At 47.7% G+C, this 57,671-nt stretch carries 57 protein-coding genes (2 of these 57 running past the window's edge); 28 read left to right on the top strand and 29 right to left on the bottom strand.

What is annotated here, in order from left to right; translation table 11 throughout:
• Nucleotides 1-416, top strand: the 3' portion of a protein-coding gene (locus HYN48_RS11495; protein ID WP_108371857.1) for a BadF/BadG/BcrA/BcrD ATPase family protein. Its footprint begins 436 nt before the window's first position; only the last 416 of its 852 coding nucleotides appear in the window; the start codon falls outside the window, past its left edge; it ends in the stop codon at nt 414-416.
• Between the two features lie 45 nt (nt 417-461).
• Here the strand turns inward: HYN48_RS11495 and HYN48_RS11490 are convergent, their stop codons facing one another.
• Nucleotides 462-842, bottom strand: a complete 381-nt coding sequence (locus HYN48_RS11490; RefSeq protein WP_108371855.1) for a RidA family protein — start codon at nt 840-842, stop codon at nt 462-464.
• 129 nt (nt 843-971) lie between these two features.
• Entirely contained in the window at nt 972-3,392 is a 2,421-nt protein-coding gene (locus HYN48_RS11485) for a putative LPS assembly protein LptD (RefSeq protein WP_245945951.1), read from the bottom strand.
• Nucleotides 3,393-3,768: 376 nt separating this feature from the next.
• On the opposite strand from HYN48_RS11485, the gene HYN48_RS11480 reads away from it, so the two are divergent.
• The 9 genes from HYN48_RS11480 (at nt 3,769) to HYN48_RS11440 (ending at nt 13,904) form a co-directional block, all read left to right on the top strand.
• Entirely contained in the window at nt 3,769-4,944 is a 1,176-nt protein-coding gene (locus HYN48_RS11480; RefSeq protein ID WP_108371851.1) for an N-acetylmuramoyl-L-alanine amidase family protein, read from the top strand.
• A gap of 39 nt (nt 4,945-4,983) precedes the next feature.
• Nucleotides 4,984-5,946, top strand: a complete 963-nt coding sequence (locus tag HYN48_RS11475) for an MlaD family protein (RefSeq protein ID WP_108371849.1) — start codon at nt 4,984-4,986, stop codon at nt 5,944-5,946.
• A gap of 5 nt (nt 5,947-5,951) precedes the next feature.
• Nucleotides 5,952-7,286, top strand: coding sequence for a 4Fe-4S dicluster domain-containing protein (locus tag HYN48_RS11470; RefSeq protein WP_108371847.1), 1,335 nt, complete (start codon nt 5,952-5,954; stop codon nt 7,284-7,286).
• Between the two features lie 90 nt (nt 7,287-7,376).
• On the top strand, nt 7,377-7,820 hold the full coding sequence (locus tag HYN48_RS11465) for an LNS2 domain-containing protein (RefSeq protein WP_108371845.1): 444 nt from the start codon (nt 7,377-7,379) through the stop codon (nt 7,818-7,820).
• Between the two features lie 53 nt (nt 7,821-7,873).
• A complete protein-coding gene (locus tag HYN48_RS11460; RefSeq protein ID WP_108371843.1) occupies nt 7,874-8,665 on the top strand; it encodes a (Fe-S)-binding protein in 792 nt (263 codons plus the stop codon).
• Between the two features lie 35 nt (nt 8,666-8,700).
• Nucleotides 8,701-9,183 carry an ABC transporter ATPase gene (locus tag HYN48_RS11455; protein WP_108371841.1) on the top strand — a complete coding sequence of 161 codons (483 nt, stop codon included), beginning with the start codon at nt 8,701-8,703 and terminating at the stop codon, nt 9,181-9,183.
• Between the two features lie 10 nt (nt 9,184-9,193).
• On the top strand, nt 9,194-12,211 hold the full coding sequence (locus tag HYN48_RS11450) for a serine hydrolase domain-containing protein (RefSeq protein ID WP_108371839.1): 3,018 nt from the start codon (nt 9,194-9,196) through the stop codon (nt 12,209-12,211).
• Nucleotides 12,212-12,345: 134 nt separating this feature from the next.
• Nucleotides 12,346-13,482, top strand: coding sequence for an N-acetyl-alpha-D-glucosaminyl L-malate synthase BshA (gene bshA, locus HYN48_RS11445; protein WP_108371837.1), 1,137 nt, complete (start codon nt 12,346-12,348; stop codon nt 13,480-13,482).
• A complete protein-coding gene (locus HYN48_RS11440; RefSeq protein WP_108371835.1) occupies nt 13,479-13,904 on the top strand; it encodes a protease complex subunit PrcB family protein in 426 nt (141 codons plus the stop codon). Before bshA ends, HYN48_RS11440 begins: the two co-directional genes overlap by 4 nt.
• A 38-nt stretch (nt 13,905-13,942) precedes the next feature.
• Here the strand turns inward: HYN48_RS11440 and HYN48_RS11435 are convergent, their stop codons facing one another.
• The 3 genes from HYN48_RS11435 to HYN48_RS11425 form a co-directional block, all read right to left on the bottom strand.
• Entirely contained in the window at nt 13,943-14,437 is a 495-nt protein-coding gene (locus HYN48_RS11435; RefSeq protein ID WP_108371833.1) for a hypothetical protein, read from the bottom strand.
• A gap of 174 nt (nt 14,438-14,611) precedes the next feature.
• Entirely contained in the window at nt 14,612-15,415 is an 804-nt protein-coding gene (locus tag HYN48_RS11430; protein WP_108371831.1) for a hypothetical protein, read from the bottom strand.
• Between the two features lie 40 nt (nt 15,416-15,455).
• Nucleotides 15,456-16,283, bottom strand: a complete 828-nt coding sequence (locus tag HYN48_RS11425; protein ID WP_108373594.1) for a UDP-2,3-diacylglucosamine diphosphatase — start codon at nt 16,281-16,283, stop codon at nt 15,456-15,458.
• 179 nt (nt 16,284-16,462) lie between these two features.
• Here HYN48_RS11425 and aroC point away from each other — a divergent pair, with 179 nt between their 5' ends.
• A complete protein-coding gene (gene aroC / locus HYN48_RS11420; protein ID WP_108371829.1) occupies nt 16,463-17,521 on the top strand; it encodes a chorismate synthase in 1,059 nt (352 codons plus the stop codon).
• Nucleotides 17,522-17,626: 105 nt separating this feature from the next.
• Entirely contained in the window at nt 17,627-19,207 is a 1,581-nt protein-coding gene (locus HYN48_RS11415) for a dicarboxylate/amino acid:cation symporter (RefSeq protein WP_219909584.1), read from the top strand.
• A gap of 90 nt (nt 19,208-19,297) precedes the next feature.
• Here the strand turns inward: HYN48_RS11415 and HYN48_RS11410 are convergent, their stop codons facing one another.
• Nucleotides 19,298-19,708, bottom strand: a complete 411-nt coding sequence (locus tag HYN48_RS11410) for a thiol-disulfide oxidoreductase DCC family protein (RefSeq protein ID WP_108371827.1) — start codon at nt 19,706-19,708, stop codon at nt 19,298-19,300.
• 51 nt (nt 19,709-19,759) lie between these two features.
• Entirely contained in the window at nt 19,760-21,928 is a 2,169-nt protein-coding gene (locus HYN48_RS11405; RefSeq protein WP_108371825.1) for an endonuclease MutS2, read from the bottom strand.
• A gap of 112 nt (nt 21,929-22,040) precedes the next feature.
• Here HYN48_RS11405 and ung point away from each other — a divergent pair, with 112 nt between their 5' ends.
• Complete coding sequence (ung, locus tag HYN48_RS11400; RefSeq protein ID WP_108371823.1) at nt 22,041-22,700, top strand: uracil-DNA glycosylase; 660 nt, start codon at nt 22,041-22,043, stop codon at nt 22,698-22,700.
• 46 nt (nt 22,701-22,746) lie between these two features.
• Here ung and HYN48_RS11395 read toward each other — a convergent pair whose 3' ends face one another.
• The 5 genes from HYN48_RS11395 to HYN48_RS11375 form a co-directional block, all read right to left on the bottom strand.
• Nucleotides 22,747-23,673, bottom strand: a complete 927-nt coding sequence (locus HYN48_RS11395) for a transglutaminase-like domain-containing protein (RefSeq protein ID WP_108371816.1) — start codon at nt 23,671-23,673, stop codon at nt 22,747-22,749.
• A gap of 8 nt (nt 23,674-23,681) precedes the next feature.
• Nucleotides 23,682-24,533 (bottom strand): substrate-binding domain-containing protein, encoded by an 852-nt coding sequence (locus HYN48_RS11390; RefSeq protein ID WP_108371814.1) that lies wholly within the window; start codon nt 24,531-24,533, stop codon nt 23,682-23,684.
• 126 nt (nt 24,534-24,659) lie between these two features.
• On the bottom strand, nt 24,660-25,532 hold the full coding sequence (locus tag HYN48_RS11385; protein ID WP_108371812.1) for a nucleoside phosphorylase: 873 nt from the start codon (nt 25,530-25,532) through the stop codon (nt 24,660-24,662).
• 69 nt (nt 25,533-25,601) lie between these two features.
• The gene (locus tag HYN48_RS11380) at nt 25,602-25,931 is read right to left on the bottom strand and encodes a translation initiation factor (RefSeq protein WP_108371810.1); all 330 of its coding nucleotides are present in this window, start codon (nt 25,929-25,931) and stop codon (nt 25,602-25,604) included.
• A gap of 81 nt (nt 25,932-26,012) precedes the next feature.
• A complete protein-coding gene (locus tag HYN48_RS11375) occupies nt 26,013-26,966 on the bottom strand; it encodes an isopenicillin N synthase family dioxygenase (RefSeq protein WP_108371808.1) in 954 nt (317 codons plus the stop codon).
• Nucleotides 26,967-27,143: 177 nt separating this feature from the next.
• Between HYN48_RS11375 and HYN48_RS11370 the strand changes: the two genes are divergently transcribed.
• Nucleotides 27,144-29,120 carry an alpha-ketoacid dehydrogenase subunit alpha/beta gene (locus tag HYN48_RS11370; protein ID WP_108371806.1) on the top strand — a complete coding sequence of 659 codons (1,977 nt, stop codon included), beginning with the start codon at nt 27,144-27,146 and terminating at the stop codon, nt 29,118-29,120.
• 9 nt (nt 29,121-29,129) lie between these two features.
• On the opposite strand, the gene HYN48_RS11365 is transcribed toward HYN48_RS11370, so the two are convergent.
• Entirely contained in the window at nt 29,130-29,594 is a 465-nt protein-coding gene (locus HYN48_RS11365) for a hypothetical protein (RefSeq protein WP_108371804.1), read from the bottom strand.
• Nucleotides 29,595-29,675: 81 nt separating this feature from the next.
• Between HYN48_RS11365 and HYN48_RS11360 the strand changes: the two genes are divergently transcribed.
• The gene (locus HYN48_RS11360; protein ID WP_108371802.1) at nt 29,676-30,650 is read left to right on the top strand and encodes an endo alpha-1,4 polygalactosaminidase; all 975 of its coding nucleotides are present in this window, start codon (nt 29,676-29,678) and stop codon (nt 30,648-30,650) included.
• Here HYN48_RS11360 and HYN48_RS11355 read toward each other — a convergent pair.
• The 13 genes from HYN48_RS11355 to HYN48_RS11300 form a co-directional block, all read right to left on the bottom strand.
• Nucleotides 30,647-30,892 (bottom strand): hypothetical protein, encoded by a 246-nt coding sequence (locus HYN48_RS11355; RefSeq protein ID WP_108371800.1) that lies wholly within the window; start codon nt 30,890-30,892, stop codon nt 30,647-30,649. The genes HYN48_RS11360 and HYN48_RS11355 overlap by 4 nt on opposite strands.
• An 18-nt stretch (nt 30,893-30,910) precedes the next feature.
• Nucleotides 30,911-31,120: a hypothetical protein gene (locus HYN48_RS11350; protein WP_108371798.1), complete on the bottom strand. Its 210-nt coding sequence runs from the start codon at nt 31,118-31,120 to the stop codon at nt 30,911-30,913.
• Nucleotides 31,121-31,277: 157 nt separating this feature from the next.
• Complete coding sequence (locus HYN48_RS11345; RefSeq protein ID WP_108371796.1) at nt 31,278-31,517, bottom strand: hypothetical protein; 240 nt, start codon at nt 31,515-31,517, stop codon at nt 31,278-31,280.
• Nucleotides 31,518-31,665: 148 nt separating this feature from the next.
• Nucleotides 31,666-31,818 carry a hypothetical protein gene (locus HYN48_RS15305; protein WP_181248467.1) on the bottom strand — a complete coding sequence of 51 codons (153 nt, stop codon included), beginning with the start codon at nt 31,816-31,818 and terminating at the stop codon, nt 31,666-31,668.
• Between the two features lie 125 nt (nt 31,819-31,943).
• Entirely contained in the window at nt 31,944-32,693 is a 750-nt protein-coding gene (locus HYN48_RS11340; protein WP_108371794.1) for a maleate cis-trans isomerase family protein, read from the bottom strand.
• Nucleotides 32,694-32,819: 126 nt separating this feature from the next.
• A complete protein-coding gene (locus HYN48_RS11335; protein ID WP_108371792.1) occupies nt 32,820-33,734 on the bottom strand; it encodes a fumarylacetoacetate hydrolase family protein in 915 nt (304 codons plus the stop codon).
• 134 nt (nt 33,735-33,868) lie between these two features.
• Nucleotides 33,869-34,978, bottom strand: coding sequence for a cupin domain-containing protein (locus HYN48_RS11330; RefSeq protein WP_108371790.1), 1,110 nt, complete (start codon nt 34,976-34,978; stop codon nt 33,869-33,871).
• Between the two features lie 24 nt (nt 34,979-35,002).
• Nucleotides 35,003-36,031: a carbon-nitrogen hydrolase family protein gene (locus HYN48_RS11325; RefSeq protein ID WP_245945950.1), complete on the bottom strand. Its 1,029-nt coding sequence runs from the start codon at nt 36,029-36,031 to the stop codon at nt 35,003-35,005.
• Nucleotides 35,994-36,419, bottom strand: coding sequence for an acyl-CoA thioesterase (locus tag HYN48_RS11320; RefSeq protein WP_108371788.1), 426 nt, complete (start codon nt 36,417-36,419; stop codon nt 35,994-35,996). The genes HYN48_RS11325 and HYN48_RS11320 overlap by 38 nt, the downstream gene beginning before the upstream one ends.
• Nucleotides 36,419-38,023, bottom strand: a complete 1,605-nt coding sequence (locus HYN48_RS11315; protein ID WP_108371785.1) for an AMP-binding protein — start codon at nt 38,021-38,023, stop codon at nt 36,419-36,421. Before HYN48_RS11315 ends, HYN48_RS11320 begins: the two co-directional genes overlap by 1 nt.
• Nucleotides 38,024-38,048: 25 nt before the next feature.
• Nucleotides 38,049-40,343, bottom strand: a complete 2,295-nt coding sequence (locus HYN48_RS11310; protein ID WP_108371783.1) for an oxidoreductase — start codon at nt 40,341-40,343, stop codon at nt 38,049-38,051.
• Nucleotide 40,344: 1 nt separating this feature from the next.
• The gene (locus HYN48_RS11305) at nt 40,345-40,950 is read right to left on the bottom strand and encodes a flavin reductase family protein (protein ID WP_108371780.1); all 606 of its coding nucleotides are present in this window, start codon (nt 40,948-40,950) and stop codon (nt 40,345-40,347) included.
• A gap of 120 nt (nt 40,951-41,070) precedes the next feature.
• Nucleotides 41,071-41,667, bottom strand: coding sequence for a hypothetical protein (locus tag HYN48_RS11300; protein WP_108371778.1), 597 nt, complete (start codon nt 41,665-41,667; stop codon nt 41,071-41,073).
• Between the two features lie 312 nt (nt 41,668-41,979).
• Between HYN48_RS11300 and acs the strand changes: the two genes are divergently transcribed.
• Nucleotides 41,980-43,887, top strand: a complete 1,908-nt coding sequence (gene acs / locus HYN48_RS11295; RefSeq protein WP_108371776.1) for an acetate--CoA ligase — start codon at nt 41,980-41,982, stop codon at nt 43,885-43,887.
• 22 nt (nt 43,888-43,909) lie between these two features.
• Complete coding sequence (locus tag HYN48_RS11290) at nt 43,910-45,184, top strand: hypothetical protein (RefSeq protein WP_146171768.1); 1,275 nt, start codon at nt 43,910-43,912, stop codon at nt 45,182-45,184.
• Between the two features lie 55 nt (nt 45,185-45,239).
• Here HYN48_RS11290 and HYN48_RS11285 read toward each other — a convergent pair whose 3' ends face one another.
• Complete coding sequence (locus HYN48_RS11285) at nt 45,240-46,151, bottom strand: SIMPL domain-containing protein (RefSeq protein ID WP_108371772.1); 912 nt, start codon at nt 46,149-46,151, stop codon at nt 45,240-45,242.
• A 155-nt stretch (nt 46,152-46,306) separates the two neighbouring features.
• Between HYN48_RS11285 and HYN48_RS11280 the strand changes: the two genes are divergently transcribed.
• The 10 genes from HYN48_RS11280 to HYN48_RS11235 are packed head-to-tail and all read left to right on the top strand — an operon-like array spanning nt 46,307 to nt 53,327.
• Nucleotides 46,307-47,224, top strand: a complete 918-nt coding sequence (locus HYN48_RS11280; protein ID WP_108371770.1) for a hypothetical protein — start codon at nt 46,307-46,309, stop codon at nt 47,222-47,224.
• A 1-nt stretch (nt 47,225) separates the two neighbouring features.
• A complete protein-coding gene (locus HYN48_RS11275; RefSeq protein WP_108371768.1) occupies nt 47,226-47,771 on the top strand; it encodes a hypothetical protein in 546 nt (181 codons plus the stop codon).
• A 33-nt stretch (nt 47,772-47,804) separates the two neighbouring features.
• Nucleotides 47,805-48,956, top strand: coding sequence for an NAD(P)/FAD-dependent oxidoreductase (locus HYN48_RS11270; RefSeq protein ID WP_108371766.1), 1,152 nt, complete (start codon nt 47,805-47,807; stop codon nt 48,954-48,956).
• Nucleotides 48,928-49,635, top strand: a complete 708-nt coding sequence (locus tag HYN48_RS11265) for a methyltransferase domain-containing protein (protein ID WP_108371764.1) — start codon at nt 48,928-48,930, stop codon at nt 49,633-49,635. The genes HYN48_RS11270 and HYN48_RS11265 overlap by 29 nt, the downstream gene beginning before the upstream one ends.
• Nucleotides 49,632-50,684, top strand: a complete 1,053-nt coding sequence (locus HYN48_RS11260; RefSeq protein ID WP_108373588.1) for a type III polyketide synthase — start codon at nt 49,632-49,634, stop codon at nt 50,682-50,684. Before HYN48_RS11265 ends, HYN48_RS11260 begins: the two co-directional genes overlap by 4 nt.
• Nucleotides 50,685-50,686: 2 nt before the next feature.
• Nucleotides 50,687-51,127: a 3-hydroxyacyl-ACP dehydratase FabZ family protein gene (locus tag HYN48_RS11255; RefSeq protein ID WP_108373586.1), complete on the top strand. Its 441-nt coding sequence runs from the start codon at nt 50,687-50,689 to the stop codon at nt 51,125-51,127.
• A complete protein-coding gene (locus HYN48_RS11250) occupies nt 51,124-52,398 on the top strand; it encodes a beta-ketoacyl-[acyl-carrier-protein] synthase family protein (RefSeq protein WP_108371762.1) in 1,275 nt (424 codons plus the stop codon). Before HYN48_RS11255 ends, HYN48_RS11250 begins: the two co-directional genes overlap by 4 nt.
• 6 nt (nt 52,399-52,404) lie before the next feature.
• On the top strand, nt 52,405-52,656 hold the full coding sequence (locus HYN48_RS11245; RefSeq protein WP_108371760.1) for a phosphopantetheine-binding protein: 252 nt from the start codon (nt 52,405-52,407) through the stop codon (nt 52,654-52,656).
• The gene (locus HYN48_RS11240) at nt 52,653-53,177 is read left to right on the top strand and encodes a 4'-phosphopantetheinyl transferase family protein (RefSeq protein ID WP_108371758.1); all 525 of its coding nucleotides are present in this window, start codon (nt 52,653-52,655) and stop codon (nt 53,175-53,177) included. The genes HYN48_RS11245 and HYN48_RS11240 overlap by 4 nt, the downstream gene beginning before the upstream one ends.
• A 51-nt stretch (nt 53,178-53,228) precedes the next feature.
• Nucleotides 53,229-53,327: an LPXTG cell wall anchor domain-containing protein gene (locus tag HYN48_RS11235; protein ID WP_108371755.1), complete on the top strand. Its 99-nt coding sequence runs from the start codon at nt 53,229-53,231 to the stop codon at nt 53,325-53,327.
• Between the two features lie 3 nt (nt 53,328-53,330).
• Here HYN48_RS11235 and HYN48_RS11230 read toward each other — a convergent pair whose 3' ends face one another.
• Nucleotides 53,331-53,930 (bottom strand): 3'-5' exonuclease, encoded by a 600-nt coding sequence (locus HYN48_RS11230; protein WP_108371753.1) that lies wholly within the window; start codon nt 53,928-53,930, stop codon nt 53,331-53,333.
• 1 nt (nt 53,931) lies between these two features.
• Nucleotides 53,932-55,848 (bottom strand): DUF294 nucleotidyltransferase-like domain-containing protein, encoded by a 1,917-nt coding sequence (locus tag HYN48_RS11225; protein WP_108371751.1) that lies wholly within the window; start codon nt 55,846-55,848, stop codon nt 53,932-53,934.
• Between the two features lie 317 nt (nt 55,849-56,165).
• Here HYN48_RS11225 and HYN48_RS11220 point away from each other — a divergent pair, with 317 nt between their 5' ends.
• Nucleotides 56,166-57,671, top strand: partial view of an NADP-dependent glyceraldehyde-3-phosphate dehydrogenase gene (locus HYN48_RS11220; RefSeq protein ID WP_108371749.1) — the 5' portion only. 126 nt of this gene lie beyond the right edge of the window; only the first 1,506 of its 1,632 coding nucleotides appear in the window; it begins with the start codon at nt 56,166-56,168; the stop codon falls past the right edge of the window.

Genomic DNA, 57,671 nt, shown 5'->3' with positions numbered 1-57,671 from the left:
CGGGAAATCGTTTCGGCAGGCACTTGCTGCGCGGGTATTATTTCAATAAGATGCCGAAAGCGCTCGCGGCCGAGTTCGCCTCAGAATATGATGTGGCCCCCGACACGGTGAAGCATCATTTGTACAAAGAACCAAACCCAAATGCCTACCTGGCGACATTTGCCAAATTCCTGATCCGCCACAAGGATTCGGAGTTTTGCCGCAAATTTATCTTCGAGGAAATGGAAAAGTTTGTCGAGAATTATATCCTGCAGTATGATGAGGCACGGAAGTATCCGGTGCATTTTATCGGGTCAATCGCCTTTTACCTGAAAGAAGAACTCGAGGAAGTCCTCCAAAAACACGGACTTAAAATTGGTAATGTCCTGCGTCGCCCGATTGACGGCCTGATTCAATACCATGCTTTGAACAAATAATAAAACAGCGTCAGCAGTCATCCTGAATGATCCTGACGCTGCTGTTTACCGGGATGCAATCATCGAGATCTCTACGTTAACGCCTTTCGGCAACCCGGCGACCTGTACGGTTTCGCGTGCCGGCGCAGTGTCTTCATTAAAATAACTTCCGTATACTGTATTGATTTTTGCAAAATCCGCCATATCCATGATGAAAATGGTGGTTTTTACAACATGATCGAACGTCATGTTGTTCGCGGCAAGCACCGCCCTGAGGTTCTCCATGACTTGTTTTGTTTCCGTTTCTATATCGTCCAGAACGAGTTCCATAGTGCCCGGATCCAGCGCAATCTGGCCCGATGTAAACAGCAAGTCGCCAATCGCAATCGCCTGATTGTAGGGGCCGATCGGTGCAGGGGCCTGGTCTGTGATAATGATGTTTTTCATATTTAATTTTATATGGTTGGTTGAGTGAATTCGTTTGCCGCCGGTGCGGTTTTCCGATAGTAAGACCGACGAGAGCGGACCGTTTAGGACGGTATTGCTAAAATGCTGTTGCGGGAAGTACTTTCAGACTTATCTGATGATACGATCCGGAGCTTTCCTTTTCTCCCATTTAAGGTCACTGAGTAATCCTGATTTCACCCCGATGAAGAATCCCCAGGACGTATTGATTCCGATCGGTACCCAGCTGAAATCCATCCGCCAGCTTAATAAATCCCTTTCAAAGCGCAGTTGGGTAAAGGTAATTCCTTTTTGGACGAAGTCGTAACCGGTTGAAACGCCGACCTTCCATTTGGGCGCCAGATCAATATTCCCTGAAACCATCAGCGAATTACCCACAATGTCATTCTGCCTCGAGGTGTTATTGTAAGTCAGTGAATAAGCAAAATTCAGGTCCCACGGCAATTCGGTATGGTAAAACGTCGCGGGCGTGTCTTTATCCTGTGTCTCATCCTCATCGAACTGGCTTTGGCGCCTGTCACTAAGGTCGGTACTTCGCCCGAAAAGATCGTCGTCGCGGCCTCCGTTTCGTTGTCCCTGGTCGTTTGAATTTCCGGTAGTTTGTTCGCCGCCTTTGCTGTCAATACGGTATCCTATGGACATAAAGGCGTTGGTCAGCCTGAAAATGCTGCCGCCGTTGTCAATATTGAATTTATTGATCACCTTTCCCGCATTGTCAACTGCGTACGGATTCAGCGTCGCGCCGAAGTTGATATTCATCTTTTCCTTGAACAGGTTCGTTCCGCCACTGACACGCAATGGAGACCATTTGAGTGAGTCCGCAGAAATGTCGTAGGATGTCTGGAAATTCAGGCTGTTCAGCAGCACGATTTTCTTAAGTTCGGTTTTGGTGGTGTCGCGGTCAACGACTTTGGCTTCGAGCGTGTTGTTGAGTGAGAAGTTCAGGAGGTTGGAATAGTTCAGTCCGGGTGCACCGTAAATTCCCTTCTCAAAACGCGTGTATTGTTTCCGGATGGTTCCCGCAGGATCGGTGTCATAATAATCGTAATACCGCTCGAAACTTGGCGTGTACGAATAACTGACCGTAGGTTTCACGACATGCCTGATGGCACGGATCTTCGACTTTTCGCTGAATTGGAACGTGCCGTAAACCGTAGTTCCGATACCGGTCGAGAAGTTGTAAGTCCGGAACGCGTCAAAACCATTTTCATCGCGCGTTTCGACGCGATTGAGTTCCCTGTCGAAATACCTGTTTACGGTTTTAAGGTACCACACTTCGTTGTAATTGACTGAAATCGGCACACTGAAATACTTCGCGACCTTGAAATTCGTGCTGATCGGGATGCTGTGCTTCATCCCGTTCATTGCGTTTTTGAACATTTCGGGCTTGAAAAACAGGGAGTCTACGGTATTGAAACGGTTCTCTGCAATCACGCTATATTGCAGGTTGATGTTCTTGATCAGGCCCTTTTTCACGCCATCTTTAGGCGCAAATGGGAAAATCCGGTCCACACTTCCCGTAAAAGTTGGTAGCGTCATACTGATTTGTTTGGAACCCGTATTCTGCGTGTGGGTGGCGGCGAGCGCAATGTTGACGAGCGGCAGCGTATTGAAAGTCTTCGAATAGGATACCGTCGAACTCAGCGTGTTGTTGAGTCGGGCCCCGATGTTACTTTGGTTCAGCGAATTGGTAAAATAAGTACTCGAACCTAAATTGACTGAGGCAGCAAATTTTGAATTCGGATTGGACTTCGCATCCTGCCTGTGACTCCACTGGATGTTGTACTCGCGCCGGTTGGCGTAGTTGGGCAGCCCGCGCTCGCCGGTGATGATCCGTTCAAAACGAAGGTTTACGTTCCCGCTGTACCGGTAGCGTTTGGCATAAGACGACTCAAACCGCAGCGCGTAACTCGCGTTGGTGTAATAATCGCCAAGGAACGTCAGGTCGTAGTTGTCACTGAGTGCAAAATAATACCCGCCATTCTGCAGCGAATATCCCTGCTGGCTTGTATCAGTGAATGTCGGGATAATGACGCCCGACTGCGCTTTTTCGGACATTGGGAAAAATGCAAAAGGCAGCGCAATAGGGGTGGGGACATCCGCAATCCAGAGATTCGACAGTCCCACGACAATTTTCTTTTTCGGCACAAACTTCGCGCGTTGTGTGAGGATGAAATATTCCGGATTCTCGATATCTTCCGCGGTGGTGAATTTGGTTTTGTACAGGAAATAAACCGAATCGTTCTCCTTTTTGGCAATCTGCGATTTGATGTTGAAATCCATCTGCTTGGACCGAGAATTCCAGATCAGCGCTTTTTTGGTGTCGGTATTGATGCGGATCGAATCCGGTTCTATGACGTTGCTGCCCTGTTTGAAAACCGGGCGTTGTACTAAGGCGCCGGTTGAATCCTTGATGCGGCCCGCATAAATTTCATTTTTTTCGTAGTTGAACTGTATAATCCCGGATTTGAGTTCGATGTCCTCGTAGTACAATTCGGCCTCATTATATAAGGTACCGATCTTAGTCTTCATGTTCATCCGTTCATAGTCCTTCGCTTTGCGCTTTACGATGTTCTGAAGAAATGGCTTTTTTACCGAATCCTGACCTTGGACCGGCAATTTTACAGTTTCCGGCGCGTTACGGTTTAGAGAATCAGGAGTTTGCTGTAAAACCGCGTCAGTTTTGGACTTCGGCTGTTCCTGGGCATACGTTTTGGCAGTCGCCAATGTTAAGAAAGTTGCTGATAAAACGATATGAAATAAGTTTGTCCGCAAATGTTTAAATACTATTTTTGTAAAAATCAGGCTTCCTTTTTCCGGTGTCAAACTTACAGTAATTTTTTGCAAAAATAGTCAGTTTTAAAAATTATAAGCTAACGTTTCACTAAAATTAACTTTTAACCAAAATATGAATTTTTCCCATAAAATCAAACCTTTTTTACTGATATTGATGTGTATTTCGGCCTTGGCCGCATCGGCGCAAAAAGGCCAGAAATTTAAGGTCACGCTCGATGCCGGACACGGAGGAAAGGATTTCGGGGCGGTCTATAACGGACATGTGGAAAAAAACATTGCGTTGGCCGTGGTGCTCAAAGTAGGTAAGATCCTTGAAGGCATGTCTTCGATTGAGGTGAACTATACGAGGAAGACAGACGTTTTCATTGAGCTCGTGGAACGCGCCAATATCGCCAACCGGGCAGATGCTAACGTTTTTGTGTCCATCCACTGCAACGCCAATGCCAACAAGGAGGCCTATGGAACCGAAACGCACGTGATGGGTATGTCTAAAAACGCCTCGGCGCTTGCCGTAGCTAAACGCGAGAACGAAGTTATCGTGATGGAGAAAGACTATAAGGAAACGTACAAGGGCTTCGACCCGAATTCCCCCGAATCCATTTTCGGGACGACGTTGCTGGTAGAGGAAAATCAGGACAACAGTATTGCATTGGCGAGTAAGGTCCAACACCGGTTTACCGACGACCTTAAAAAAAGAAACCGCGGCGTGAAGCAGGCACCGTATATGGTACTTCACAAAGCATACATGCCCAGGGTGCTGATCGAGATGGGTTTTATCTCCAACCCGAAAGAAGGTGCTGAACTGGATTCTGAGGAAGGACAGATGGAGATCGCTCAGGCCATTGCCAATGCGATTGTGAGCTATAAGAAAGATTATTTCGGAAGCGGCGAAAATGAAAATGAAATCAAGCCGTCGCAACGCATAAGTGACGCCGAGAAGGTGCCGCCGCAAGAGGAAAAGCAGCCTTCGGTCACTCCGACGCCCACACCTGCCGCCAGGGAAGATGTGAAGCCTGCTGCAAACGGCGAAGTGGTGTTTAAGGTGCAAATTTCCGCCAGCGGCAAGAAACTTGACCTTACCCCTTCGAACTTTAAGGGACTGAAGAACATTTCAGTTACTTCGGATAATGGGACGCTGTACAAATATATGTACGGGGAAACAGGCAGTTATGACACCGCTAAGGAAAATCTCGCCGAAGCCAAGGCGAAAGGATTTGATTCGGCGTACATAGTTGCATTCCGCGACGGTAAAAAAATTAGCATTCAGGACGCCTTAAATAAACGGTGATTCCAATAATTTGTCCTATTTTTGTTAAAAAAATAAGCTTTGAGAATTTCAAGAGAGATCAAAACCGCCGTATTAGTTATTGCTTCAATATTATTGTTCATCTGGGGCTATTATTTTCTGAAAGGACGCGATTTATTTACCGATTACAAACTGGTGTACGTGCAGTACGAAAACATCGAAGGCCTGACGCTTTCGGCGCCTGTGACCATAAACGGCTTTGTAGTAGGCAAGGTAAACGCCTTCGATATTGATAAGAAAACGGGTAAACTTACCGTAGAGTTGCAGCTTAAATCGGACTTCCCGATTGCGAAGTCGAGCGTTGCCGAGTTGTATTCGCCCAGTCCGTTTCTCGGCGGGAAGCAAATCGCCATCATCCCCAACCTTCAGGATAACGCGCTCATAGACGAAGGCGACTATTTGCGTGCCGGTACTAAGGCCGGGCTTACGGATCAGCTTGCAGACCAGATCAAACCGATTAAGGAAAAAGTGGAAAAACTGCTTGACAGTACCGACAAGCTGATGCAAAACCTGAATCAGGTGCTGGATGAGAAAACCAAAGCAAACCTGAAAAGCAGCATTGCCAATTTGAATGAAACATTAGCGGAATTCAAGGGGGCTTCGGCAAAGGTAAACGATATGCTTGCCGAGAACAAACAGAAGCTGGGCAGTACCATTACCAATTTCGAGAAAACGTCGGCGAACTTTTCAAAAATTTCCGATACGATTGCGAAAGCCGACATCGGCAAAACCATCAGGAAGATGGAGGCCGCGATGGCATCGGTTGATAAGATCATGACCGACCTTAATTCGGGTAAGGGCTCGATGGGCAAATTGCTGAAGGATGAAACGCTGTACAATAATTTCACCAAAACTTCCAAAGAACTCGAACTGCTGCTACAGGACCTGAGGCTCAATCCTACGCGTTACATCAATGTGTCGCTTTTCGGAAAAAAGAACAAACCTTATAAAGCACCTACAGAAGATCCTGCTGTTAAACCTTAACGCCTATGCAATATCTTGACAATATATTATTTGCCATTATACTGGGCCTCGGAATCGGTTATTTCACACTGAATGTCAGAAAACTGATCCGGAACATCAAACTGGGACGTGATATCGATCGCTCAGACCGTCCGCAACTGCGCTGGAAAAACATGGCCATGATCGCACTCGGCCAATCCAAGATGGTGCGCCGCCCCATTGCGGGAGTCCTTCACATCATTGTGTATGCCGGATTCGTCATCATTAACATCGAGGTGCTGGAGATTGTAATCGATGGATTGTTCGGTACCCATAGGGTCTTTTCGTTTCTGGGCGCATTTTACAATGTCCTGATCGGGTCGTTTGAAGTGCTGGCTTTACTTGTACTGGTAGCGGTCATTGTGTTTTTGGCCAGGAGAAACATTTTGAAGTTGAAACGCTTCATTCACTCGGACCTGAAAGGCTGGCCCAAAAGTGATGCCAATTACATACTGTATTTTGAGGTCGTGCTGATGAGCCTGTTTCTGATCATGAATGCGGCAGACTATCACCTGCAACACATCAATGGCGGTTTTATGGATTTTCACGAGGCCGGGGCTTTTCCGGTGAGCCAATACCTGGCAACGATGTTTGACGGTGTGTCGAACCATTTCGTTTACCTGATTGAAAGGGGTGCCTGGTGGCTGCACATCACCGGAATACTGATTTTCCTGAATTACCTTTATTTTTCAAAGCACCTGCATATTTTGCTGGCGTTCCCGAATACGTATTACGCCGATCTGAATCCGAAAGGAAAATTCGACAACCTCGAATCGGTTACCAATGAGGTCAAACTGATGCTTGATCCCAATGCAGACCCTTTTGCAGCGCCGGCAGCTGATGCCAGTACCGTTCCGGCGAAATTTGGCGCCAGTGATGTCCAAGACCTGAATTGGGTGCAACTGTTGAATGCCTATACCTGCACCGAATGCGGAAGATGTACCTCGTCCTGCCCGGCCAACATCACCGGAAAAAAATTGTCTCCTCGGAAAATTATGATGGATACGCGAGACAGGCTTGAGGAAGTCGGAAGAAACATCGATGCAAACAAAGGTACTTTTGCAGATGACGGTAAAATGTTGCTGAACGACTACATCACGCCCGAGGAATTGTGGGCCTGTACTTCATGCAATGCCTGCGTTGAGGAATGTCCGGTCAATATCAGTCCGCTTTCCATTATTATGGACATGAGGAGATACCTTGTCATGGAGCAGAGCGCCGCGCCGATGTCGCTGAACGCGATGATGACCAATGTCGAGAACAATGGCGCTCCCTGGCAGTACAGTCAGCAGGACAGGCTCAACTGGAAAAACGAAAATTAAATTTACAGCCAAAATAAAAATTCTCTTATAGGTGAGGTTAAGGGTGTTTTTAATCAAATTTTTTAAAATTACATTAGAAACAAGACGAAAATGAAAGCAGAAGAAATTGAACAGAATCTCCAGGAGACTACAGAGAATGGGCAGAAAATAAGTCCGATATTACCCGAGGGCATCAAAAACTACCTGATTGATATCGACGGTACGGTATGTGATGACATCCCGAATGAAGAGCCTGAAAGAATGCTGACAGCAGCGGTATACCCTGATGCATTGATTACACTGAATAAGTGGTATGATGAAGGACACATCATTTTCTTCTTTACCTCGAGGACGGAAGCACACCGTGAATATACCGAAATCTGGCTCAGGAAACACGGCTTTAAATACCACGGCATCGTGTTTGGGAAACCACGTGGCGGCAATTACCACTGGATTGACAACCACCTCGTAAAGGCAACGCGTTACCGTGGCAAATTCACTGACCTGATTGAGAAGGAAGTGACCATCCAGGTGTTCGATGATGGAAAACATTGATAAAACTGTGCAGCTTAGGTTCGCTGAACCGTTGCAATTTTAAAAAATAAATTATGTCAGAAAGTTTAAGCGTACCGACAATGGCAGAGATGCTGGCCCGCGGAGAGCAGCCCGAAGTGCTGTTCTGGGTAGGCTGTGCCGGCAGTTTTGATGACAGGGCCAAGAAAATCACCAAAGCCTTTGTAAAGCTTCTCAACAAATCCGGCGTGTCGTTTGCCGTGCTTGGTACTGAAGAAAGTTGCACCGGAGATCCGGCAAAAAGGGCAGGGAATGAGTTCCTGTTCCAGATGCAGGCGATGATGAACATAGAGGTGCTCAACGCCTACGAAGCCAAAAAAATCGTGACGGCGTGTCCGCACTGTTTCAATACACTGAAAAATGAGTATCCTGAGTTGGGCGGACATTACGAAGTGATTCACCACACAGAATTCCTGAAATCGCTGCTCGATGCCGGAAGGCTGACCATTGAAGGCGGCCAGTTTAAAGGCAAGCGCATTACCTTTCACGATCCGTGTTACCTGGGGCGCGCCAACAACATTTATGAGGCGCCGCGCGATCTGATCTCCAGGCTTGATGCCGAATTGGTGGAAATGAAACGCTCCCGTTCCAACGGCTTATGCTGCGGTGCAGGTGGTGCGCAAATGTTTAAGGATGCCGAGCCCGGAAACAAGGAAGTCAACGTGGAGCGCACGGAGGACGCATTGGAGACCGCGCCGCAGATTATCGCTGCAGGCTGTCCGTTCTGCAATACGATGCTTACCGACGGCGTGAAAAATAAAGAGAAGGAAAGCGAAGTCCGGGTCATGGATGTCGCTGAACTGATTGCCAATGCGCAGGATTTGTAGGCTGTGCAAATTTCAAATTTATAACCAAAATTCCAATGTACGTTCCTTTTGAAAATTTACCTGATGAATCAAGGATCTGGATTTACCAGTCCAATAGAAAATTCACCGACGAAGAAGTGGCAGCAATGCAGGCTTCACTCAAAGACTTCATAGAAAACTGGAGCGCGCACGGTCACGGCCTAGAAGCCTCATATGAAATCAGGTATAATCGGTTTATCGTCATCGCGGTAAATCAGGAGCAGCAGGGCGCAACAGGATGCTCCATCGATGCGTCGGTTCAATTTATACAGTCGCTTGAGCAACAATATGCTGTGGATTTGCTGGATAAGATGAATGTAACCTTCAGGCTCGGACAGCATTTTGCGCACAAATCATTGGTAGATTTTAAGAAAATGGCGAAAGACAAGGCCGTTTCCGGAAATACGATCGTCTTTAACAACCTCGTTAATAATATTGCAGAATATAAGGATTCGTGGGAAGTTCCCGCTGACGAAAGCTGGCACAGCCGCTTTTTCTAAAACAATACCCATGCACCACTCTTTTTTACGGCTTATTACCCTTTCCCTATTGGCAGTCGGCGTGTGCAACTGCGCTTCCAGGAAAAGCCTGCAGGCCAAGCCCGTCGCCCATAAAGGCGATACGATCCACGAGTTCAGGCAGGATGAAATCGGGAAGTCGAACGCCGGCCGAAACGAGAAATTTCCATTTCTCAGGGATTCCGATGCGCAGAACAAATGGGTAGACAGCATTTACGGCAAAATGACATTTGAGGAAAAGTTGGGGCAGCTGTTCATGATTTCAGCCTATTCCAACAAGGATTCCGTCCATTACAATATGATTGACCGCATGATCCGAAATTACAAGATCGGCGGATTGATTTTCTTTCAGGGTGGTCCGGGCAGACAGGCCAGGCTCACCAACCGCTTCCAATCAAAATCCAAAATCCCGTTGTTTATCGCCATCGATGCGGAATGGGGTGTAAGCATGCGCCTCGATTCCACCTATCGCTTCCCGTGGAATATGACCCTTGGCGCCATCAGGGACAAGGAACTGATCCGGAAAGTCGGAACCCAGATGGGAAAAGAGAGTAAGCGGCTGGGCATCAATTTTAATTTTGCGCCGGTATTGGACATCAACACCAATCCGAAAAACCCGATCATTGGCTTCCGTTCTTTTGGAGAGGATAAAACGAACGTTACGGCTTCCGCTATTGCGCTGATGAAAGGTGTTCAGGGAGAAAATGTGTTCTCCACCGGAAAACATTTCCCTGGGCATGGCGACACGGAAACCGATTCGCATTACGCGCTCCCGCTGGTGAATTTTACGAAAGAACGGCTGGAGCAGGTAGAACTTTATCCTTACAGGCAAATGTTTGATGAAGGATTGGTTTCGGTGATGGTTGCGCACCTCAATGTTCCAAGCCTTGAGCCCCGTGCAAGTTATCCATCCTCCATTTCCTATAATGTGGTGACCGATTTGCTGCAGAAGGAAATGGGCTTTGACGGTTTGGTTTTCACCGATGCATTGAATATGAAAGCCGCATCGAACTATCGCAAGCCTGGGGAAATAGACCTGGAGGCATTTCTGGCAGGAAACGACATGCTCCTTTGTGCTGAAGACGTGCCCACCGCGATGGAAAAATTGTGCGTTGCCTACCAGGATTCGCTTTTTTCGGAAGAGAGGCTGGCCTACTCGGTGAAGAAAATCCTGAAATTCAAATACAAAGCGGGATTGAACCACTACAAGCCGATCAATACGGCTAACCTTTCCGCTGATATTAATCCGTCCGAAAATACGGCGCTGCAATACCAGTTGTATGAAAATGCCATCACCGTACTCAAGAATGCGGCCGACGTACTTCCGATAAAAAGCGTAGAAAAGACGCGCATCGCTTATGTAAAGCTTGGCGATGACAACAATACGGCGTTTGTTACGACGTTGAAAAAATACGCTGACGTAACCGAACTCGCTGACCCGAACATCGATTCACTGAACGTAAAGCTCAAAGATTTTGACCTGGTCGTTGTCGGTTTCCACAAATCGGACAAGGCCTGGAAAAATCATGCGTTCACGGATACTGAAATCCAGTGGGTAAGCCAGCTCGCCAAACAAAATAAAGTAATCCTTGACGTTTTCACCAAACCGTATTCGCTTTCTGCAATTCCTGATTTCGCCGAAATCGAAGGATTGATCGTTTCGTATCAAAATTCCGATGTGGCCCAGGAAGTTTCGGCTGAGCTGATTTTCGGTGCCATTGATGCCAAGGGAAAACTGCCGGTAACCATCAACAACGAATTTCGGGTAAATCATGGGCTGGCAACACAAAAACTGGACCGACTTGGTTTCACGGCGCCCGAAAACGTGGACATGAATCCGCAGGTCCTTGCAAAAATTGACGCCATAGCGCAAAAAGCCATTGATGCGAAAATGACTCCGGGTGCCCAAGTGCTCGTCGCGCGTAAGGGGAAAGTGATTTACCAGAAATCTTTCGGCTACCATACGTACGACAATACAAGGAAAGTACGCAATTCAGACGTGTATGACGTGGCATCGCTCACGAAAATCCTGGCCACATTGCCTAATGTCATGCAGGCTTACGACAAAGGAAAAGTGACGCTTGATTCCAAACTTGGCAGCATGCTACCTGTATTTGCCAATACAGACAAGAAAGACATCACCTTCAAGGAACTGCTTTCACATTACGCAAGGTTTGAGGCGTGGATCCCTTTCTATAAATCTACTTTGGACTCCAATAAAATACCGTTGCCAAAATACTACAGTAAAGTACCCGACGCCATGTTTTCGAGGCAGGTCGCAGACAGTCTTTATATCCTGAAGGACTATAATGACACCATCATGAAAGCAATCGCAAACAGCAGGCTCATACCGAAGAAGGAATACAAGTATAGCGATTTTACGTTCCTGATCCTGAAAGAGTATCTGGAGAAAATCAACCATAAGACACTGGACGCTCAGGCTTACGAAAACTTTTATCGTTTTTTAGGTGCAAACAACACGTTGTTCAATCCATTGCAAAAATTCCTCAAAGCGGACATTCCGCCAACAGAAATTGACAATTATTTCCGCCATCAGGTTTTGCAGGGTTACGTCCACGATATGGCTGCAGCAATGGAGGGTGGCGTTGCAGGCCATGCGGGATTGTTTTCCAATGCCATGGACGTCGCAAAAATAATGCAGATGTATCTTCAGAAAGGGCATTACGGCGGGCACACCTTCTTCGGCGAGAAAACCTTCGATGATTTCAACACCTGCTATTTTTGTGCAGACGGCAACCGCAGGGCTTTGGGATTTGATAAGCAGCAGTTGCCGGGAACGCAGGGGCCGACATGCGGATGTGTATCATCGTTGAGCTTTGGGCACACCGGATTTACCGGAACTTACGCCTGGGCCGACCCTGAGACCGACATTGTTTATGTGTTCCTTTCAAATCGCACGTACCCTGACGCTTCGGCACCTAACGCGCTATCTAAGAACAACATACGCGAAGACATACAGAAAGTCATACAGCAGGCCATTATAAAATAATCAGGGACACGTCGCTGTAATCATATCGGCACCACATTTTCCACTCATACAACGGCTGTGATACCCGTTTTTTAACGCAAAAGTTCCAAACCCAAGCCGCTTTTTTCTTACATTCGTTACACTAAAACCAAAAAATGAAAATTGCAATTGTCTGTTATCCGACATTCGGCGGGAGTGGTGTCGTTGCTACGGAATTGGGGCTTGAACTCGCAAGGCGCGGACATGAAATTCACTTCATTACGTACCGGCAGCCCGTGAGGCTGGCGCTTTTAAATTCCAACATCCACTACCACGAAGTCAATGTCCCTGAATACCCATTGTTTCACTACCAGCCTTACGAGCTCGCGCTTTCGAGCAAGCTGGTCGATATGGTGAAACTGTATAAAATTGAATTGCTGCACGTACACTATGCCATTCCGCACGCGTACGCCGGCTACATGGCAAAACAGATGCTTAAAAGCGAAGGCATCAGGATTCCTATGGTCACGACTTTACATGGAACAGACATTACCCTTGTGGGCAGCCATCCGTTTTACAAGCCTGCGGTGACTTTCAGCATCAACAAGTCGGATATCGTAACCTCTGTCTCACAGAGCCTTAAGGAAGACACTTACAACCTTTTTGACGTCAGGAAGGAAATCCATGTCATCCCTAACTTCATTGAGCTCGACAAAAATCTCGACGACTCCAGTATTCCCTGCCACAGGTCGGTCATGGCAAAGCCAGGCGAGCGAATTGTCACACACATCAGTAATTTCCGGAAAGTGAAAAGGATTCCGGATGTGGTGGATATTTTTTATAAAATCCAACAACAGATCCCGGCCAAATTGATGATGGTGGGCGATGGTCCGGAAAAAATAAAAGCGGAGCAGCACTGCGCCAGGCTTGGCATCAGCGACAAAGTGATTTTTTTCGGAAACAGCAACGAAATCGACCGCATCCTGAGCTACACGGATTTATTCCTGCTTCCTTCAGAAACTGAAAGTTTCGGACTTGCCGCCCTGGAAGCGATGGCCTGGAGCGTGCCGGTGATTTCCAGCAATTCGGGCGGGTTGCCTGAAGTCAATTTCGATGGTATTTCCGGTTTCCTGAGCGATGTGGGAGACACCGATGCCATGGCAGCCAACGCGGTTAAAATATTATCTGATGATGCAGCGTTATCATCATTCAAGAAAAATGCGCTTGACGTGGCAAAACAGTTCGACATCCAGAACATCCTGCCGTTGTACGAAGCGCTTTACCAACAGGCCTTATCAAAGATTGCCTTATGAAAAAGATTGTATTAGTATTGATCGCAGCCTCGGCTTTTTCCTGTAAAACGGTGAAAACTGCTGCTGAAACCCCCTTATACGAAGTGTTGGCCGAAAGAAGTACCGGCGGGGCACAAATCAGGTTTTATGAAATTATATCGGAACCGAACGAATTCAAGATGATCAAAAATGATCCGGCACTGAAAAAGAAGATCAAGCCGACAGACATTGATACTTCCAATTTTGTCATCCTGAGTGCGGGTGAAAAAAGTACCGGTGGTTACAGCATCGGCGTAGAAAAAGTCACCGAAACGAGCACCAATATTGTGATTACTGTCAAGGAGACCGCACCGAAACCCGGCGCGATGGTCACCGAGTCGCTGACGACGCCGTTTACGATCGTCAAGATCAATTCCAAAAAAGAAATCCTGTTTGAGGAATAAAAAAATCCCGCTCGTTGAAGCGGGATTTCTATTATATGCTAGAACCTGAACCTGATGCCGAGTGCGATATCCGGTCCGAAATCGTCGTCCCTGAATTCATCGCCGAAATACAATTCCGGACGGATGTCAAGAGAGATCTGCAACGGGATATCAAAGTTATACTCGATTCCCAGATCTCCCGCAGCGACCAGGAAAGTGCCGTTATCATCGTCAAATCCCGGAGGTGGGTTGTCAATGCTGTAGCTTCCGAGTCCGCCACCCACGCCGGCAAACCAGTAGAAGCCGCCATCGATATTCCAGAACCATTGGTAAACACCCACAAGTTTGTAGGCATCATAGTTCTTGTTGTCACGCCATCCCAGGTCCAATTCCAAACGGTTGTTTCCTGAGAAACGACGCTGGTAGGAAATCTCCCCACCGAATCCGTCATTGTCGCCCAAACGCAAACCGAGTGCGTTTTTTGAAACATCCTGTGCTTCAGCGCTGAATGCCAATCCGAGCAGCATTACAGCAGACAAAATCAGTCTCTTCATAATAATTGTTTTTTAAGGTTAGTTTTAAATTGCAGGCACTTTAAAGGCACCGATGTAATTCAAGTCAAAAGTAGCCCTTACCCCATATACATTTGTTATGAAATTTCTGCTTAAATTTTATAAATAAAGAAGGCTGCCAAAATTGACAGCCTTCGTTGTAAAGTGGTATGTGTCTTAATTTGTCGTTAATTGGGCTATGAAATAGGTGTCCAGCACTTCCTTGATGTTCTGGCTGCCTGACTGCGGGATCGGCAGTTCGATTTGCAACAGCGATAAATCGGCGAGCTGATAATTCACGTCGGTATTGGCATAGACCATGCCGATGCCCTCAGCATAGTATTGTGTTGATGTCACGACGTCCTGAGTAGGCATGATGTTGAAAGGAAATCCGCCGAATGAGGCAGAGATGGTCAGATTCAATATCGTTTTGACTTTCTTGACGTCGGTATATACTGTGGTGTCGGGCGCAGTAAAAGTTGCCATATCCCCGTCAGCTACCGATTTTAACGTGTAGTTTATCGTCACGGGAAATCCCTGTACATCCTGCTGCAACGTTCCGGAAACCATGCCGAGCTGTTGGTTTGCAGCCGCATTTTTATCAAAAATCACGAGATCACTGACAGCAACCTCTACCGGCAGGGCGTCTCCGAAATTTAAACCTGCATTACCGGTCAGGTAGAGCTTCCCGTTGGCTTCGCGGACGGCATTGTTCCTTAAGGAGTTCGAAAAGAAACCGGTCGGCAGCGCAAGTGTCCGTAATTTTTTATACGTGTTGGCGCTGATGACGGTATCATTACCCACATAAAGTGAGTCCCTTCCGCTAATGTTATTTGTTCCGCTTACATCGTAAACCCAGTAATTATTGGCCGTTATGGGCATATAATCGGTTTCTGTGACCGGGCCGGAGGAATCGTCACTATTCGAGCAGGAGGCCAGCAATCCGAATGCCGCGGCCAGTAATAACATCTTGTTTTTCATGAATTTGAGTTTTGTTTGCCGCTAAAGTAAACAAAACAGACTAATTTTTCAAAAAAATCGAATATTGCGCCAGTTCGCGCCCGAGTTGGTCTTCGAGTTCAAAGTAGTCGACTTCCTTTAACAGCGGGTCGTCACTATACTGGTACAGCTTCCATCGTTTCCTGTTGTATTCCAGTGCGGTGAGATTTTCAATCCAGTCCCCCGAATTCAGGTACATGGTTTCGCCGCGTTTGTCCGATTTCCGTACGATATTGGGTTCGTGTATGTGCCCACAGATCACGTAATCATATCCTTTCTCGAGGGCGATATCGGCAGCGGTCTGCTCAAAATCGGAAATGAACCGGACCGCCTTTTTCACGCTGGCCTTAATTTTTTTGGAAAAAGAATACGGGTCGCGACCCATCCTGGCAAGGCACCAGTTCACCAGGCGGTTCATCAGGATCAGGTAATCATATCCGATGCCGCCCAATTTGGCAATCCACTTGGCATGGTGTACCGACGCGTCGAACACATCCCCATGAAAAATCCATGCTTTTTTTCCATCGAGGTCGAGGAGCAGTTTATCCGCAATCGAAAAGTTTCCGAAATGGGCCTCACTGAACTTTCTCAGCATTTCGTCATGGTTCCCCGTGAGATAGTACACTTTCGTGCCTTTGGTTGCCAGATCGAGGATTTTCTTCACTACCTTCAGATGCGATTTCGGGAAGTACGATTTCCGGAATTGCCAGATGTCTACGATGTCACCGTTCAGGACCAGCGTTTTGGGTTTGATTGTTGAAAGATAGCGGTGCAATTCCTTGGCGTGGCACCCATAAGTTCCAAGATGCACATCGGAAATCACTACCAGTTCAACGGCTCTTTTTTTCATAAATTGAAGTTTTACAAATAAAGCATGCCAGTGTAAACCGAACATCAGCGCTTTGTTAAGAATTAAACAAATAGTCGGTAGCAAAGCCTCACAAACGGATCACGAACCGACGCTTTGATTGTTGGATTTTATAATTATCACATTTTCTAATTCCCTACATTTGTAAAAAACCAAAACCAATGGCCGGCAATTCTTTCGGTACGATTTTCAGGATTACAACTTTTGGCGAATCACATGGCGAGGCGCTCGGCGGGATCATCGACGGCTGTCCGCCGGGCATCACGTTGGATTTTGAGGCAATCCGGCACGAGATGCAACGCCGCAGGCCCGGGCAATCGGCCATCGTTACCCAGCGTCGGGAAGCAGACGAAGTGCAGTTCCTTTCCGGAATTTTCGAAGGTAAAACCACCGGGACGCCCATAGGGTTTACTATCGCAAACAGCAACCAGAAATCCGATGACTACGCACACATCAAAGACCTGTATCGCCCCAGCCACGCGGACTTCGTTTATGAAAAAAAGTACGGCATCCGCGATTATCGCGGCGGCGGACGCAGTTCAGCGCGGGAAACTGCCAGCAGGGTAGTGGCCGGAGCGATCGCAAAACAGGTCATCCCGCAGGTAAAAATCAACGCCTTCGTGTCGTCTGTGGGCGACATCTTCATTGACAAACCTTACCAGCAGCTCGACTTCTCGAAAACTGAATCGAATGCCGTGCGGTGTCCTGATGAAGCCACAGCGGCCAAAATGGAGGACTACATCCGAGAGATCCGCAAACAGGGCGATACGGTTGGCGGCACAGTGACCTGTATTTTGCAGCACGTTCCCGTGGGCCTTGGCGAGCCGGTATTCGACAAGCTCCACGCCGAGTTGGGTAAGGCGATGCTCTCCATCAATGCCGTACACGGTTTTGAATACGGCAGCGGTTTTTGCGGCGCCAGGATGAAAGGCAGCGAACACAACGACGTGTTCAATCCTGACGGTACCACGAAAACAAATTTGTCGGGTGGCATACAGGGTGGTATCTCGAACGGCATGGACATTTACTTCCGGGTGGCATTCAAGCCGGTAGCCACGATCATGCAGCCCCAGCAGACGATTGACAACAAGGGCAACATAGCCGAAATGCAGGGTAAAGGACGCCACGATCCCTGTGTTGTGCCGCGTGCGGTCCCCATTGTGGAGGCCATGGCAGCGATGGTGCTGGCCGATTTTTACCTGATTAATAAAATGTATTAGGAGCTGTTCCGGCTGTACGCTGTATCTTTTATTTTTTAAAGAAAAAAATAAAAGGATGCCGCTTCCATCCGGGCTAATCCGTGACAAAATAACCAAACCAGAATTATGGAACTTCCCGAAAACAAGAAATCAAACCTGACGCGCAATATCTTCATTGCGCTCGTCCTGGGCATCGCACTCGGATTTATACTGAACAAGTTTTACGTAGCCGACGAGAACGGCAAAATCGAATTTTATTCGCAAAAAACCGAAGACATCAACAACGAAATCAAGACGTACCTTCCTGATACCACTACGGCGGCCTACAAGCAGGCAGCGAAAAACATGGCGCGCTACGCTGCCGTGAAAACCCGGTTGTTACAGGATATCGACAAAAATGGCGACTTATTCGGGACGACCTACCAAATGATCGCGACCACCGACGACTACATTGCGAAATTTGAAAACCAACTGAAGGTCCCGCGAAAGGATACACTGACCGCAGCTTACACCCAACTAAAAAAGCAGAAAGATTTTGCGGCGGAAAAACTCAGCAGCCTGACGAAGGACCGCGATAAAAAACTGGAATGGTTTGCGCTTATCGCGGACATTTTCCTGCGACTGATTAAGATGATCGTAGCGCCGCTCGTATTTACGACCCTGGTGGTGGGCATCGCGAAGCTGGGCGACATCAAAACCGTCGGACGGGTAGGGGGCAAGACCATGCTTTGGTTTGTCTCGGCCTCGCTGATGAGCCTCGTGCTCGGAATGATCCTGGTCAACCTGTTTAAGCCGGGTGAGGCCATGCACCTTGCTTTGCCACTCGACAACCAGGCCACCGGCATCGATAAGGCCGCGTTGTCCGTAAAAGATTTTGTGACACACGTGTTCCCGAAAAGCTTCATCGAATCGATGGCCAATAACGAAATCCTGCAAATTGTGGTCTTTTCGATTTTCTTCGGGGTGGCGGCAGCGGCGCTCGGTGAAAAAAGCGAACGCATTATCAAGGCGTTGGATTCGCTGTCCCATATCATATTAAAGATTACGGGCTTTATCATGAACTTTGCGCCGTACGCTGTTTTTGGCGCAATGACGGTAGTGATTGGCAAACAGGGCATCGGGATATTGACAACTTACGCGATTTTTATCAGCGAATTTTATTTTGGCTTGCTCGTGCTTTGGGGAATCCTGATTTTGGCGGGCTCTGCCTTTATACGGAAACGGGTATTGGTTTTGCTCAGGCGCATCAAGGACCCGATCTTACTGGCGTTTAGCACGAGCAGTTCGGAAGCGGCCTTCCCGAAAACCATGCTCGAACTGGAGCGTTTCGGGTGCAGCCCGAAAATTACAAGTTTTGTCTTGCCGTTGGGCTATTCGTTCAATCTGGACGGCAGCATGATGTACATGACTTTTGCCTCGATTTTTATTGCGCAGTCTTATGGCATCCACCTGCCACTAGAAACACAGATTTCGATGTTACTGGTGCTGATGCTCACAAGCAAGGGCATCGCGGGCGTCCCAAGGGCTTCGCTCGTGGTCATTGCAGGGACTTTGGCCAGTTTCAATATCCCGGAAGTAGGCATAGCGTTACTGTTGGGTATCGATCCGATATTGGATATGGGCCGGAGCGCGACCAATGTGGTCGGGAACAGCATTGCCACGGCCGTAGTCAGTAAAATGGAAGGGGAGCTTTCAGACAGCCGGTAACCGCGACAGGGATGGCAGCGGCATCCTTTTCCTAATCCCAAAGGGTTAGGGAAAGATAGAACGTACAGCCCGGCCGTTCGCCCAATAAACTTAAAGGAATTTTGCCCGGAGTTCAGGAGTTGGAACCATGCAGCGATCCTGTTTGCCGTACCTTTTGTAGCGGTTTTTAGCGATGTAATCGTACAGGCTGTTGCGCAATGGGGCCGGAATGAGTTTGAAGATGGCGCTCAGGTGGAACAGTCCGCCGAATTCCTTTGCAATTTCGATAGCCGCCGCAGATTTGCGAAAGTAGGCCTTTCCGGGCTCATACAATACGACGCTGTCAAAGTGGCTGCCATCGATGCCAATGTGCGTCAGGATTTCGCGGCCCAGGTCAGATTGCAGCGGCACAAACCGAAAGACATCGCGCTTGTCATGCGCAATGACATACCGGACCATGCGGTTGCAGAGGTTGCAGACGCCGTCGAAAAGGATGATTTTTTTTCCTGTTGGCAGGTTCATATTGCTGTTCAGTTGGTGACTATGGCTTGATGCCGGGCGTGCATTGTCCTATTATTTTTTTGCCTCTACAAATTCCAATGAATCCAGCCCTACCGTAGAGGTAAACAGCCCGTAATTGACGACGGCCTTGTTTTTTTCTATTTTGTCTATCGAGCCGATGGAACGCCCGTCGAGCATCCGGACGCGGTCTCCGACTTTAAGCACGTGTTTGGGTTTTTCGGGGACCTGTGCGGCCTTGATCTTCTTTTCCTTTTTCTCTTTGCGGATTTCCTCGACCTTGACCTCGACTTCCTTAATGATTTGCTTTTGCTGGATTTCCCTGGCTTTTTGTTCCTTGACGGTGGCTTTCTTCCGTTTGGAACTTTCAATTTCGATGAGTTTCAAAAATTCGCCGATGATGGCTTTTTTGTCTTTATTGTTGACATAACGGTCGGCCATCTCATCAATTTTCTGGCCCATATAAATCAGCTTCTGGTTGCTGTCATAGAGTTCCTGATAACTTTCGAGTTTCTGCTGGATGCGGCTGTTGATGGTTTGCATCTTCTGGCTTTCCTCGCGTGCACGGATTTCTTCTTCTTTAAGCGTATTCGAGGTTTTCTCGAGTTTAGAGCGCTCTTTTTGCAGTGTGGCTATGGTCTTGTCAAAACGCACTTTGCCGACCTCAATTTTCTTTTTTGCCCGGTTGATCAGTCCGAATGGGATGCCATTCTTCTGCGCGACTTCAAATGTGAACGAGCTGCCGGCCTGGCCTAAAACAAGTTTGTACATGGGTTCCAATGACTTTTCATCAAAAAGCATGTTGGCGTTCATCGCATGCGGCAGCTCATTGGCGAGGATCTTCAGGTTCGAATAATGTGTCGTGATAATTCCGAAGGCTTCCCGGTGGTAAAATTCCTCCAGGAAGATTTCAGCGAGCGCGCCGCCCAGCTCGGGATCTGAACCCGTACCGAACTCATCAATCAGGAATAAGGTTTTGCTGTTGCACTTCCTCAGGAAATAATTCATGTTTTTTAAGCGGTAGCTGTAGGTGCTCAGGTGATTCTCAATCGATTGGTTGTCACCGATATCGGTCAGGATCCGGTCAAACAGAAAGGTCTCACTACGCTCATGCACAGGAATGAGCATGCCGGATTGCAGCATCAGTTGCAGCAGGCCGACGGTCTTGAGCGAGATGGTTTTCCCACCTGCGTTCGGGCCGGAAATTACGATGATGCGCTTGTCCTGCTGCAGCTCAATGGTCTGCGGAAACGTGGGTTCGTTCTTCTGTTTGTTTGTCAGGAACAGGATCGGGTGGTAAGCCTCGCGGAAATACAGTCGTTTTTCATCGGTGATGTGCGGCAGAATGGCATTAATCCGTACCGCATACTTGGCTTTGGCCGCAATCACATCGATATCGCTCAGGAAATCCTGGTACTGAATGATCAACGGCAGGTACACCCGGATGTCGTTGCTGAGTTGTTTGAGGATGCGCATGACTTCCTCTTTTTCCTCATATTCAAGATTGCTGAGTTCGCGGGAATATTTCAATGTGGCTTCGGGTTCGATGTAGGCAATGCTGCCCGTTTTGGAACTGCCCAGGATGGAACCTTTCACTTTGCGCCGGTACATCGCCAAAACAGCGAGCACGCGGCGGTTTTGTACAAAACTTTCCTTGATGTCGTCAAGGTAACCCAAACCCGCATACTGCGTAAGCGCCACTCCGAAACTCTGGTTCACTTTCCCGCGCACCGTATTCATCTCACGACGGATGTTCAGCAGGTCCGGTGACGCATTGTCCTTGATTTCGCCATATTTGTCAACGATTTCATCGATTTTCCGGACAATCTCCCGCGTGAGTTCGATTCCGGACGCCTTAAGGTTTAACTTCGGATAATAGTCATCAAACTTGCGGAAGAACTGAAGCAGCGTGTTGACTGTTTCCGAAAGTGACGCGATTTTACGGAAACTTCCCGCCTCAAGGACGCTGTTCTCAATAGCAAGAAACTTGATTTCGTGTGCGACGGGGTCAAAGCCATGGTTCGGAATGGCGTTGTTATTTTGGAAGGACGACACATACTCCGAGGTTTGCCACAAAGCTTCCATCAATGTCTCCTTGTCCCTGAAAGGCGTAATCCCGAGTGCTTTTTCCTTACCGATATCGGTATTGCAAATCGAGGAAATGGCGTCAAGTATGGTCGTAAACTGCAAATCCTGCAGCGTTTTGTCTGTAATGGATATCATGTAATATTAGGGACAGTTTTGTTTGCAAATTTACTCAAAAATTATGCCACTTTTAGGATTTGGCTGAGGCGGTTTGGAAATTGAAATCCTTATTTTTGCGTAAAACCAGATTATGAAAATTGATCCTTCATGGAAAGCCGTGCTCGCCGAAGAATTTGAGAAGCCTTATTTCAAGGCCTTGACCGGTTTTGTCGCCATGGAATATCAAAACCAGCTGTGCTACCCGCCGGGGCCTGAGATCTTTGCGGCCTTCGACCACTGTCCGTTTGATGCGGTTAAGGTGGTGATTATCGGCCAGGATCCGTACCATGGCCCGAAGCAGGCAAACGGATTGTGTTTTTCAGTACATGATGGCATCCCATTTCCGCCGTCATTGGTCAATATTTTCCGAGAAATCAGTGACGACCTGCAACAACCATTGCCCGGGACCGGAAACCTCGAACGTTGGGCCGACCAGGGCGTGCTGCTGCTGAACGCCACATTGACCGTGCGTAGGGGCGAAGCGGGCAGTCATCAGGGACATGGATGGGAAACCTTCACAGACGCCGTAATCCGTCAGGTTTCAGATAGGAAAAAAGATGTCGTTTTTATGCTTTGGGGCGGATTTGCGAAAAAGAAAGGGGCGAAAATAGATCGCGACAAACATTGGGTACTGGAGTCTGGACACCCATCACCATTGAGCGCAAATAAAGGGCATTGGTTCGGAAACCAGCATTTCAGTAAGGCAAACCGGTTTTTAGCATCGAAAGGCTTGCCCGAAATCAAGTGGTGACGACGTGTTGGCGCTTGTGGGCAATTTTCAAGACCGCGAAAAAAAATCAATAGAGCGTGAGTGCGCCGAGGATTTCCTCTGACATAAAAGGACCGCCCGGATAAGTAGCCGTATAATCCAGGTTGAGCCAGATTTGCCCGTGCTCGTCGATGTGGTAATGTACGGTCTTACCCTTGCTTTCTTCCTTGAAAAGCACTTCTTTGATGATGTAATTGATCGCTTCAAAGTCCTTCTGGGTCCCGATCAGCATTTCAGGATACAGGTGTGCGTCGGTGCTGATGATCCTGGGAACGCCGCCAATCGCCCGGATGCATGCCGCCATCAGGATGGAGTGGTCATCGCAGTCCCCTGAAAAATGCTGTACCGTTTCGCTCGCCCTTGCAATGTATTCCCGCCCGCGCGGATCGTTCACATAGTTCCAGCGTTTCTTGATTTCCTTGAATACGGCAAAACATTGCACCGTGGTCCGGTATTCCTTGTATTTGTTGATGTTCCTGAAGTGCTTGGTCGTCGCCATCAGGGCAAAATTCCGCACGTCGGGGTTGTCGTAATCGATGGCGTCCAGTATTCTTGACTTGTTTGGAAATGGAAGCAGTTTGGCAATGATGATGTCCTGCGGATTCGGGTCTTCAGACATATTGTAAAGCATCGCATTGTAGTCTTCGGCAACAGACCAAAAACCGAAACTCCCGAAAACGCTGTTAAAAAGAAGGAAAATCAGGTACGCCGCAATACAGACGATGATGATCCTGCGCAGCAGACGCAGCAGGAGTTGCAGCAAAACCACAATGCCGATGAAAAGCAGTATGCGGTCGATTTCAAACGGCCATTCCGGATCAAGCAGGTTTTGGTGTACGATGATGAAGACCGGAATCGCAATGAGGATGTTCAATATAAAAATAATCACGTCGTCCCAGGGCTTATTGACCCGGAGTTTCTGGCTGAATGTTTTAATATCGGAAAGTTTCCACATTTGTGCTGCTACAGGGCTTTGACTATTTCAGCAAAAGTACTTTTTTTATCGATAAGGGACAGGCGAAGCAATTGATTTTGAACTTTGTTTAACATATCCTGTGCAAGCGGTTGCTGTGACCATTCGGTTTGCGAAAGCCAGGACAGGATGTCTTCTTTTTCCTGATGAAAATCATTTGCCAGACGCAACTCTATGTCTTGTATTTCTTTGAATTTGTAAGTCTTAGCGTTGATTATGTGAAGTATCTTTTTGATAAGATTCGGATCGGTGGCCAGGATTTCATTTCGTACAGCGATCACAAAGCAGGGCCATGGCGTAGGGCAATCGGCGATGCGTCGGAAGATGCCTTTGTCGACCAGCGGCTTGGTCATGAAGCGTTCCCACATAAAATAGTCTGCCTCGCCCAGTGTCAGCGCGGATACGGCGCCGTCAATCGTATTTACAATTTCGAAGCGGAGTGCATTTGAGTCCCAACCCTGCTGTTCCGCATTGACATAAGCCATGAGCTGCGACCCGGATCCGATTCGTGAAATGGCGGCTTTCGTGTGCTCAAGTTCAGACAACTGATGATATTCCGAATTGGCGGCCACATGGATACCCCATATTAATGGGGTTTCGACATACACCTGCACAATTTTCGATGGATTTCCGGAGACGATGTCCTTGACGATGCCTTCCGTAAGGATGACGGCGACATCTGTCTGGCAGTCGCGCAGCATCTGGCACATTTTTCCGGTACCTTCGGGGACGTTGGTCCATTGCAGGTCGATTCCTGCCGCTGAAAATTCTCCGTTTTCAAGGCAAAGCTGCCATGGCAGGTTGAAATGTTCCGGGACACCGGCTACTTTTATTGTCTTCATGGTCAATGGTACTTTAGTTTTACGGATGGCTGAATATTACCGGCGCGCCTAGCCCCGATAGAGCCGGTATCCTTTGTGAGGTACGAACAAAGATATAGGCGAAAGCGGGAAACAGCTCCTGAAAAATTATCTGGATGAAGCGATTTTATCGAGGGTATACGCAATCAGTTCATCGACTGCTTTGTACGGATCGTCGCTGAAGGTGCCTGAAGCACGGTTGGCGATAATGGCGTTGAGTGACAGCGCGTTGTGGCCCAGCAATGCAGACAGTCCGTAAATTGCGGCAGTTTCCATCTCGAGATTGGTAATCCTGTGTTCGTTGAAACTGAATTGGTCCATTTTGTCGTTGAGTTCGTTGTCCTGGGTTTGAAGGCGTAAAATACGCCCCTGCGGACCATAAAACCCACCAGCGGTAGCGGTAATCCCTTTATGCATCCGGTCGCTTTCAATCATTTTTTCAAGCTTTTCAGAACACGGGATTACATACGGGCGGCCTTTCTTGATATCCCAGTTGGTGTGAAGCATAAAGGCATCTTCGAGTGCGGGATTCGACACCTTATCGATCAGGTAGGAGCGGAGCATGTTGTCCAGTCCCAAGCCGTATTTCGACATGACGAAACTGTCCACGGGGATGTCAGCCTGTAGCGAACCTGAGGTCCCGATACGGACGATGTTGAGCGTGGTGAGTTTGTCTTTAGGCATGCGTGTTTCGAGGTCGATGTTGACCAGGGCGTCGAGTTCGTTGAGCACGATATCAATATTGTCAGGTCCGATCCCGGTAGACATCACCGTGATGCGCTTGCCTTTGAAAAGACCGGTTTGCGTTTTGAATTCGCGTTTTTGCTGCGAAAATTCGATATGGCTGAAAAACTGCGTGATTTTTTCGACGCGGTTTTGGTCGCCAACGAAAATGATGTCGTGGGCGATGTGTTCCGGCTTCAGGTTTAAATGGTAAACGCTGCCGTCGGGATTTAATATGAGTTCTGATGATTTGATCATTGTCGTTTGTTTTGAGGTTTAAAGTTTTTTGTCGTCAGGAGTATGTCGAGTGTAGGATTTTTGAATCGATCATCCGCCTACGCGCTTCACTTTAAACCCTTTTGATTTAAGTGTTTCCATAATCTTGTCGCGGTAATCTCCCTGGATGATAATGGTATTGTCTTTGAATGTGCCGCCGACACTGAGTTTCGTTTTAAGTTCCTTTGCGAGGATCCTGAAGTCTTCTTCAGAGCCGGAATAGCCTTCGATGATGGTCGTGGGTTTTCCCTTACGCTTTTCATATTTGCAGACCATCGGTTCCTGCTGGATGAAAAGTTCGTGGGGCGTCTCTTCGGCCTTTTCTTCGGCGAGTGGCTCGTGGTCGGGAAAGAGTTTTTTGAGTTGTTCGTGTAAATCCATTTTGTCTAAATATCAAAAAAACAAATCCCAAATTCCATATGCATTCTGGAATTTGGAATTTGAAATTTGAAATTGAATTTTTTATTTTTTAATCAATCCCAAATCAACGAGTCTTTCATACAGGAAATCCCCTGCAGTGATGTCGTCGTACAATTTCGGGTGGTCTGCATCGATAGTTTTATCGAGCACGTCCAGTTTCATTTCGCTGATCGGGTGCATGAAAAAAGGAATTGAATAGCGTGACGTGCCCCACAGTTCGCGCGGAGGATTCACTACCTGGTGTATGGTCGATTTAAGCCTGTTGTTTGTGTGGCGCGACAGCATATCTCCCACGTTGATGACCAGTTCGTCCGGTTCGGCAATGGCATCAATCCATTCGCCGTTGTGATTTTGCACCTGCAGGCCTTTGCCCTGTGCTCCCATCAACAGGGTTATCAGGTTGATATCGCCATGCGCCGCGGCACGTACGGCGCCATCAGCAGGCTCGTCTGTAATAGGCGGGTAGTGGATCGGGCGGAGGATGCTGTTTCCGTTTTTGATGTAATTATCGAAATAGAATTCGTCAAGTCCGAGGTACAAAGCCAAAGCGCGAAGCACATAAATCCCTGTTTTTTCGAGCATCTGGTAGGCTTCTTTACCGACTTCATTGAATTTTGGAAGTTCCGCCACCTCTACGTTTGCAGGATATTCCTTGGCGTATTTGGAATCTTTATCGACATACTGTCCGAAATGCCAGAATTCTTTCAGGTCGCCGGCCGAGCGGCCCTTGGCGTGTTCTTTCCCGAACGATACGTAACCACGTTGTCCGCCGATTCCGGGAATCTCATATTTTTCTTTGGTTTCTACCGGCAGGCTGAAGAAGTTGCGGACCTCCGCATACAGTTCTTCAACGAGTTTGTCATCCAGAAAATGACCTTTAAGTGCTACGAAGCCAATATCTTCGTAGGCTTTTCCGATTTCATTTACAAATTTTTGTTTGCGTTCCGGGTCACCCGAAAGGAAATCACGCAAGTCCACACTTGGGATGTTTTGCATAAAGAAAAAATGTTTGTTAATAACTTTCCAGGCCGTAAAGCCTTACAAACACAAATGTATATAATAATTTCAGAATTGAATTTTAAAACTTATTAACATTTCAAAAAAAATGGCCAAATCACAGGTGTGCGGTTATTTTTTTCTACTTTTGGGGCATTAAAAAATGACCCTCAAAAAATGAATTTCGACAGAAAAAAACTCACTGACGATACGCTAATCGATCTTTATAAAAGAATCCTTAAACCCCGCCTGATTGAAGAAAAGATGCTGATCCTGATCCGTCAGGGGAAAGTCTCCAAATGGTTTTCCGGAATCGGGCAGGAAGCCATCGCCTGCGGCATCGCGGCCGTATTGGATAAAGACGAATACATCCTGCCGATGCACAGGAATCTTGGCGTTTTTACAGGGCGTGATATTCCGCTTCACCGATTGTTTTCGCAATGGCAGGGCAAGGCCAATGGCTTTACCAAAGGCCGCGACCGCAGTTTCCACTTCGGAACACAGGAATTCAACATTGTAGGGATGATTTCGCATCTGGGTCCGCAGCTTGGCGTCGCCGACGGAATCGCGCTGGCTAACAAATTAAAGAAAAACGGAAAGATTACCGCCGTATTTACCGGTGAGGGCGCTACGAGTGAAGGGGATTTCCACGAAGCGCTCAATATCGCCTCTGTATGGGAGTTGCCCGTGATGTTCGTGATCGAGAACAACGGCTATGGACTTTCGACACCCACCAATGAGCAGTACCGCTGCGAAAACCTGGCCGACAAGGGCATTGGTTACGGCATGGAAAGCCACATCATCGATGGCAATAATATTCTCGAGGTGTACAACAAACTGTCGGAACTCAAGGCCGAAATGATTGCGGATCCGAAACCGGTATTGCTTGAATTCAAGACCTTCAGGATGCGTGGCCACGAGGAAGCCAGCGGTACCAAATATGTGCCTCAGGAATTGATGGACCTGTGGGCGGTCAAAGATCCGGTCGATAATTATAAGAAGTACCTCGAGGAATCCGGTGTATTGACTGCTGAGCAGGATGCCGAGATCCGATCCGCCATCAAAGCTGAAATCGATGAAAACTGGGCATTGGTGCAACAGGAGCCTGAAATTGTGGCTTCCTACGATGAAGAATTAAATGATGTTTATAAACCATTTCAATATGAAGAAGTTACGCATTCGGACGTTGTTGAAAATATCCGTTTGATTGACGCGATTTCAAACGGACTCAGGCAATCGATGGAGCGGTACCCAAACTCGGTCATCATGGGCCAGGACATAGCCGAATATGGTGGCGCATTCAAGATTACGGACGGCTTCGTGGCACAGTTCGGAAAAGAACGTGTCATCAATACGCCCATCTGCGAAAGCGCTGTCGTGTCTGCCGGGATGGGACTCTCCATAAACGGGTATAAGGCCATTGTGGAAATGCAGTTCGCGGATTTCGTCTCGACAGGATTTAATCCAATCGTGAACCTGTTGGCCAAATCACATTACCGCTGGCTTGAGAACGCCGATGTGGTTGTGCGTATGCCCTGCGGCGGCGGAACCCAGGCGGGGCCGTTTCACTCACAAACCAATGAGGCCTGGTTCACGAAGACACCCGGACTTAAGGTCGTCTATCCCGCCTTCCCTTATGATGCCAAAGGCCTTTTGAACACCGCGATCAATGATCCGAATCCGGTCATGTTTTTTGAGCACAAACAGTTATACCGAAGTGTATATCAGGATGTGCCGACGGACTATTACACACTGCCGTTCGGCAAAGCGTCATTGCTTAAGGAGGGGAAAGACATTACGATCATTTCGTTTGGTGCGGGTGTGCACTGGGCTTTGGAAACGCTAAAGAACCATTCGGAAATTTCAGCTGATTTGCTTGACCTTCGTACGTTACAACCATTGGATACCGATGCCATATTTGCTTCGGCGAAGAAAACGGGAAAGGTCATCATCCTGCAGGAAGATTCGATGTTTGGCGGGGTGGCCAGCGACATTTCAGCGATGATTATGGAAAACTGCTTCGAGTACCTCGATGGTCCGGTGAAACGCGTTTCCAGCCTCGACAGTCCGATTCCTTTCACCAAGGCGCTCGAAGACCAATATCTGCCGAAAGGACGGTTTGAAGCCGCGTTGCAGGAGCTGTTGGCGTACTAAGTTCCGGAATTATTCTTTTTCACTGTATTGCGTAAGCACTTCATCTGAAAAGAACAGCGCAAGCAGTGCTTTGTTTTTGGCGTCTTCAGGATTTTGCGCTGCCTCAACGAAACGCGCCTTATATAATTCAAGCTGTTTTTCGGTCAATAGCCTGCGGAAGTAGAATTCCTGTTTTACCGTCACATCGATCAGCGTCGCGAGTTTCACCGGCGAACGGTCTTCGGCGTAAGCCTTGTAGGCCACCGCAATATCAATGTATTGGGCATTAAAAAGCCTGTCCATGATTTCGGCCTGCGTATCATTGAAATTCAGGAAGTCGGTTACCCAATTTTTAGTCTGTCGGTACACCAGCTGGCCGTTCGGATTGTCGACAATAAACTGGATCATTGTAATGCGGTCTACGATATCGTTCGGATTCTGTGCTTTGCTGAGCAGCGGGAAAATCAGCAGGAGCACCAGCGCGATTTTTTTCATTTTGCAGATTTATTTTTCGCTAAAGTAATAAAAATGTATCATTAAGTGTTTTAATTTAGCAAGTGACAACACTTCTGTACCATGACTATGAAAAAACTGCTCCTTTTTGCCGCGCTGCTTTTGATTTCCTGTGACCAGACCGATGCGGATGCCATCCCTGAATACGATTACAAGCAGGAAATGCGTGATTTTGTAATTGGCATCAGCCAGTATGCGAAAGCCGCACATCCTGATTTCGCGGTCATCCCGCAGAATGGTGTGGAGTTGGTTACCGAAAACGGCGAGCCTACAGGGAATCCCGCAACGGCGTACCTGAATGCGATTGACGGAAACGGCCAGGAGGATCTGCTGTATGGTTACGATGCCGACAACATCGAAAGCCCGTCAGACGCCACGAATTATTTTAAGGCCTATCTTGATATCTCTAAGTCTGCCGGGAAAAAAATCCTGGCGATTGATTACTGCACTACGCCGTCGAAAATGGCAAATTCGTACACTAAAAATAATGCGAGCGGATACATCTCGTTTGCTGCGACGGAGCGAAACCTGAATGTCATACCAAACTATCCGGTATATCAGGAGAATGCAGCCAATGTGGAACGCCTGTCCGACGCGAAGAATTTCCTGTACCTGATCAATGCCGAAAATTTCACGTCAAAAGCCCAGTTTATTAATGCAGTAAAATCTACAAATTACGATGCCGTGATTATGGATTTATTCTTTAACGACGGTTCGGCCTTTACCGCTTCCGAAATCCAGCAGATCAAATCCAAAGCCAATGGTGGCCAGCGGATGGTGGTATGTTATATGTCGATTGGCGAAGCCGAAAATTACCGCTACTATTGGCAGGACAGCTGGCTCTCAACGAAACCGGCCTGGCTCAAAGCACAAAACCCGGACTGGCCGGGTAATTATAAAGTGCAGTATTGGAATGCTGACTGGCAGCAAATCATCTACGGGAACGATGCATCCTATCTGAAAAAGATTCTCGATGCGGGATTTGATGGCGTGTATCTTGACATTATCGACGCTTTCGAATATTTCGAAAACATCTAAATACCGATGTTGCCGTCGTACTTTCCGGCGTCTGAAAAACCGTCTTCTTCGGTCTGTTCCTCGTCCGTGTCATCGTATTTATGGAAATCATCGGAATCGTCAAATTCCTCCTGACTTTTACGCGAAGCGTCATCCTGGTTTAGTCCGGGATCGTCGATTTGCCGCTCCGGACCCTTATCAAAAAGATATCCCTCGCAATCCACGTCTTCCCAATTCTTGAAAGTTCGGTATGTCGATGCCATAATTATAATTTAGAATTGTCAGTTGCCTTTAGTAAAACCCGGTTTTCCGGGCGTTTCATTGGGATCCGTAGCGGGATCCTCATCATCCGTCTGTGATTTCATGTGGCCTTTGCTTTTGAAATCAGTGTTTATCTTCGAATCCAGGTCGTCGCTGCCCTTGTGTGCCTGCAACTTCGGGTCTTTTTCCGGATTCGTGTGATCCTCATTATTTTTAAATTCCTTTTCCATAGCGCGTTGTTTTAAAAATAACCCAGCAGGTAGTATACGATGATGAAAACGATGATCATCCCGAAACAGCCGCCGCCGAGTTTCTTGGCGCTGTATCCTGCAATGAGTCCTTTGAATAGTCCGTTCATAATGTTTTGGTTTAGGTGAGTTTAATTGCTTATCCTTCGTGTTGGTCCACGGTTTCGTTTTTGTCCCTGAAGTCCATGTCACTTGTGTTTCCCGCATCGAAATTTGCATCGTTGGTGAGCTCTTCGTGATCGCGATACTCATGGTCACGCGTGGCATTGCGTACATTGTCAGGATTTTTCTGGTTCGAATTGGCGTAATTTTTTTGCCCGTCATGGCTTGGCCTGTGATTGCCTTTGCCGTAGTTGTTATTGTTATTTAAGGAAGACATAATGTAAATATTTTAAGTTTACCTAAAATTATCAATACCTTATAAAAGATTGTTATACAGTTTTTTATAAAAGTTACAGGATTTTTAGAGCATAAAAAAGCCCGCTCAGTAATTGAGCAGGCTTCGTTATCTGAGTGTCGGGGTCGGGTTACCTTCCTGACAACTCGTAATACATATCGTTAGGATCGTAATCGAAGTCGTAGTCTTCTGCATCATCGTCAGAATCAATTGAATTCATCAGGATGATGTTGTTCATATCATCGTCTTCGTGGTTATCAATGGTAGTGTAAATGGTGTCCATGGGTTCAAGATTTTAGTTGGTTTATTTTGTTATATTACAAATGTCACTAAAACGTTGTAATCAGGCTTTACACTGTAATTGCAAAAGTTTACACTTAAACCATATGCGTATTAATTGATTGTAAATTAATAGTCTCCGCTGAGTAAACGCCCGCCAATTGGGGCGGTAGCCGGTATGCCGAGTTTTTTCATCATCTCGAAAGTCGTGCAAACGGCCGCAGAGGTCACCGGAATGCCGGTCGCCTGTTCGATCAGGTCGATGGCTTCGAGCGACGGCATCTGCACACAGGCCGAGGCCACAATCACATCAACACCTTCAATATTAAGCGATTTATAAATCTCCAGCAGGTTCATCGGGTCTTGCGCCGCCACCTCGAGATTGTCCGGGATCTCCAATGCAATCGAGTCAACGACCTCGAATCCCTGATGCTCGAGGTAATCAACAACCATATCTGTCAGCGGCCGCATATAAGGTGTAATGATTGAAATCTTTTTGGCACCGAGAGCTTTGAGTCCGTTGATCAGGGCCCCGGCACTGGTAACAATCGGGGTAGGAAAGCCATTGGCCACCGTTTCCTGATGCAGGTTAACTTCAGAGACGCAGTGGTAGCCGCGGCCCATGCTCATAATCGCTACAAGGCAGGCGTATCCCATCACATCCACATGCGCATCTGACAATTCCTGGGCGCATTTGAGGCTCATCGCATCCATTGCTTCGAGCTCTTCCTTCGTCACTTTTTTCATGCGCATCCGACTCGAATGAAATGTAAAACGCTCCGGCAATAAGGTTTCCCTGGCCCTGAAAATTGCAGGGATCTCGGTTTCCATCGTAACGTTTGAGGAGGGGACGATTTGTCCTATTCTGTATTTTTTCATTTTGTACCTTATTTTATTTTTTTGGCGTTGCCTTCGGCCGGGCTTTCCGCTGCAATCTTCCGGGGTTTTGCAAACCCCGCAAGGATTTCCGCTGCAATCCCTAACGCGGCGCCTGCCTGTAATCTGCTATCCGTGGCTAATGGCCTTCACGGTATTTACAATGGTTCCTATGCCTTCGACCGTGGCCTCTACAACGTCACCGTCCCACATCCATTCCTGCGGACTGCGTCCCGCGCCCACACCGGCCGGTGTACCCGTTGCAATAATGTCCCCGGGCTCCAGGGTAAAAACCGTACTAAGGTCTTCTATCAGTTCATTGATGTTAAAGAGCATGAATTTTGTGTTCGAACTTTGTTTTTCCACGCCGTTGAGCGTTAACGAGAGGTTCAGGTTGTGCGGATCGACGATTTCGTCTTTGGTGACCAGCACCGGACCCATAGGTGCAAATGTATCCTGTCCTTTCGACACAATCCATTGTCCGGCGCGGCGGCAGTCCCTGGCACTGATGTCATTGATTACCGTGTAGCCGAAAACATAATCCAGCGCTTCTGATTTCGGGACATATTTTCCTTTTTTACCAATAATGACCGCCAGCTCCACTTCCCAATCCAGTTGTTGTGTCAGCTTTGTGTTGTGCAGGATGTCGGTGTGGGTCGCCGTTACCGCCGTCGGTGGCTTTGAAAAAATGACGGGCTGCTGCGGCAGGTCTTTTGAAGTATCGAGTGTGCGCGCACTTTCAGCCACATGCTCCGTATAATTCAACCCGATGCCGATGATGTTTTTGCGCGGCTTCGGGATCGGGGCAAGCAGTGTGACGTGCGACAATGGCAATGAGCAGGCGGCGATCACATTTTCGCTCGCCGTGTCCAGCGCGTGCTGCAATTTCGATACCATTTCATGGCCCGCATCAATCAGTTCGAGCATGGTTGCAGGGAATGTTTCATTCGACTTGAATCCGAGTGTTTCCACATCGACGACCGTATCGTTGAGCTGGATTCCAAGCTTTTGTTTGTCTTCAGACAGGTAAGTCAGTAGTTTCATATTTTATGAGTTGCAAATTGGCAAAATTATTTCTCAGCCGGGTTTTTTAATGTCAGTCGGTACCCCTAGCCCCGATTGCAGCCGGTATCCTCGCAGCGCAGCGAAGAGATAAAGGCGGAAAGCGGGAATAGCTCCTAATCCAATACCTGATGGCCGTCGTTTTCGGGATAGGCTTTTTCCTGATACAGTCCGAGTTTCTCGATTACGGGCAGGTCATGGAACGAGAACAGGCAGGCGTCCTCAGTTCCTGACAGGTTCACGTGCTCATGGTACACCCACGACGGCACGCAGAAAATGTCCCGCTCTTTCCAGTCGTAACGCTTGCCACCAATAACCGAATAGCCTTTTCCTTTCGCGCATTGGTATACGAACGAACCGGTGTGCTTGTGCGCTTTCGTATGCTCGCCGGCGCGCAGCAATTGCATCGACGCACCCATCGTCTGCATCACGTGTCCGCCCGTCAGCGGGTTGGTGTAATGCATCAGTATGCCGTCAAAAGGATTGCCGTCGTTGACTTTAGCGGCTTCGAGCAGGGCAGGGTAGACCTGCTTCCAGGAATATTTGAATAAAGGGGAATACGGCTTGTCCCAGACCTTGTCTGCAGGAATCAGTCCCGGAGCACTGTAGGACAAAGGCGATTGGTTGACCGGTACATCTAGCGGCTGTTTGCCGTCAAATACCGCGTAGTCATTCGCTTCAAGCGCATTGACGAGCGGGATGTCCAGGCCGTCCTGCCACACACAGGTCTTGCCATCAGGGGCGACACCGTGTTCGTGCCAGGCAGAATTGGGTGTGATTACAAAGTCATTCACTTCGAACGTGATCTTATTCCCGTCGACAACCGTGTACCCGCCTTCGCCTTCCATAATAAACCGCAAAGCGGAGGCGCGATGGCGGTGCGCTGATGTACTCTCTCCGGGCCGTGTGACCTGGATTCCGGTATACAGCCAGCCCACCGCAGCCGACACATCCCTGCGTTTGTCGTTGACAAGGTATACGACGCGTCTGCCGGCCTGCTCTGGTGTCACCAGTTCAGACGACTTAAGCACGAGTTCGCGTAAATCGTCGTATTTCCACAGCATCGGGATCGACGACGGGCGCGGCTCCCAGGGTTCGATATCGTTGGCCACTGTCCAGAGCGCACCGGCACCAAGTGTTCTGAGTTCGTCATAATAGGCTTCGAGTTCGGGGGTATCCGTGACCCGGGCGCGACCTATGACATCGTCGTTGTGTTTTGCTTCCATCGAGAAATGGTTTAAAGTTTATGCTTACAATTTTCTTTTGAAGAAATCTTCGTTGTTGTCTATGAATGTAATGTTTTTTCTGGGTGTCACATTGACGCGCAAATCGAAAATATCGAAACGGTTGTAGTGGCCCAATATGTCGTGCATCTGTTTTGGCTGGATGCATTTGGACAAGTCAATTTCTGCGTAAACAATCCCTTCGTCATCAATGAGCGGTTCGCCGATTACGGCGCCATTAGGACCGATAAATCCTGAAAAAGCGGAATTTTTCCGCGTCAGCAGTGCGCCGGCATCGGCGACATCGGGCGTCAGTGCATCCATAATTTCCTGTGAAATCGTCGAGCACGAAACAATCGTAAACAGTTTCCCTTCGAACGAGTGCGCTGCGGCGCGGATCTTTATCGCCTCGGCCATATTATAATCCGGCGGTGCCACGGGCAGCGAGATGTAGTTTGCGATGTGAATCAGTTCTCCCTGTGACAGCAAAGTGAAACGCGCGAGGGTATTGGTATTTTCGCCGCAGGCCAGTGTCCCGACCGGACCGACTTCAGTATGATATACCTTCAATGACGAACCGTCGCCTGATGTCCAAGTGAGTTTTTCGGCCCAGGTAGGCACCAGCTTTCGGTGTTTCCCGATCAGCACGCCATGGTTGTCTATAATTAGATTGGTGTTGTAAATTTCCCCATAACTTTCGCCGCGTTCGTTGATTCCGATGACGATATTGATGTTGTGGTCTTTCGCGGCCGATAAGAGTCGGGCAATCTCCGGACCGTCCGCCGTAACGGAATTCCGGTACAGTTTTTCATACCACGCGCTGCCCTGAACGGGTGTCATGATCCAGTTCCAGTAAGGATAGCCTGCCACGAACACTTCAGGGAAGGCGATAAGTCGCGCCCCATTGGCGGCAGCTTCCTTTATAAATGAGATGGCCTTGTCGATTGTTTTCTCTGCATCCAGAAAAACGGGCGAAGTTTGTACGGTGGCGGCCTTAAATTTTGGGAAGTCCATGATGTTAGATGATAAATGAAAGGATTCTGTTTTTGGTCTCATCGGAAAAAGGTTCGGCTTTGATCTGATTGGTACCTTTGTGCAGCCCGACGTTGACGAGCGTCACTTCGCCTTCGAGGCAGGTTTTGCCATCCTGATCGGTGAATGTAAATCCGCAATGTACCGAAGCACCGCCCAGATTGATGACCCAAAGTGATTTGGACAAAACGTCACCGATTCGTGCAGGTTGCTTAAACTGCACCTTTAAATCCACCGTAGGAATGCCTTTACCATGCTCATGCATTGCTGAAAACGGCCGGTCAAGCGCTTCCTCAAACCAATCCTCGACGAGATCATTGAGCATTTCGAGGAATCTGGGGTAGAAGACTATGCCGGCAAAATCGACATGCCTGAAGCGTATGGTTTCGTCCTTTTTGAAAATTTGTGCCATTATGACTTGAGTTTGAATCGTTGTATTTTGCCTGTTTCCGTTTTGGGTAAAGCGTTTACGAAATGGATTTGTCTCGGATATTTATAGGGCGCAGCGGTTTTCTTGAACCACTCCTGGATTTCCGACGCCTTACTTTCGCTGGCGTGTTCCTGATTTTTAAGGACAATGTAAGCACAGACAAGCATGCCGCGTTCTTCGTTTGGCAAACCCACAACGGCACATTCTGCGATATCGTCGTGTCCCAGAAGGACGTTCTCGACCTCAATGGCAGCGATGTTATAGCCTGAAGAGATAATCATGTCGTCTCCGCGTGCCACAAACCAAAAGTAGCCATCCTCGTCCCTCCGGAAAATATCACCGGTAATATTCCATTTATTCTGAACGTATTCCTGCTGTTTTTCGGGTGAATTGAGGTATTTGCAGCCTGTGATGCCGCGCACCGCAAGTCTCCCCGGTTCGTTTGCCGGCACTTCGTTTCCGTCCATGTCGACGATCCGCGCCTCATAACCGCGAATGGGAAGTCCTGTTGCGCCTTTTCTCATATTGTCCTCATTTGAGGAAATAAATATATGCAGTATTTCTGTGGATCCGATGCCGTCGATAATTTTCAATCCGGTGGCCTCATACCAGTCCTCCCAGACTTTTAAAGGCAAAGTCTCTCCGGCGGAAACGCATTTCCTTAAGGAAGAAATATCATAATCTCCAACCAGTGTGGTGATAATCCGCCAGGCGGTGGGCGCTGTAAAGCAAATGGTGATTTTGTATTCCGAAATGGCACGGAGCAGCAATTCGGGGGTCGGCTTTTCAATCAGGAATGTGGAGGCGCCGAAATAAAACGGGAACAATACCAGGCCGCCCAAGCCGAAAGTGAATCCCAATGGCGGACTTCCGGTAAAGATGTCGTCGGGCGTAGGCTGCAACGAATATTTCGGAAATGCTTCACAAATCAGCAAAATATCGCGATGGAAATGAGAAGTCATTTTCGGTTTTCCTGTCGTTCCGGAGGTAAACCCGATCAGCGCGAGCGAATCGGCCATGGTATGATAATTCTGGAACGTCCTGGGTTTGTTGTGCATCAGCGTTTCCAGCTTTGACCATTTGGTCTCCGTGCCGTCGAAGGTGATGACCTGTTTGAGGAAATCCGACTTTACGACTGCGAGCTCTTCCTCGAGCCGGTAATCACAAAATGCATGCGAAATTTCGGCACTGTCGATCATTACTGTCAGTTCTTTCTCGCGCAGCAGCGGCATGGTTGCCACTACGATCCCGCCCGCTTTCAGTACGGCGAACCATATGGCAACGAACATTGGGTTGTTAGCCGAACGGATCAGCACGCGGTTACCGGAAACAAAACCGAGATCATCGGTGAGGACATGCGCAATCTGATTGGACTTTTCGTACAAGTCACGGTAAGTCCACAAGGTGTCAAAGGTGCGTATTGCGACGGCGTCGCCATGGCCGTTTGAAATGTGATCGTCAAGGAGTTTACAGACACAGTTCAGGCTGCCTTCAAACCGGAAATCAGGATGGTCCAAAATGATATCGGGCCTCAATGTTTCACAAGGCAAATGGGAATGCGCAAAATTGTCTTCGTAATGTTTCATCAATTGTCAATTGTAAATATCAATGTCAATTCTTCTTATGTGTTTCAGGTTTAAGGGCCTTTTTCATCTGTTCCTTCTCCCTGCGTGCTGCGGCATGCAGCGGATATAAATGCGTCGTACCGGCAAAATACGGTTGCGGTATGTCATCAGGGCGGAAATTTTCATACGCCTGTGCATGGCGTACAAAATTGGGGTCGAGCAGCAACGGCCTGCCGAGCGCCACGAGGTCGGCACGGCCATTCAGCAATATGGTATTGATCTGGTCGATATCCTGGATAAAGCCGGTTGTAATCGTAGGAATATTCACAGTATTCCTGACGCTATCCGAAAAAGGCGTCTGCCACATGCGGCCCGGTTGCGGTTTCTGATGACTTACCGTATTTCCTGTAGACACATTGATAATATCAGCGCCGGCGGCTTTAAATGCCATGCTGATTGAGATAATTTCTTCCATGGTAATGCCGTTTTCTGCCCAATCCGACGCAGAAATGCGTACGGAAATCGGTTTATCGGCATTGAACGCTTTTCGCATCGAATCAAAAACCTGTAACGGAAAACGCAGTCGGTTTTCAAGGCTTCCGCCGAAGTGGTCTTGTCGTTTATTAGTTAACGGAGAAAGGAAAGAAGCAAGCAGAAATCCATGGTGTGCCTGTAATTCAATCATATCAAAACCGGCTTTATCAGCATTAATGGCAGCCCGTGTAAATTCTGAAATCACGATCTCCATATCTGACGCATCAATTTCTTTTGGTACAGGCATATGTTCTGCAAACGCTATTGGCGAGGCTGAAATCAGTTCCCAGCCATTTTCGAGCGGAATATTGTTGCCGACAGCAGGGACATTCACACTGCCTTTTCTTCCGGAATGACCAATCTGCATTCCTATTTTTGCACCACTGTGTTCATGTACAAAATCAGTGATTTTCTTCCATGCAAAACCCTGTTCCTCAGACCATATACCGGCGCAACCGGGAGTAATACGTCCGGTTGGTGAGACGGCGGTCATTTCGGTTAGAATCAAGCCAACGCCGCCCAAAGCGCGCGCACCATAATGAACCAGGTGCCAGTCAGAGACCAAACCGTCTTTGGCGCTGTATTGCCCCATCGGCGACATGACGATGCGGTTAGGCAGTTCGATGCTGCGCAGCGTGAAAGGGGTGAAAGCAGGCGGGGTGTTTTTATTTTCCTTATTCTGATGGAAGCCCCGGAGTACCTTTTCGGTAAACGCGCTGTCGCGTAAGGCCAGGTTTTCAAAGGTCACTTTCTTTGCCCTTGTCATTACACCGAATGCAAACTGCATAAAATCATGCCTGACGTGTCGGTCCATGTTTTCGAACCAGTCAAGCGAAACATTCGCAGCGTGCTGTATGGTTTCAACGCGGTTCCGACGCAGTTGCTCGTATTTGGCGAACGCCTTTTCCTTGTCAGTGCCAAACTCTACGATGGCGTCTGATAGGGCGATAGCGCATTCCATCGCCAGTTTTGTTCCTGAACCGATTGAGTAATGCGCAGTGGCTTTCGCATCGCCGAGCAACACGATGTTTCCGTGTGACCAATATTTGTTCGTCACTGCCGGGAATTGCCTCCAGAATGATTTGTTTGATATGAGTCCGTGGCCTTGCAATTCTTCGCGGAATATTTCAGACAGTTTGTCGATGGTACCGACTTCGTCAAAGGTGTCGAACCCGGCATGGGTCCATGTTTCAGGCGTACATTCGAAAATCCAGGTACTCATGCCCTGTTCGTATTGGTAGGTATGGGCAACGAAGGTGCCGAACGGCGTCGTTCGGAAGAAATAGGTAAAAGCGTCGAGTGGCCGCGTAGAGCCCAACCATACGAATTTGTTGCGCTTCATCTCGATATGCGTACCGAAAGCGGCAGCCTGCGTGTCGCGGAGCTGGCTGTTGATCCCATCAGACGCCACGATATAGTCTGCGTCCGCGAAAATGGAAAGGTCATCAACATTGGCTTCAAAATGAAGGTTGACGCCTTCTTCGATGCATCGTTGCTGTAATAATTGCAGCAGGGTCTTGCGTGAGCAGCCGCAGAAGCCGTTGCCCGTTATGCGTACGACCTCGCCGTCACGGGCCACGTCAAGGTCGTCCCAGTATGCGAACTTGCTTCGTATCAACTCATAGGATTTAGGATCCCGAGTCAGGAATTCACTGAGTGTTTCATCAGAAAAAACAACACCGAATCCAAAACTGTCATCGGATTTATTTCTTTCATATACATCAATCTGTACCTGCGGCATCGCCTTTTTGGTCAGGATTGAAAAATACAAGCCACCGGGGCCACCGCCAATAACTGCTATCTTCATATTATGCTCGTTTGACTGTAAAGATTTCGCCCATCCTGGAATAGTTGGCACCGGCCAATCTTGAAATCGGTTTGTACCGATCCATGTCAATGCCAAAACCTTCTAGCAGCACCTCGTCATCAATGTGGAACATCACGATCTTTCCGATCACGACCACGGCACCCCCATACTGATGGTTTTCGAGTTCATAATGGTGCACCAGTTCACATTCCATTGTAATCGGGCTCTCGCCAACGCGGAATGGCTTTACTTTGATTGATTCCAGGGCAGTGAGGCCGGCGAGTTCAAATTCATTGACATCGGCCGCTACGGTTTCCGAGGTTTTGTTCATTTGATCAACGATGTCTTCCGTGACCATGTTGACAACAAACTGTTTGGTCGCCAGCACATTATTCAAGGTGTCCTTGTTGGCCCCGCTGGAGCGCGCCGCTGAGAACATCACATGTGGCGGATCGTCGCCGACGACATTAAAAAACGAGAATGGTGCGAGGTTTGGGATGTTGTCTTCGCTCAGGGTCGAAATCCACCCGATGGGACGCGGAATGACGGCACCGGTAAGCAGTTTGTAGACCGATCGCCGGTCGTTCAGGGCAGGATCAAATTGCATCAGTTGGTTTGTTTTTTACAAACTTAAATGAAAAAAAGGAAATAATCAGCGGATAAAAAAATTAGCGGACCAGATAATGGACTAATCTGCATTCGCTAATCCTCCGATACATTACCCTGCCTAAGGAATATCTTTTGACTCGATTAATGTGTAGGTAAATGAGTTGCCGTGGATCGCCCTGGCCTTGTTGCAAATCGACATGAACTCGTTAAAATCCTTCACCCTCTTGAATACCTGGCAGCCTTCACTCCAGTTTTCCACGTACTGGGATTCGGTTGTCGGGTTGCTCCTGTGGATATTGATCCCGAAAACGCCTTCCTGTATGGTCGTCTCATCGAAACTCATATCCTTATTTTTGTCGCGCCAGACTTTCACGTTTTTCTGTTGTTTGAGCGCCTCATATTTGTTTTGATGCAGCCCGATGCTGTGGGATCCACGGTACTGGTTTGGAATGAGCCTCGCGACACCGTTCGGGTTTGTAAATTGCCTGACGGCTTTAGTACCCGGGTCGGTCGTGATGGGCCAGACCTTAAACTGCCATGCCCCGGCAACCTTGTAGGAAACGGTCAGGAAATCATCGAAAACGTTCGTGACACTTTTGCCCGGCGCAGTATTCCGAATCCCGACAATGTTTACATCATAGTCCTTCGGACCTTCAAACCAGACGTACTTTTTGGATTTCAATGCGGCTTCAACCTGTTCTCTTGTATAGCTCATGACTTATCAGTTATTGGTTAGTAACTTCCAAACTTACAATTACTTAAGCAGATGTAAAATACCCATTAGGGGGTATTTTTTTTTGCTATTGGCGCGCGCGATTCTTCAGATCTGTATCCGAAGTTTAACTCCAATCCAGCCGGTACGGAAAAAAACAAAGCGTACCATCTTTGCAAACCATGATACCGGACAGGAGCTGTTTGCCGATTGATGGTCTGGAACCGGGCGGGCCTGCATCACGATACATTTGGTAAAATAATGCGGTCAGATTACCGATGAATACCTACTTTTGTTTTTACCAAAACCGAAGCGATGAGTTACTACAAGATTGAAAGTTTAGAGCAATACTTTAAACATTACAATAAATCGATCCGCGAGCCACGGAAATTCTGGGGCAAGATTGCAGAAGAAAATTTTACATGGTACCAGCAATGGGAAAAGGTGGTTGAATTCAATATGGCGGAAGCCGATGTAAAATGGTTTGTGGATGCCAAGGTCAATATCGTCAAGAATGCGATCGACCGGCATTTGGCACGCCGTGGTACAAAGACCGCAATTATCTTCGAACCCAACAATCCTGACGAGCCTGCGTTGCACATCTCTTATAATGAGCTGCACCAGCGCGTGTGTAAAATGGCCAATGTGCTGCGGGCGCAGGGCATCACCAAAGGCGACCGCGTATGCATTTACCTGCCGATGATGCCGGAGCTGGCGGTTTCCGTACTGGCGTGTGCAAGGATCGGCGCGATACATTCGGTGGTATTTGCCGGATTTTCTGCGGCGGCGCTGGCAACGAGGATTAGTGACTCCGAATGCAAAATGGTCATTACCTCAGATGGCGGGTACCGCGGCAATAAGACGATTGACTTAAAAAGCATAGTTGACGAGGCGCTGCAAAGCTGCCCATCGGTACAAACGGTATTGGTCGCCAAACGGACGCACGAGCGAATCAACATGCGCCCGGACCGTGATATTTTGCTCCAGCCACAACTTGATGCGGCGTCAGACAATAATGTTGCGGAAATCATGGATGCGGAAGATCCGTTATTTATCCTGTATACTTCAGGTTCAACCGGCAAACCCAAAGGCATGGTGCATACTACAGCCGGTTATATGGTGTATACCGCTTACACTTTCAAGAATGTTTTCAATTACGAAGAAAATGATATTTTCTGGTGTACGGCAGATATCGGCTGGATCACCGGCCACTCGTATATCTTATACGGTCCGCTGCTCAATGGTGCCACTACGGTGATGTTCGAGGGCGTGCCGTCTTATCCTGATTTCAGCAGATTCTGGGAAGTGATCGAAAAGCACAAGGTGACGCATTTTTACACCGCGCCTACCGCCATCCGTGCTTTGGCTAAAGAGAATATTGATTACATACAGCCATTTCCGTTGAAGTCCCTTAAAGTAATCGGCTCCGTGGGAGAACCCATCAATGAGGAAGCCTGGCATTGGTATAACGACCACGTAGGAGGGAAGCGCTGCCCGTTGGTAGACACCTGGTGGCAAACCGAGACCGGGGGCATCATGATATCGCCATTGGCGTTTATCACGCCTACCAAACCTACGTATGCCTCGCTGCCATTGCCAGGGATACAGCCGGTGTTGATGGACGAAAAACGCAATGAGATTGAAGGCAACCAGGTTACGGGCAGCCTGTGCATCAAGTTTCCGTGGCCGTCGATTGCGAGGACCATCTGGGGTGACCACCAACGGTATAAGGATACATACTTTTCGACATTTCCCGGCAAATACTTCACGGGTGACGGGGCATTACGCGATGAAGTAGGATATTACAGAATCACCGGCCGTGTAGATGATGTGATTATCGTTTCCGGGCATAACCTGGGCACAGCGCCTATCGAAGACGCCATCAACGAACATCCCGCAGTGGCGGAAAGCGCAATCGTCGGATTTCCGCATGACATTAAGGGAAATGCACTGTACGGGTACATTATATTAAAGGAGACCGGGGAGAGCAGGGACCGCACCAACCTTGCCAATGAAATCAATATGATGATTTCGCATCAGATAGGCCCGATTGCGAAGTTGGATAAGATCCAGTTCGTGAGCGGGTTGCCGAAAACACGCAGCGGGAAAATCATGCGGCGCATCTTACGCAAGATTGCGGAAGGTGATTTTTCTAATTTCGGGGACATATCGACATTGCTGAATCCTGAGATCGTAGAAGAGATAAAGGACGGGAGGATTTAGAATGTCGGATCACAAATTGTTAATGATGACCAGATTCAGGAAGATTATCAAAACGCTCGTTGTTTTTTTCATTTGCCATAGTGCCTTTTCTTTCGTAAGACCCAGCCATTGCCTTGCCTTATTCGACATTCATCGCGGCTATAACGCATTTAAGAACATAGCGGTATACAGCGTCGGATATCGTCCGGACCTTGCTTCTGCAGCCATTATTTATGAGCGGTTTCCCGAAGGCAATGAATCGATGAAGGCAGCCTCACAATTCCTGATGGATTATGCCGTGCGCTCCAACCATCCGGAAAAAGACATAATCCTTGCCACAGAAAGCGATGCCAACGGACATTTCCTGTCCTACCTGAGCCTTGCCGAGGCTGTTGCAGAAAGTGGAAAAGACTGGCAATACAATTCAAAATTAAAGGAAACCCCGTCATACAACAGCCTCTACCATCAGACGATTATCTGGGAATACGCTTTCCAGTGGGATTCCCGGAAACCAGGCGATGCATTTACAAACCCCGGCTATGATTTTATCACATCCTACGATGCCCTTTTGGCAGCTGGCAAGCAACTTACTGAAAGTGAATCCTTGTTATATCAGTTATTTAAACTCCAGATCCGTTTGAATGCAGATAAGGATGTCACCGCGTTTCTATCTCAATTGGAAACACTTATAGCAAAGCATCAAAAGCATTTTTCGATCAGTAATTACAAGAAGTTTCTGGCGAAATATTATCCGGATTACAAGCCGGCCACTCCATTCAGAAATACGTCAAATGACAATTTTGATACTGACGAAGAAAATGCTAATCCCATTTTTGCAGGTGTTAACAAATCGGCCGATACTTTAGATGAGGCCATTGTTTTGTTAAAGCGAAATCCGTTCCGCACTGATTTGTTTGGCTACAGCCAGGTGGAGAGGATGATGAAAAACGAAACGTTTGAGCATATTATGAAGTGCCTTTCTGAACTGGAAACCATGGAAGCTTCTTACCCCAAAGTGTGCTCGGTTTCTGCTAACTCTTTTGACCTGATCAGGAATGTCATCGACAGTGAAAGTATAAAATTTAATGAAAAACAATCCCTTACGTTAAAAAGCAGGCTGCTTAAAAAATGGGCCGATTTCCATATAGCATGCCACATCACATTGTTTTTCTATATCGACGAAATAATCGTCAGCTACTGGAACGAACTGCCCGCAACGGAGCAGGCAACCCTGAATGCTTATTTCGAAAAGGAATTTGACAGGACCGACAGCCACAATTACCTGCTGCAGTTGCAGAAAGCATTGAAACTAAAGTAATTTGTACCCGAAAAGCAGCCAGTAAGCTGCTTTTGATGTTCAGAATCCGAGGCTGTCAACGTGGTGTATAACTCACCACCATTTCCATAACATATTGCAATCCTACAGCCGGGACGTCGGCATTGAGCACCGAGTCATATAAGTCAGGCTGTCGGCCGTCGTAGTAAAAGGTCCTGCTTTTGCGTTCTTCCTGCTTTACATAGCTCTTGTCTGAATAGTAGTCGCTCCTGAACGTAACGTCCGAACTCTCATAAGCTGTAAAATTCTTATACTGGCTGCCCGGCTGTACGCTGTAATAATTAATACTGATCTTCGGCTGGCTGTACAAATCCGGGTTATTGACGTCCTTATTCGATTTTTGCTTCCTTTGCGCCAAAATCCGATTGGCTTCCGTGAGCATCGTCTCATAGATTTTTTGCGGATCCTTGCAGAAATAATCGACTTTAATGATGTTGAAAATCCCGTACTCGGAAGCAGTTTCCACCAAGGGGTCAAAAAGCGTCATCCGATTAAGCCTGATGATCAGGTTCTTTTTGATTTCAAATCCTTTTTCCTGCTCGGTAAAGCTGGTCTGCCGGTCTTCGGTCTGCGATTTGAAATCGTAAATCTTGGTTTGCGAAATAAAATCCGTAGCGACATCTTCCGCATTGATTCCCATTTTTTTAAGTGCCGCCCTGAAGCTTTCGATGCGTTTATTGATCTTTTGGTTGCATTCCTTCGGATTGGGGGCTTCCTGATTCAGTCCCAGCGTAATGAGGTAGGAATCCGCGCTGACGTTATTCAGCACATTAATCTTGTAGATCAGCTGCGAGCCGTTATCGACAATTTTTTCGGCATTCGGATTGTGCATCACTTCATGCTGTTCATTGTAACGATTGTGGTCCGTTTCATACAAATGGTTGCCGGTGTGTTGTGCGATTGTTGCATTCAGGAACAGGCATCCCGCGATGGCAAAGATTGTTTTCATAATAAAAATAATTTAAAAGTTTATGGCGCAAGATTACAGCTGTCGATCGGAAAGCCTTTGGTAAAGCCGCTTTCCAGTCACTGTAAAATATTTCCAAAGTTTTACAGTACATTTACAGCAGTATTTTTCACGCAAAAATTACTTTTGACCAACCAATGACCCAAACGGATCCATTTCAGGAATTGAAAAAGGAGGTGCTTCTCGAATACACGAGGCATTACCCTTACTTTCAGGGCTCCTGGAAGAATTTCAGCAGCCAGGATATCCAGAACCTGATCCTGCTCGTCGAACAGCAGCTGCGCGAACGCATCAGCGAGAAATGGATCTACACACACCTGAAGCCTGAGACGAATGACAAGCTTCCGCGCAAGGATATGCTTGACATTATGTGCCGCTTCGTCGGTTACTCGGGTTGGGATGAATTCCGGCTCAAGGATTTGTCGGCCGTGGAATTAAAAGCTGACAGGACGCAAATCTGGAAAAAGCGTGGCGTTGCCATGTCGATACTGGTCGCACTGCTTATCATCGCGGGGTTTTCGATTTATTTCTATCCCAGGGATCAAAAGACGCATACCATCGAACTCAAAGATGAATTTACGAAGAAGAACGTGAAGTCGGAAGACGTCAGGGTGTACCAGTTGGAAGACAACAAGAAGATTCCGCTTGTCATTAAGGATGAAAAAGTGGAAGTCAGGGTCAATAAGGGCAAAAGCACCAAAATTGTCATTGAGAGCCCATATTACAAAAATAAGACGGTAGAAATCAGCCAGCCCGAGCAAAAACAGACCGAAGTGCTGATGAAACCTGACGATTACGCAATGATGCTCAAAGCTTTCATGCTGTCGGATGTTAAGGATTGGCAGACCCGGAAAGCGCAACTGGACAAGATTCTGGCCGACGATGTGGAAGTGCTGCTGATGCTGCGCGACAACCTGGGAACGGAATACCTGAACAAGCAGGAATTTTCAGGGAAATTGATCGTGCCTACCGATGCCGTCAGGAAAATGAAGATCGTCGAAGTGAACAACGACAAAGACAACCGTATTAATTTTATACGGATTATACAGGAATAATATGCTAAGGAAATTGGCCGTCATCGGGTTACTGTTTTGCTCCCTGTCCTTTTTCGGGCAGTCGGCGTCAATGGAAAATAAGAAGGGCATGAAATCCAACTTTTCCCGTGCCGCATTGGGGGCATGGCAGCAGCATTCGCTGGATCAGGTCAGGGATTATTTCCAATACCTGGAAATGCTGGCCAATGAAACGACGTCTGATGCGTTAAAAGCGCAACTTAAGGAAAATATCTATGCGCTGTTCAATTCAAGGAACACGATGGTCATTGACATCACCACCGCTGACAAGGCGCCCGTCACACTTGAGGCGCTGCTCACTAAAATGGATAAATTCAACCAGCCGTTAAAAATCACACTCAAGAAGAAACGGCTTTCGAGCTATTTTTCAGACGATTCCTGGATGAACATCTACACGCTCGAGATTGCGGTCAACAACAACATTATGGTGAACGACGTGTCCCAGAAAATATACTTCCAGCCGCAGCTTAAGGATTTCGGTGGCAGGAAAAAAGAAGTCTGGTCGATCCAGCTCGGTGAGATGGAATAATTCCGTAGAGATTTTGCGTACCTTTACGCTGCTATGAAAAATGTACTTATCATCGGCGGCGGACTGGCCGGTTTGACGGCAGCCATACATCTCTCCAGGTCCGGTCTGCGGGTCACCCTCGTCGAGAAAAACCATTACCCTAAGCATAAGGTGTGCGGCGAATACATTTCCAATGAAATCTTACCGTACTACGAATGGCTTGGCCTTGACATCGGTTCGCTTCATCCGGCAAAAATTTCCACACTTCATTTTTCATCGGCCAAAGGCAAAACAATAGGTTGCCGACTGCCGCTCGGTGGATTTGGCGTAAGCCGTTTTACGCTCGACCGTTACCTGAGTGAGAAAGCGACGGCAGCAGGAGCCAACAGGATCACAGCCACCGTTGAAGAAGTCACCTTTCACAATGACACCTTTACCGCGTTGCTCGACAACGGGACCAGGCTGCATGCAGATATTGTCATTGGTGCGCACGGCAAACGCTCCGCATTCGATATCAGGATGTCACGCGAATTCGTTTCGAAAAAGTCGCCATGGCTCGCCGTAAAATCACACTATAAAGGCCATTTTCCGAAAGAAGTGGTCGGCCTGTACAATTTCGACGGCGGATATTGCGGCGTGTCGAATGTCGAAAGCGGCATCATTAATATTTGTTATCTGGCGGGCTACTACAGTTTTAAGCAATATAAGAGCCCTACTGAATACGAGCGCAATGTGCTCGGGAAAAATCCGCAGTTGAAACGTATTCTCGAACAGGCAACACCGCTTTTCGAGAAGCAGCTGACCATCAGCCAGATTTCGTTTGCCTCAAAGGACTGTGTCGAAAACCACATTCTGATGGCGGGCGATGCCGCAGGACTGATCCACCCGTTGTGCGGGAACGGCATGGCTATGGCAATCCACAGTGCCAAAATCGCATCGGAATGCATATTGGAATTCTGCCGTAATCCGCAGTTTTCCAGGGCAGACATGGAAATGGCCTACACACAGGCATGGAAAAAAAATTTCAGCAAAAGATTAAAAACCGGTAAAGCGTTAGCAAAAGTGCTGCAAAATGGGTATCTTTCAGCTGTATTGATGCAATGCGCGTTTTGGTTCCCGATGGTGCTTCCCTTCATCATCCGCAAAACACACGGAAAAGTTTTAACAGTAAGCACCCATGTCCCTGAATACCAGATACCGGTCTGATGCCGCAGAAATTATGGACGATTTCAGCCTTGAAGGCGAGACGTTGCGCGACGCTTTGGATAAGATTGAAGGCATTAACCATTGGCTCGGCGGGAATAAGGTCGTGCTGGAAGGCATCAGGAACCTGATCGGCAATCCAAAAAGTACCCAGACGATTACGGTCTGCGACGTCGGCTGTGGAAACGGTGCCATGCTGCGGTGCATCGCCGATTATGCGCTGGTGAATAACCTCAGGATGGAACTTACCGGAATTGACGCCAACCTTTTTACGGTGGATCATGCCAGAAAGCTGTCGCACCATTACCCCAACATCGTGTATAAATGTGAAGATGTCTTCCAAAAAGACTTTGGTGAATATGATGTCATTGTCTGTACGCTGACGATGCACCACTTTAAGGATGATCAGGTTGTAAGCCTGATGCAGCGGTTCTACGCAAATTCACGAATCGGGATTGTCATTAACGATTTGCACCGAAGCGCACTCGCATACCGGCTGTTTCAGGTCGTTTGCTTTGTATTCCGGCTCAACAAAATGTCTAAGGACGATGGCCTCGTGTCCATTTTACGCGGATTTAAAAAAACGGAATTGATGGCCTTTTCCGAGAAACTAAACTTTCAAAATTACAGCATCCGTTGGAAATGGGCGTTCCGCTACCAATGGATCATTTCAAAAATATGAGTGTACGAATCAAGTCGGTTGCCAAACAGCTGCCGCAATATTATAAAAACACCGAAGACATACTGCCATTTTTAGACGCCTGGCTTTCAGGGCAGGACGAGCGCTTTGTCAAAAAAGTAAAAAAGATATTTGAAGGGGCTGGTGTCGATCGCCGTTATTCGATTATGGAGCCGGAAGAAGTCTTTACCGCAACCTCGTTCGAGCAGAAGAATGACATTTATACCCGTGAGGCCATCATCCTGGGTGAGAAAGTTTTGGTGAAGGCACTCGAAAAGGCGGGTTGGGAACCGGACCAGCTCGATTATATCATCACGGTAAGCTGCACAGGTATTATGATTCCTTCATTGGATGCCTACCTGATCAACAAACTGAAACTACGCCAGGACATCGTGCGACTCCCGGTAACAGAAATGGGATGTGTTGCAGGCATTTCCGGAATAATTTACGCTAAAAATTTCCTGGCCTCAAACCCCGGCAAGCGTGCCGCAGTCATCGCCGTCGAAAGCCCGACAGCCACATTCCAGCTTGACGATTTTTCAATGGCCAACATCGTGAGTGCGGCTATTTTCGGGGATGGTGCGGCCTGTGTGCTGCTGTCTTCAGATCCTGTTGACGAGGGCCCGGAAATCGTTGATGAGGAGATGTACCATTTTTACGACAATGAACATATGATGGGTTTCCGGCTGACCAATCAGGGACTCAAAATGGTATTGGATATTGAGGTGCCTGATACGATTGCCAGCCATTTTCCTGACATCATCCATCCGTTTTTGGCTAAAAACAATTTACGCATCGAAGAGGTGGACCACCTGATTTTTCATCCGGGCGGGAAGAAAATCGTGCAAACGGTCGAGGCCCTTTTTTCCGGCCTGGGGAAAAACATTGATGATACCCGGGAAGTACTGAAAACCTACGGAAACATGTCGAGTGCCACGGTGCTGTATGTGCTTGAGAAATGTATGGAGCGAAATCCCGCGAAAGGTGAAACAGGCGTGATGCTGAGTTTCGGTCCGGGTTTTACAGCCCAACGTGTTTTGCTAAAATGGTAAATATGGACGCGCAAACTATCATTTCTAAATTGCCTTATACCAAGCCGTTCCTGTTTGTTGACGGGCTCACGGACGTGAGCGCAAATGGTATCGAAGGACATTATACCTATACCGCCGACCATGATTTTTTCAGAGGCCATTTCAAACAATATCCTGTGGTGCCGGGTGTAATACTGACAGAGACCATGGCTCAGATTGGAGTAGTCTGTCTTGGGATTTTTTTATTAAATGATGAATTGAACGAATCCATCGTAATGGCCTTAACATCAAGTGAAATTGAATTTTTAATCCCGGTATTCCCCGGTGAAAAAGTAACCGTGATTTCAGAAAAGATTTACTTCCGTTTTGGGAAGCTGAAATGTCGGGTCAGAATGATCAACACACAAAATGATACGGTAGCCGAAGGCACTATCGCCGGAATGATCACAAACAGGAACACATGAAGAAACGGGTTGTCATCACAGGATTGGGCGTTGTCTCACCTAACGCAACAGGGATTCGCGGGTTCAGCCACGCCTTGGCCAACGGTGTATCAGGCATACGGTTCGACCCGGAGTTGGACCGGCTGCAGTTTTCATGCAGAATATCCGCTAAGCCACAGCTCGATAACGATACCATCCTGAAGTATTTTACAGAATTGGAACTGCGTAATTTCAATTCCACCGGAATCCTATATGGCGTGATTGCGGGCATGCAGGCATGGTCTGACGCAGGCTTAACGTTGCCTGTGGCCGGGATACCGGATTGGGACAGTGGTACCATTTTCGGGACAGGGACATCGGGTATCGATAAATTCCGTGAAAGTATTTATAAGATTGACGATTTTCAGACCAGGAAACTGGGCAGCACCGCCGTAGCACAGACGATGAACAGCGGGGTGAGCGCCTATCTTGGCGGAAAATTGGGATTGGGCAACCAGGTGACCACCAATTCTTCAGCATGCACCACCGGTACTGAAAGTATCCTGATGGCTTACGACAGGATCGCGCTGGGCAAGGCCAAACGCATATTGGCCGGAAGCACCAGCGATTCGGGTCCGTATATCTGGGGCGGATTTGATGCCATGAAAGTGTGCACCTTCCGGCACAACGATAATCCCGAACAAGGCTCGCGACCCATGTCAGCTACAGCGTCAGGCTTCGTTCCGGGTAGTGGCGCAGGTGCTTTGCTGCTGGAAGACCTTGACAGCGCATTGGAAAGAAATGCGACCATTTACGCAGAAGTCCTCGGAGGAAATGTCAATTCCGGCGGGCAGCGCGGTGGCGGTACCATGACGGCTCCCAATCCGGATGCGGTGAAAAAGTGCATTACCGCAGCGTTAGCCGATGCGGGGATTGCGCCGGCCGACATAGACGCGATCAACGGGCACCTGACCGCAACGTCGAAAGACAGCCTTGAAATACAAAACTGGACTGAGGCATTGGGTAGGGAAGGGGCGGATTTCCCCTACATCAACTCATTGAAGTCAACCGTTGGACACTGCCTTTCCGCGGCGGGCAGTATTGAATCTGTAGCGGCAGTGCTCCAAATTCATGAAGGTTTCATTTTTCCGAACGTGAACTGCAATGATCTGCATCCGGAAATTGCAGCGCGTATCAGCGCCGGGAAAGTTCCTCTGAAGGCCATTTACAGGGACATCAATGTCGTTGCCAAGGCGAGTTTCGGGTTTGGCGACGTCAATGGCTGTGTCATCTTTAGAAAATATCATAAATAATATATCATGAACGCTACCATTGCGAAACTCAGGGAGATTATCAGGCCCTATGTGAAAGAACTAGACGCCCTTGAAAACCTGACCCAGGAAACCGACTTCATCAATGACCTCAAAATCAACTCCGCGAACCTCGTGGACATTGTGCTCGATATCGAGGAAGCATTTGATATTGAAATCGACAACCAGTCGATGGAAAAAATGCTCTCCGTACGGGCTGCATTGGAAATTATCGATGAAAAACTGGCCGGCAAAGCATGATTGGCAATGATTTGGTAGATTTGGCCACGGCCGCAAAAGAAAGTAACTGGAGGCGAAAAGGCTATCTGGGCAAAATTTTCACCGACTCCGAGCAATCCTATATAAAAAATTCGGTGCTGCAGGAAACGGCGGTCTGGGTTTTATGGAGTATGAAGGAAGCCGCATACAAAATTTGGAACCGGAAGAGCGGAATCCGCAGCTTTAATCCCAAATCGTTTCAATGCGACGTTGCACGCATGAACCAGTCGGCGGCAAGTGGCACGATCCGGGTCGGCGGTACTTTTTATTTATCTGATACCCAAATCAATTCGGAGTTTGTCCATACCGTATGCCGGATAGCTGACTGCAGAAAACCGCTGTTTGTGACAATAGTGAAACATGAGTCCGACATCGAACGCCGAAACGATTTAACGCGCGATATGAACGGAATTTTACGTGTGGCGGGCGTACCCGGCGCATTGATTTCGAAAAGCCATCACGGAGGATATTGTAGTTATTTATCTACATTCAAAATGATCTGAGCTAAACGATTTTAAACTAAATTTGGCTCACTTTAACCAAAAAAACAACAAATGTCAGTAGACGATATGTTCGGATTATTGCTCATTGTCGCAGGCATTGCGTTCATTGGCATCTTCTTTTATATTTACAGCAGAAGCCGTAAAAAGTAGTTTTTATTTAAGTCCCAGCCTGGATTTTAACTTCAGGAACATCAGCGCGATCGCGTAAGCATCTTCAGAGGCTGACACTTTTTCTATTGCGGGCATTTTCAGGAGGCTGCTGAGTTCGGCTAGAGTAAAGTGCTTGTCATCGTTAAGGTCTTTCCATTTTTGGTACATGATCTCGATATCGAGTGCCTCATTCTTGAGTCGGCCGCAGTGTAACTTTTCCAAAGCCTCATTAATCATTTCCACGTCGAAATTCACGCGATGACCCACGAGCGTCGCATTACCGATATAATCCACAAACGCCTTGATGCCATCCGGTTCGAGCGCTTTGGGTTGCCTGCTTTCAACGATAAATTCGTTGGACAGCTGGTGGTCGTGATTGTAGACATATTGCAGCAGCACCACTTCATAGCTGTCGCCGATAATTATCTCATCGTTCAGGATTCCGAAACCGCTGATTGAAAGTATGACATCTTTTTTGTAATCGTGCCCGGTAGTGGTGATGCTCAGCGCAACGAAACGCGGCGAGCGCCTGTCAAATTTTGACAGATACGCTTTCCAGAAATCCGGATAGTCCTTGTTGATATTTTTGAGCCAGTCAAGCATGTTATGAGAAAAAAGTCAGCTGGTATTTGTTTTTTATAATTTCCTCGAGATCCTTCAGTGGCAGGAAACAGTTTTTGAGCTTTTCCCGATCAGGTTTGGTCAATTCTTCGATAGAAATAAACTGTCCGTCATTGCCGTTGCGGATTCCGCTGATGGTCCGGAATTTAAGCAGCATCAGGAACGCTTCGGCACAGTTCATGTAAATGTCCGCATATTTGGGTTCGTTAGCGGCCAATTGCTTAAAGCGCGAAAATGTATTGTTGACACCCTTGATGTGGTTGCTCAGCGTCAGTACACGCGCTGCATCGACGTAAGGCATGATGGCGCGGTTCTTGATATCGAAGAGTTCCTTGTGTTCGCCCTCTTCCTCAAGGTTAAACTGCTTGAAAAAACTCAACGGCGGCGGCTTCCTGATGGCCTCGTTCCCGAGGAATGCAAAGAATTTTTTATTTTTCCGTGCACTTAGATTGCTGAAAATACTATCGGTCAGCGCTTCTTCTAGTTGGATTTCACCAAAAGCGATTTCAAAATCAAAGAAGATACTGTAACTGTCTTCGGGCTTCGCAGCAGGATTGGTCATCCACTCATCGAACTGGTTGGTCCAGTCGGTCATCGACTTGCACCAAACCATATTGCCCGCCATATGGCCATATCGGCATAATGGATAACCGACAGTTTCCAGCATGCTGATGACGCGTTTGGCCAGTTTGAGGAAGTAATCTTTTACGTCACGGTACTTATCCGCGGCGACGTCTTCAAAAACGAGCATACTGTCCTGATCCGTCATCAGGAGTTGCTCTTTTCGTCCCTGGCTTCCGATGCTGAGCCATGCAAAGCGGGCAGGAGGGGAGCCTATTTCGAGTATTGCCAGGTCAACCGCACGTTTGATGATGGCCATATTCACTTCGCCTGCGATGTTGTTAATGTGTGAGATCGGAATTTTATTATCTATCGAAATCCGGATAAAATCAGCCAGTTTCTCCCGAAGGTGCTTCAGTTCTGAGGCATCGGGCGCTTTCTTTATTTCCTTAACCAAAATGCCCGGGTTATTGGACTGGGCCGAAATGATATCATGCTGTGAAATTATGCCCCTGATTTGGGTTTTGTCCGTACCGTCAATCGTAACGCACAAATATTGTACGTTCTGGCGGAGCATAAACAATTGTGCCTCAGCGAGCGAGAGGTTTTCCGGCACGGTAATTACGGGCGACATGATGCTGTTAACCAACGTGGTGATGTAAAACCGTCCTGTAGCGACCTTCGAGCGGAATTCCGAATCGGTTACGATGCCCAGCGGAATGTTATTTTCCTGTACGATGACACACCCGGTGAGGTTATCGGTCATCAATTGCGCTACTTGCTGTACAATTGCTGTCGGGGCCACCGTGAGGGGCTTTTTGTTGTAATCAAGCGATTGGAAATACTGAATTTCGGTCTGGCTGTCGATATACTGTACGGTGTCGTTGATGAGTTTATTCTTGTTCTTATCCAGAGAACTTCGGGAAGTACTCGCAAAGCTCTGTAGCAGAAAGTCGAGGACGGCGGTGTTGTTTGCCACGAAAGGCCTGAACGTGGCGATGGGTATCGCATACAGGATGCTGTCTTCGCGGGCCTTGGCGGTCATCTGGTAATTGTTCTTTGCAAAGAAAGGACGTAGTCCCATGATATCCCCGGGCTCGCAACGATTCAGCAACGTTTCTTCGGCATCAGAAATTACCGACAGATTGATTACGCCCGCACCAACTACATAAAAACAATCATGCAACGGGTCGTCAATCTTAAATATGGCTTTGTGCTTCTCGAGCGTGATCACGCGAATATCCATGGCTACCTGCGTGAGCTCATCGAAGGTCAGGTTTGTAAATGGGGGATATGCTGACAGGAAGTCGGCAATCCGTTCGGCGATACTATTTTTCATATGCAGGATAAAGTGCTTAAAAATACGGATTTTTTACCTGAAGCGGAAGGCCGGCGTTGGCAAAATATCAATAAGAAATCAACAAATCCACGGTCGATGTTTTTTATTCGAATAACAGCGTGGTCGAAAAATCATCTTTAAAATGTTAAGTTTTCTTAAAACTATCTAAAAAAAGTGTTTTTATAAAAAGTAGTCATTATATTTACTACTGAAATTTCAATTTTTGTAAATAAACATCTGACGGATAATACTACTTATTAATTCACTAAAAGACATTGTTTTGAACAATGTCTTTTTTGTAACCAATACTCCCAAACATGCAGCAAAATCAATTTGAACAGGCACTGGAACAACTATTTACTTCGGAGGAGGCGATTCCTGAATCCTTCAGGATTTCGCAGGTACATCAGCGGGAATACCTTTGTGACGGCGAGATGAAGCGCTGGGACGGAGATGTTCACGAAGTATATTCACCTGTATATCTCAAAACACCCGACGGCCTCAGGCAGAAACTGATTGGGAGTTATCCGCTCGCTACAGAAAAGGAAGCGCACGAAGCGCTGGATGCCGCAGTCAATGCGTACAACAACGGCAGGGGCGCATGGCCTGTAATGAGTGTGGCCGAACGCATCCATTGCGTGGAACAGTTCACCGGGAAGATGATTGCGCAAAAGGATGTGATTGTAAAGCTGATCATGTGGGAAATCGGAAAATCACATGCCGACTCGGTTAAGGAATTTGACCGCACCGTAGAGTATATTTATGCCACGATTGACGCGTTAAAAAACCTCGATCGCGATTCATCCCGATTTGAGATTGTCGAAGGCATCGCCGCGCAGGTGCGGCGCTCGCCACTTGGTGTAGTACTTTGCATGGGGCCGTACAACTATCCTTTAAACGAGACATTTACAACTTTAATTCCCGCGTTGATTATGGGGAATACGATACTTTTTAAACCACCAAAATTCGGAACATTGCTGCATTACCCGTTGCAGCGCGCTTTCCAGGAAAGTTTCCCGAGAGGTGTGGTGAACCTGTTGTATGGCAGGGGGAATGTGATTATTCCCGGACTGATGCAATCCGGAAAAATTAATGTGCTGACCCTGATTGGCTCAAGTAAGGTGGCAAACGAACTTAAAAAGCTGCATCCCAAAGTGAACCGGCTCCGCGCGGTATTGGGTCTCGACGCTAAAAATGCTGCGATAATTACGTCGAAAGCCGATATTCCATTGGCAGTGAAGGAAGTACTGACGGGTTCATTATCGTTTAACGGGCAGCGCTGTACCGCATTGAAGATTGTATGGGCGCACCGGAGCATAGCCGAGGAGTTTATCGCGCAGTTCAGCCAGGCAGTGTCCAACCTTACTTTCGGACTGCCTTGGGACAACGGCGTATCGCTCACCCCGCTGCCTGAACCGGATAAAGTAGCGTACCTTGACTCCTGCATTGCGGATGCCCTCGAAAAAGGCGCGAAAATAATGAACGAAAACGGTGGCAAATCAAAAGCCTCATTCTTTTTCCCTGCAGTGGTTTACCCTGTGAACAAGGAGATGCGACTGTACCATGAAGAGCAGTTCGGGCCAATTGTACCGATAGTGCCTTTTGATGACGCGGAAGAGGTGATCGAATACCTGATCGATACGAAGTACGGCCAGCAGGTCAGCATTTTTACCAACGATGCCGACGAACTTTCTGAACTGATTGATCCGTTGGTAAATCAGGTAAGCCGACTTAATGTCAATACGCAATCTCAACGCGGTCCCGATGTTTTTCCGTTTACCGGAAGAAAGGACAGTGCTGAAGGAACGTTATCAGTCACCGAT

It is taken from the genome of Flavobacterium magnum, assembly GCF_003055625.1.
Classification (GTDB): domain Bacteria; phylum Bacteroidota; class Bacteroidia; order Flavobacteriales; family Flavobacteriaceae; genus Flavobacterium; species Flavobacterium magnum.
Note: the sequence above shows the minus strand (reverse complement) of the source record. Positions and strands in the feature narration are given on the sequence as shown.

Coding starts and splice junctions, on each gene's coding strand:
- HYN48_RS11240 (WP_108371758.1), top strand. CDS start 52,653: ATGATTGGCAATGATTTGGTAGATTTGGCCACGGCCGCAAAAGAAAGT.
- HYN48_RS11330 (WP_108371790.1), bottom strand. CDS start 34,978: ATGGAAGCAAAACACAACGACGATGTCATAGGTCGCGCCCGGGTCACG.
- HYN48_RS11275 (WP_108371768.1), top strand. CDS start 47,226: ATGCTAAGGAAATTGGCCGTCATCGGGTTACTGTTTTGCTCCCTGTCC.
- HYN48_RS11260 (WP_108373588.1), top strand. CDS start 49,632: ATGAGTGTACGAATCAAGTCGGTTGCCAAACAGCTGCCGCAATATTAT.
- HYN48_RS11435 (WP_108371833.1), bottom strand. CDS start 14,437: ATGAAGAGACTGATTTTGTCTGCTGTAATGCTGCTCGGATTGGCATTC.
- HYN48_RS11245 (WP_108371760.1), top strand. CDS start 52,405: ATGAACGCTACCATTGCGAAACTCAGGGAGATTATCAGGCCCTATGTG.
- HYN48_RS11490 (WP_108371855.1), bottom strand. CDS start 842: ATGAAAAACATCATTATCACAGACCAGGCCCCTGCACCGATCGGCCCC.
- HYN48_RS11425 (WP_108373594.1), bottom strand. CDS start 16,283: ATGAAAAAAAGAGCCGTTGAACTGGTAGTGATTTCCGATGTGCATCTT.
- HYN48_RS11370 (WP_108371806.1), top strand. CDS start 27,144: ATGAATTTCGACAGAAAAAAACTCACTGACGATACGCTAATCGATCTT.
- HYN48_RS11265 (WP_108371764.1), top strand. CDS start 48,928: ATGTCCCTGAATACCAGATACCGGTCTGATGCCGCAGAAATTATGGAC.
- HYN48_RS11340 (WP_108371794.1), bottom strand. CDS start 32,693: ATGAAAAAATACAGAATAGGACAAATCGTCCCCTCCTCAAACGTTACG.
- HYN48_RS11405 (WP_108371825.1), bottom strand. CDS start 21,928: ATGATATCCATTACAGACAAAACGCTGCAGGATTTGCAGTTTACGACC.
- HYN48_RS11375 (WP_108371808.1), bottom strand. CDS start 26,966: ATGCAAAACATCCCAAGTGTGGACTTGCGTGATTTCCTTTCGGGTGAC.
- HYN48_RS11290 (WP_146171768.1), top strand. CDS start 43,910: ATGATGACCAGATTCAGGAAGATTATCAAAACGCTCGTTGTTTTTTTC.
- HYN48_RS11365 (WP_108371804.1), bottom strand. CDS start 29,594: ATGAAAAAAATCGCGCTGGTGCTCCTGCTGATTTTCCCGCTGCTCAGC.
- acs (WP_108371776.1), top strand. CDS start 41,980: ATGAGTTACTACAAGATTGAAAGTTTAGAGCAATACTTTAAACATTAC.
- HYN48_RS11470 (WP_108371847.1), top strand. CDS start 5,952: ATGCAATATCTTGACAATATATTATTTGCCATTATACTGGGCCTCGGA.
- HYN48_RS11430 (WP_108371831.1), bottom strand. CDS start 15,415: ATGAAAAACAAGATGTTATTACTGGCCGCGGCATTCGGATTGCTGGCC.
- HYN48_RS11320 (WP_108371788.1), bottom strand. CDS start 36,419: ATGGCACAAATTTTCAAAAAGGACGAAACCATACGCTTCAGGCATGTC.
- HYN48_RS11230 (WP_108371753.1), bottom strand. CDS start 53,930: ATGCTTGACTGGCTCAAAAATATCAACAAGGACTATCCGGATTTCTGG.
- HYN48_RS11465 (WP_108371845.1), top strand. CDS start 7,377: ATGAAAGCAGAAGAAATTGAACAGAATCTCCAGGAGACTACAGAGAAT.
- HYN48_RS11335 (WP_108371792.1), bottom strand. CDS start 33,734: ATGAAACTACTGACTTACCTGTCTGAAGACAAACAAAAGCTTGGAATC.
- HYN48_RS11395 (WP_108371816.1), bottom strand. CDS start 23,673: ATGTGGAAACTTTCCGATATTAAAACATTCAGCCAGAAACTCCGGGTC.
- HYN48_RS11280 (WP_108371770.1), top strand. CDS start 46,307: ATGACCCAAACGGATCCATTTCAGGAATTGAAAAAGGAGGTGCTTCTC.
- HYN48_RS11450 (WP_108371839.1), top strand. CDS start 9,194: ATGCACCACTCTTTTTTACGGCTTATTACCCTTTCCCTATTGGCAGTC.
- HYN48_RS11270 (WP_108371766.1), top strand. CDS start 47,805: ATGAAAAATGTACTTATCATCGGCGGCGGACTGGCCGGTTTGACGGCA.
- HYN48_RS11415 (WP_219909584.1), top strand. CDS start 17,627: ATGGAACTTCCCGAAAACAAGAAATCAAACCTGACGCGCAATATCTTC.
- HYN48_RS11315 (WP_108371785.1), bottom strand. CDS start 38,023: ATGAAACATTACGAAGACAATTTTGCGCATTCCCATTTGCCTTGTGAA.
- HYN48_RS11225 (WP_108371751.1), bottom strand. CDS start 55,848: ATGAAAAATAGTATCGCCGAACGGATTGCCGACTTCCTGTCAGCATAT.
- HYN48_RS11235 (WP_108371755.1), top strand. CDS start 53,229: ATGTCAGTAGACGATATGTTCGGATTATTGCTCATTGTCGCAGGCATT.
- HYN48_RS11255 (WP_108373586.1), top strand. CDS start 50,687: ATGGACGCGCAAACTATCATTTCTAAATTGCCTTATACCAAGCCGTTC.
- HYN48_RS11300 (WP_108371778.1), bottom strand. CDS start 41,667: ATGAGCTATACAAGAGAACAGGTTGAAGCCGCATTGAAATCCAAAAAG.
- HYN48_RS15305 (WP_181248467.1), bottom strand. CDS start 31,818: ATGGACACCATTTACACTACCATTGATAACCACGAAGACGATGATATG.
- ung (WP_108371823.1), top strand. CDS start 22,041: ATGAAAATTGATCCTTCATGGAAAGCCGTGCTCGCCGAAGAATTTGAG.
- HYN48_RS11345 (WP_108371796.1), bottom strand. CDS start 31,517: ATGTCTTCCTTAAATAACAATAACAACTACGGCAAAGGCAATCACAGG.
- HYN48_RS11285 (WP_108371772.1), bottom strand. CDS start 46,151: ATGAAAACAATCTTTGCCATCGCGGGATGCCTGTTCCTGAATGCAACA.
- HYN48_RS11460 (WP_108371843.1), top strand. CDS start 7,874: ATGTCAGAAAGTTTAAGCGTACCGACAATGGCAGAGATGCTGGCCCGC.
- HYN48_RS11390 (WP_108371814.1), bottom strand. CDS start 24,533: ATGAAGACAATAAAAGTAGCCGGTGTCCCGGAACATTTCAACCTGCCA.
- HYN48_RS11305 (WP_108371780.1), bottom strand. CDS start 40,950: ATGCAATTTGATCCTGCCCTGAACGACCGGCGATCGGTCTACAAACTG.
- HYN48_RS11485 (WP_245945951.1), bottom strand. CDS start 3,392: ATGAAGACTAAGATCGGTACCTTATATAATGAGGCCGAATTGTACTAC.
- HYN48_RS11380 (WP_108371810.1), bottom strand. CDS start 25,931: ATGGATTTACACGAACAACTCAAAAAACTCTTTCCCGACCACGAGCCA.
- HYN48_RS11250 (WP_108371762.1), top strand. CDS start 51,124: ATGAAGAAACGGGTTGTCATCACAGGATTGGGCGTTGTCTCACCTAAC.
- HYN48_RS11310 (WP_108371783.1), bottom strand. CDS start 40,343: ATGAAGATAGCAGTTATTGGCGGTGGCCCCGGTGGCTTGTATTTTTCA.
- HYN48_RS11480 (WP_108371851.1), top strand. CDS start 3,769: ATGAATTTTTCCCATAAAATCAAACCTTTTTTACTGATATTGATGTGT.
- HYN48_RS11385 (WP_108371812.1), bottom strand. CDS start 25,532: ATGATCAAATCATCAGAACTCATATTAAATCCCGACGGCAGCGTTTAC.
- HYN48_RS11440 (WP_108371835.1), top strand. CDS start 13,479: ATGAAAAAGATTGTATTAGTATTGATCGCAGCCTCGGCTTTTTCCTGT.
- HYN48_RS11360 (WP_108371802.1), top strand. CDS start 29,676: ATGACTATGAAAAAACTGCTCCTTTTTGCCGCGCTGCTTTTGATTTCC.
- HYN48_RS11355 (WP_108371800.1), bottom strand. CDS start 30,892: ATGGCATCGACATACCGAACTTTCAAGAATTGGGAAGACGTGGATTGC.
- bshA (WP_108371837.1), top strand. CDS start 12,346: ATGAAAATTGCAATTGTCTGTTATCCGACATTCGGCGGGAGTGGTGTC.
- HYN48_RS11325 (WP_245945950.1), bottom strand. CDS start 36,031: ATGAGACCAAAAACAGAATCCTTTCATTTATCATCTAACATCATGGAC.
- HYN48_RS11350 (WP_108371798.1), bottom strand. CDS start 31,120: ATGGAAAAGGAATTTAAAAATAATGAGGATCACACGAATCCGGAAAAA.
- aroC (WP_108371829.1), top strand. CDS start 16,463: ATGGCCGGCAATTCTTTCGGTACGATTTTCAGGATTACAACTTTTGGC.
- HYN48_RS11410 (WP_108371827.1), bottom strand. CDS start 19,708: ATGAACCTGCCAACAGGAAAAAAAATCATCCTTTTCGACGGCGTCTGC.
- HYN48_RS11455 (WP_108371841.1), top strand. CDS start 8,701: ATGTACGTTCCTTTTGAAAATTTACCTGATGAATCAAGGATCTGGATT.